We start from the raw sequence: 53,169 nt of genomic DNA, 5'->3' as shown, positions 1-53,169 counted from the left end.
TTGTCGTCGAGCGTGACGTGCATGTGGCGGCATTCGCCGGCGGCGCGAACGTAGCTGCTCTTGCGGGCGACGCGCAGTGCGTCGATGTCTATGACGTTGCTCAAAACGGCCCCCCGGTGAGAACCGTCCAGATTGATCGCCAGAACGACCGACGCACGCGCAGCACCTCTCGCGCTTCCCACAGATCTCCGTGCGGCCCGCATGTGCCCCGCAGACCTCGCATCGTTGCGCACGTGCTCACCCATCCGTTGATGAGGTCGCGTGGCGAATCGGGGTGGCGGCATGCCATCGGGAGATTGACAGGCGGATTCAGGCCTGCATAACGACACGTCACGCAAGTGCGCGGCGGCGCGGTCGGTTCGAAGTCAGGACGCATAGTCGTCAACGGGCATGAGCGCGTCGCCGAAGGTGGCGCGCGCGAACTGGTAGAGGTCGAGAGCGTTGAATTGCTTCGCATCCAGCAGCACGAATTCGGCTGCTTTTCGATCATTCGCAGCCTTGATGACCAAAACGCGATACCACGCGGGAGATTCGTTCGGCTTGCGATCACGAAACCCGATTTCGCGGGCGCGGATAGCGACGCGTTCATCGCTTCGGTACCACGGCAGCGCGTCGGGCATGACGCTGCTCTTGCCCACTAGCAGCTCGTCGACGAACGTGGCGAGAAAGCCCGCGTTCACCGGCAAGTCCGACTTGTCGCGCAAACGCGCCGCCACGGCAAACCCGTGCGCCGTGCGCAGTTGCTCCAGCGTCACGCAGCGGCCGATCCATGCGAGCACGTGGATCCGAGCTTTCGAACCGTCAAACGCGGGCGTTTTGCCGCGAGCGGTTTCGAGTGACTGCAGCAGCTCGACAATCGCCGCTTCGGCCTTCGCGCTGGCATCGCGTTCGGGCGGCGCGGCGTCGTTGCAGTTTTCGTCTTCACGCGGCAGCGGCGGCAGCTGTTCGGAGTTGTCCACAGCGTTGCTCGCGCGCGTTGCTGCTGCTGTAGTCTCTGCTGTAGTCACACCATCGTTAACGACCTGGACTTCGCCCGTTCCGCGGACAAGGTTTTGCCCGGTTGGCGGAGACGGGTTTTCCAAGTTCGGGGATTGGACTTCTTCCATTCCGGGAACTGGACTTTCACCATTTCCCGGAATGGACTTTTCCAATTCCCCGAAATGGACTTTTCCCATTTCGGGGAGTGGGCTTTTACCAGGCGGTGTAAGGGACGTTTTAGACTTCGGTGCGCGAGTCTTGCGAGGCTTTTTTCGCGGCCGGCCCAGCGGAAAGGATCCGCTCGAGCGCATCCTCGTCGACACGGAAATAAATCTTGTGCTCGATGCGCTTCTCGGTCTCGATCAGCACGCCCGAATCACGCAGGGCGGCGCGCGCGGAGCGCTGTTCCTCGTAGGACAGGCCCGTTTCGTTCTCCAGCTCGGCCGACGTCTTGTGCACGCCGAGCTCGCTCGTCGCCTTGTCCTGCCAGTAGAAGATCTGGCAGAACAGCACGGCGGCATTGACGCCGCCGAGGTATCGGGCGAGGAACGGATAATAGGCGATCGGGCGGCCGAGCTCGCGCAATACATCTGCGACTCTCATGCAACTCCCTCGCGGATATGACGCGGGATCCGGCGCTGGGCGTCAATGCGCTGTTCCCAATAGCGGTAGTAGAGATTGCGGTACCACTTGCCGATCACGGCCGGTGGCACCTTCTCGCGGCCGAGCACGTGCGGCGCGCGGGCCAGCACGATCTCGTAGCCGTCTGGCTGCGTGCTGAAGTGGTCGACGCGAGCGGGTTTCACATGCCAGACACCAGCGTGCCCGGGCACGAACTCGGGTATGCCGAGCTGCTCGGGGACGACATAGACGAAGCGCGTGATCCACGCGGGCATGCCCACCCACTTCGATTTCTTCAGATCCGCGCGCCAGTCGGCGATCGATACCTTGACTTCAAGTTCGGTGCCGTAGCCAGCGCCTGAGACCATCATGAAGTCCGCGCGGTATTCGTCGTAGCCGCGCGCGCCGGGAAGCGCATAGCGGACCGACGCCTCTGGAATCAGGGTGTTTCGACGATGATCGACGTGCCGCCGGATCGCGGCCTCAACGAGGCCTGCGTTAATCGGCCGCGCGGGCTGGACGTCATTGCTGCTCATCACGCGCCGCCACGTTCACCCGGAAAAGCGTCCGGCGACCGTCTCTGAACTGCGTGACCAGGCCCATCGCTTCCAGCACCCTGATCTGCCGACGCACGCCGCTGTCGGAAATGCGGCATTTGACCGCGAGTTCCGGCACGCTCACCGTACACTCGCCGGTGCTTTGCACGCTTAGATGTGCAAGGCGTAGTAGTACGAGCAGGCCGAGACCGCTCAGCTCCGATGGCACGTCGGACAGATCCCAAGTGCAGTTTGTTAAATGGTGGGACACACTTTCTCCGACTCGGTAACCCGCACGCGTTCAGCCGCCTTGACGTTCACGAATGACCCCAAAACATGTGGACTAGCGCGCCCGCGAGCGCGCCGCCGAAGCTCAAGGTGAAACGCACCCACCAGCGGGCGCGCGGCGGAAAGAAGGCGCAGAACATCAGCGCAATGACGACCGCGCGTAGCAGCGCGTTGAGGACGTCAGTGAGCATCACAGCACGCCCACGAACAGACTCATTGCGTCGAAGAACATCACGCGCAGTACGATGAAAATCATGGTGGTAATTGACATATCGAACTCCTAGCCGCTGCACAAAACGACTGGTGTGCGCCAGTCAGCTTGTGCAGCAGCTAAAGCAAAAAAGAACCCCCAAGCACTGCCTATTTATTCCCAGCCTGTCCCGACTTGGGACGCGTTTCGAACGCCAGTACCTTCGGATGCATCAGGCCATAGGCGCTGCGCAACACGTGGTAACCAAGCAGATCGGGCGTCGATACGCCTTCCTGCGCCGCTCTTACCGCTAAGTCAGCTGCTTCCGGTGTGGGCAGTTCCACCGATAGGCTGGTTTTCTCTTCGCTCATGCGGCCAATTCCGTCCCATAGTGGGCCGCTTCGGCACTGAAATTTGTCAGGTTCGGCGGCAAAGTCCCAACCGTGCCAAACAGCTGCAATTCGAGGAGACGGCTCATAGCTGCCGAATCGCTATCAATGCCCTGCAGAGCCTTGAATTGCTGCAGGCCGGAATAAATCCGGTCCGACAGACGTGTCTTTACTTCATTGCGGAATTGCGCACGACGACGCATAACGACCTCCTTTCAGGTGAAAAATGAACAACGACTTACAACCGACTTCACGCGCCGCCAGCGAGCGGCATGTGTGGAACGACACCTTGTGCGATGGCGTGCGTGAACTGCATCAACCGCTCAGTGGCGCGCAGCTCCACGCCAATACCGAAGGTGACCGAGCCATCCGCATGGACCGTGTCGCGGCCGTGACGCGTGCTCACGTCGCAAAGACCCTCGCGGATCTCGTTGACCTCGTCGAAGAGAAAGTGCAGGACATCGTCGGCCAGCTCGGGGCGATGGTCGATCGCGTTGAGCAGCTGGTCGATGACGGAATGCAGCAAAGCGGGCTTCATTCGGCTCATCTCCGCGCCGTAAGGGTGAGGGTTCACACCCCGTTTAGAATCGGTGGCTTCCACACGCACCGCTTCACAACAAAGGGGAACCCTCATGGAAGCAAACACGTACTTTTTCTACCTCTACAAATCGCCCTTCGGTGCCATGACCATTCGGCCGGATGTGGATGGACGTCCAGCGTGGTTTCTCACGTACGAGACGTTCAGCCGGGCAAGCAGCGGCGAAATCATCGTTCAGCCCGTCGTTCTCGATTTGGGCTGGCGCACCGCCGAAAAAGCCGCCGAAGCCGTCCGATCGCAAACGACAGGATGGAAACTCTGGGACTCGCTTCCCTATGTGATTCATCCGGCCGCTCTGGACGACTGGACGCAAATCGAGACAACGGGCACGACGCAGCCGCATCGCTAGTCACTGCGCGAATTACCTCGCCGGCCTTAAGAGCGGGCACGCGCACGCCGTCGAAAAGCGTAGGCCGTTCAAGTCCCACATCCGAAAGTCGTTGCGCCTCTCGCCGGCGCTGTGCCAATAAATCGTCCCAATCGGAGCCGGTTTCCGCGCGGAGCGTTTCCAGGCCGGCATCGCGGTGCACATGCGCCGCCATCTGCTCGCGAAACCGACCGATATCCGCAGCGGGTGGCCGAATCCACGGCAGCCATGCGGCCATTTCAGGACACGGTGCGCGTTCGGCACGCTTGCGGATCTGGCCGCGCACGGGCACCAACATCGATCGGATGCGCCGCATGTCAGACGCCCTCCTTCGAAATTCGCCTCGATGCCTTACCCTTTGCTCGCCGCTCGGACCGGCCGCCCGTAGGCGGCTGCGCATCGTCGACGGATCGAGCGGACTCAACCTGCGACTCGGCAGACCCATTCAGCTCCGGCCAGATCTTCCACCAGTCTTCGGGTCTGCTGTCCTCGCGCCGCACCTTGCCATCGGTAGCCTTCTCCAGACCGACGCAGTTCTCTGGACTGGGCAGCCGCCCGGAATATTTGTGGCGCCACTGTCTCAATTGCGCATTGCTCTTGATGGGATAGCCGAGCTCCTCCATTCGCTTACGAAGCTGGGAGATCGTCAGCGCGTCTGGCGCGGAGAGGTATTGGTCGAGATCCATGCACGCATTCTAGTAGCGTACGCTACTAGTTGCAAGGAGCGTTTGCTATGCGTAGCTGGTGCTACGCTACGAAAATGAATGAACGTGAACTGGCGCGACAGCGCATCGAGGCTCTTAGAGCCGCGATCGACAAACTCTGCGGTGGAAATCGAACCGCCTTTGGCAAGCGTCTCGGCTATAAGGACGGCGCTTTCGTGCGTCAAATGCTTTCTGGCGATCGACCTGTCACCGAAAAAACGATACGGGCGATCGAAGCGCTCCCCGGCATGAAAAATTGGTTTTCCGAGGCGACGATCGGCGTGCCCCACCACGGAGCACATGCTTCACCGGCAGCAGCCGAGCACAAAGTTGGGGCCAGCGATGCACCAAACACGGGCGAAAAACGCGGTCTTATTACCACCGTAGGTAAAAATACCTGGTCTAGGATGGTAAAAAGTGCTGAGCTTGATTCTCAACATCAGGGGACATATCCCCTGATTTCATGGGCACAAGCTAGAACCTGGGATTCCATTGTGGACAACTTTGCGTACGGTGATGCCGAGCAGTGGCTCGACTCACCGGTTGCTGTTTCTCAGAAGTCGTATTACCTGCGCGTACGCGGTGAAAGCATGTACGACCCCGCGGACCATCGCTCCTTCCGCGAGGGAGAGATCGTGCTCGTTGATCCGAAGGGGACGCCGGACCACCGTAAATTCATAGTTGTAATGGTCGATGGCGAGGCGGAGCCAATTCTTCGTCAGCTAATTTCGGAAGGCGAACGGATCTATCTAAAGGCGCTGAATCCCGCTTGGCCCGAGGGGATAACTGAGATCCAAGACAATGCGGTCATATGCGGCGTCGTAAAAACGAAAATCGTGACGTACGACTGATTCTAGGAAGCCCCGCACGCCCGGGGCTTTTTGTCGCAAGGTACAAAAAAACCTTCATCTAGTAGCATTCGCTACTTGATTTGTCTCGTAGCGTTCGCTACTATCTGCTCCATCGCAATGCGATCAGGAGCACACCATGAACGCGAGAAAGGCCGGCCGCAAAGCCGCGCGCCATTCCCTTGATGGTCACATCCGTTTCGTCGTTGCGACAGCGAGGTCGATCGAAGTACTCGACCTCCGCGCGGTGGCGACTCGCGGTTCCCGCATCGACGTCATCGCAGCCTATTTCGCCGGCAAATGCGTCACGCCGCGCAAACACTGACTAGGGGACTGTGATGTCGCTCGAAAAACAACAGGCCACGCCGGCGCCGAAACGTGCCATGCGCGCTGCAAAGTCGATCCTCCGCTTTACTCGCAACGTGCTTGCCGTGTTCGGAGTGTTCTTCGTGTACCTGCTCTGGCACGGCTATGACGCCTATCAGGCTGAGATGGCCGCGGCCGCGACCGCGACTGACGCCGCGTGCGTTAAGACCTCGCATTGCATGTGAGACGGCCATGGCAACCAATGACTATGTGGGCGTGCACGGCGGCTCGAACATCGTTTTTGTGCTAGTCGCCGACCGTCGGAAATTCGACAACATCCCGTTGTCTGTTCGCGAGGCCAACAAGCGTGCCGCGGGCGGTGGCCATTTGCTGGTCAAGAGCATGCATGGCAAAGACGCCCAGGAAGGCTCGAATCGTATATCCGTGATCTTCCAGCACTGGATCGTCAGCCCCGATTTGGATCGCCTCGGCTCGAAGGAAGGGGCCTGACATGCGTCCGACCCCGGTCCGCCTCCCCGACGAGCTCCTCGCCCCGGCCTGCCTTCCGCTCGGTGCGGGCAATCCCGACGCCGCACTGTTGAATCCCGCACTGCGCGCCGCCGTTCAAGCGGCCGTGCGGGCGCAGCTCAATCCGAATCCTCGCGCGTCGCGCCGACCGCCCAGACGCGGCGCCGGAGCCGCCTATCCGCAACTCGATTTCAGCGCGCCCCTAGTCGACATCAAAAAGCGCGCCGCCAACGACCTTGATGGGGAATAACTCATGTCACTCACCAGCTGGATCTTCCTTTCGTTTCTCGTGGTCGTGGCCGCTGCCTGGGCATCTGTACGCGTCGCGGCACAGTTCGACGCCCTGTTCGAATCGCATAGCGCTGCAGAAGCCGATCGCGTTGGTTCGGAAGCGCAATCGCGGCGCGCCGTCCCAGGGGGACAGTGACATGCGTTATTACCACGGTGGCGCCGGCCACCTCCAGAAGGATCAGATCCTTCTCCAACCTGCAATAACGACCGACGCCCACGCCGCTTTCGTTGATGCCGCGCTCGTCCGCTCGGACAGCGGCGCCGTCTATGAGGTCATTCCGACGCGCGGCAGCGCACGGATCGTTCGCATCGTGCAGGTGCTCACCAAGCAAGAGCGTGATGCGGCGACGCGCCAGCTCCCCAATGCACCTGCATCCTGATTTGCCGTGGTCCCTCGCCGACTATTCCCCGACGGCGAGTTTTGGGTGGGCGGCTTGTTCAGCGCCCCGCTTTTTAAGGATTCGAAATGCTATCCACAGAAAAATTTGATCAATGGGCCATCGTCGAACTCTTCGGCCATCAGCGCATCGCTGGCCGCGTGAGCGGACAGACGATCGGCGGCTGCGCGTTCGTGCGCGTCGACGTGCCGGCGCTCGAAGCGGCCGGCCATGAGCCTGCGACGCAAGCCTTCACGAAGCTCTACGGCAACGGCGCCATCTACGGCATCAGCTTCGTCGACGAGGCGGCCGCGCGCATGACAGCGCGTCAGCTGCGCGTGCAGCCGATCGATGAGTTTTCGCTACGCCGCGCGCTGCAGGATCTGCCCATAGATCGCCGGCAGCCATCGTTCCTTGAAAACGAGACGGAATAGCCGCTGCGCGCCGGTGCCCACGCCGTGGCAGATCCTTGCATCACTCGACGATCGAAGCATCGACTTGCGCGAAGCCCATCAACTCATGCGTGCGCACCTGCGCGCCGCCAGGCGTCGGCGAATGACGCGAACTGTGAAGGGATCACAACCATGAAATCGATCTTCATCTTCGACGACACGCGTTCCACGGACCTCAGAACGTCGGTCCTCGCTCTCGGCGAAGACGGCCAGATCGTCACCGGCGTCCGTTTTGACGATGCCTGCGCGCCTTACGCCGCATACGCGATGGGTGCCGCGCATTCGTTCAGCGGGCAAGAACATGCAGGCATCGCGGAGGCTGTCGACTACACGCGCACATGCGTACTGCGCCGCTACGACGAGGTCTACGGTGCTGGCAACTGGATGCCGATCTGGCTCGACAGTCCGCGTGCTGTCCCTGAATGGCGTCACGCGATGTCGATCGTGCGTCAACGTGCCACCGCTCCGATGCCTTCGCCCGCATTCGGCGATACCGCGCTCAAGGGAATCTTGCGCGATGTGATGAGCGGCAATGCCGCCCCGCACGGCGTCACAAAACACTAAAGAGGAGAAATGTCCGTGCAGACCACACAAGAGGCTTCCGTCGAGTTTATGCCGCTCTGTTCGATCCAGCCGTCGCCGACCAATCCGCGCAAGCGCTTCTCCGATGCCGATCAGGCCGAGATGGTAGCGAGCGTTAGCAAGCACGGTGTCCTGCAGCCGATGCTCGTGCGCCCGTGGCCCAATGAGCCCGGCCTGTTCGAGCTCGTCGCCGGCGAACGTCGTCACCGCGCCGCCACCGCTGCCGGCCTGAGCGACGTTCCGGTGCTCGTGCGGGATCTCTCGGACGACGAGGTGCTCCATATCCAGATCGTCGAGAACCTGCAGCGCAAGGATCTGCATCCGCTCGAAGAAGCCGACGGCTATAAGGTCCTGTCCGATCGCGGCCACACGCTCGAGCAAATTGCCGACGAGGTCAGCCAGACGAAGACGTATGTCGCGCAGCGCCTGAAGCTGTGCGTGCTCAACGCGTCCACGCGCAAGCTGTTCTTCGATGGCAAGCTGACGGTCGCGACCGCGTCGCTTATCGCTCGGATGCCTGCAGAGCTGCAGGAGAAGGCTGCCAAAGAGATCGTGGCGCCGTGGATCGACGGCGAACCGCGGTCGGCGAAGGCCGCATTTGCGCATATCGAGCGCACGTACATGCTGCGGCTCGACCAAGCCCCATTCAAGCCGTCGGATGCCGAGTTGGTGCCGGCGGCCGGCGCGTGCGGTCCGTGCCCGAAGCGCACCGGCAATCAGTCCGACCTCTTCGGAGACGTGAAGAGCAAAGATACCTGCACGGATCCGGCCTGCTACGAGACCAAGCGCGCCGCCGCGGCCGCGCAGAAACGCGCCGACGCCGAGGCTGCGGGCCGCAAGGTCATCAGCGGAAAGGAAGCGAAAAGCGTGCTCCCGACCCAGTACAGCGCAATGCAGGGCGGCTATGTGAAGCTCGATGATCGCTGCCATGACGACGCGAAATCGCGTACCTTCCGCCAGATCCTCGGCGCGAAAGGCGTCAAGACGGCCGCCCTGCTCGAGACACCGTACGACGGGCAGCTGGTCGACGTCATGCACAAGTCGGATCTGAAGAAAGCACTCGCCGACAAGGGCATCCAGGCGCGCAGCGCCGGCTCGTCTAATCCGTCCCAGTCGGCGGAGAACGCCAAGAAAAAAGCGGCCGATGCATACCGCGGCGAGCTATTCCGTCGGGTTCGCGAAAAGCACAGCGGGACAGGCCTTGACGATTTCGATCTGAAGATCGTCGCTGTCACCTTCTATCGGCGTCTCTGGAATGAGAACCAGCGCCGTCTCTCGAAGCTTTACGACTGGGGCTCGAAGGCGATAAGCGAAGCCGACTTTGCGAAAAAGGTCGACGAGTTCGAGAAGAACGATTCGGAAGCGCTCGGGCGCCTGGTGATGGATATCGCGCTAATCGGCGAATCGGTCGCCGAGAACTATTCGAGCGCCAAGCCCGAGCTGCTCGAAGCAACCGCGCGCGTGCGTGGCATCGACCCGGGCCTCGTGCGCAAACATGTCGAAGGCGACATGAAGCCGAAGCGGCCGACACCGATACCCGCGAAGAAGATGCCCGCCAACGCGCCCAAGCCGCCAGCAAAGGCAGCAGGCAAAAAGGCTGCGCCCGCCAAGAAGCCCCCCGCAGCAAAGAAGGCACAAGCGCCGAAGAAACCGATCGCCGCGAAGAAGTCGACGAAGAGGGCTTCGCCTGCCGATCTGTTCAATAGCGACGAGGCCAAAGTAGCATGGCCGTTCCCGACGGATTCAGGGCGGCGCCCGTGACCGATATCGTCGAGATTGCGCGCGCCGCCGGTATGACGGTGTTGCTGGACGGCCAGATCGGCCGCCAGCAATACCAGAGCGTCACGGGATCACTCGCCTCCCTCCACCGCTTCGCCGATGCTTACTGGACGCCCGAGGAATCCGACCTCGGGCGACTCGCGGAACGTCTGAAGAACCGCGCCGCCCTGCAGATCGATGACACCGACGCGCAGCTCATGCGCGATGCCGCGCGCGCGATCGCGCAACGGCATTACACGAATCTCGCGCAAGAAGCCGCCGCTGTTGCGGCGATCGTCGGTTAGCAATCATGCCCTGCACGCCTTTTCGCTCGCCCGGCGGCGTCTCAGGAATCGTCTGCACGCGCGGCCGCGAGCGAACGCCGCGCTGCTCGGTTCCCGGCTGCAAGGAGCCGAGCGGTTTCCAGTGCGATTACCAGGTGCGTGCTTCAAAAACATGTGATCGGCATCTGTGCGCGGTGCATGCGCATCAGGTCGGCGCCGACACCCACTTCTGCCCGACGCATCTGCCGGAGTCGAGCAGCGACAAGAGACAGAGCGACTTTTTCGAGAACGAATGATGAACACCAAAACCCAGATGAAGATGGCGAAGGCGTCGAAACAGGACGTCGACGCGGCCATAGAGCTTGCGAGCATCCTCGGCGATATCGACAAGGGCTATTACCCGTCGACGCCCAACGCAGAAGATCCAGACGAACCGACGTTCTTCGATGCCGACGATTCCGAGCACCTGCGTGCGTTCTATGACCGGGTGAAGGGTTGTCTCGACGCGGCGCCCGGCGGGATGTTCCGCGTGATCTGGGGCTTCAGCATGATCATGAGCAGTGACATGATCGACCCGGATCTCGACTATCTCGCGTTTCATCCGAGAATCGTCAAGGCGCTCGCACGGAAGCCGGCCGACCTGATGTCGCTAGCCTACCCGGCAGAGATGACGCCCGAGCTGCACCACGTGCTCGGCATGATGTGCTTTCAGCTCGCGCGCTATGCGCATCTGTTCCGGGCCGTCGGCGCCGATATCAAGACGCGCGCCGAAGACGAGCAGGCCTATTGCCTCCATTGGCTAATCAAGCACGTGCTCGCGCACGGCGCTGAGTGGGCCGACCACGCTGATGCCGACCTCGCCGCAGCTCGAGCAAAGCTTCCGGATGCCTCGAAATGAGCGGCCATGGCCCCATCCAGTCGCAGCACTCGAAGGTGATGAACGAAGTCGCCGAGCTGCTCGACCGCGCTTTCTCCGGCTACGGATTCACGCTGATGGTGTTCGACTTCGAAGTGATCACCGGCGGTTACATGAATTACATCAGCAACGCGAATCGCGCGGACATGGTTGTCGCGATGAAGGAGTTCATCGCGGCTGAAGAAGGCTGCGCCCATGAACCACCTGGAGCCGTGCAATGACCGACCATCCCCAACCGTCTGATGCGAAGCGACTGATCGAGCGCCATGCGAACGCGGCACGCGCACTTGAGCATATGTATACGGAGAAGAATGTCGAGCGGCTGAAAGCGATCGGCGAAGTGCTCGAAGCTGCTCTCGCTGCTACCAGTGCAGAGCGGGTGGCATGGGTCGACGAGAAAGCAGACGTGCTGGTGTTCGGCGGCTGGGACAAGCAGCCGTTCGCGAAATCGTACAGACCGGTGTTCTACGCCGCCCCTCTCACTCGCGAAGCCGCGACTGTGCCAAGCAAAGAGACCGTGATGCGCCTGTTCAACAAGCACGGCGGCCCGGTGCCCGACGAAGGCTGGTGCCTCAACGAAAGCGGCTTGAACGACTTCCTGCGCGATCTGTTCGCCGCTCCCCGCGCTCTTGCCACCAGTGCAGACCAGAGCGCGAGTAAAGGTGTGCCGGTGGCGCTGAGCGACGAGCACATTGAGGAAATTCGGACCAACATCAGCATGCTCGAAAGCAGAGCATGGCCCGGCGATCGCTACATCGCCGCACATTTGAATCTTTTGCTCACCACTCCCGCGCCAGTAGCGCCGACAGACGAGCAATCCAACGCTCCGATGGCCGCCCAAGGCCCGATAGCAAGGGAGGATGCAATCCGAATGGTCAAGGAATATGCGCGTTCTTTGAAGGATGAGCGCAACGATCAGACTGCGATGCGCTTCTGGCATATCGTCAACTTGCTTTGCAACGGCTATGCGTCGCAAGCCGCGCCAGTAGCGCCGACAGACGAGCGGGCGGCGATCCCCGAAGAAGTCAGGCATGCGCTGACGCATGCGATCGGTGGATGGCGCGGAGCGGCTTGTGGTACGCGTGATGATGAAGAAGGCGAGCAGCGTTCAGCGGATTACAGACGTCGCGCGCAGGTAATCGAGGATTGGCTCGCCACCTGCGCCGCATCCACGGCCGCCACGGTGACGCTGACAGCCGCGCAGGCCAGCGAACGCGATCATGCGTTGATCGAAGCAATCGAGATTGTGCGCCGCTGTACGAGTAGCCCAATCGATGTCGAAAGTCGTATCTGTGACCGCCTGGTTGTCGAAGGCGCAAGGATTATCGGTGCACTTGAAGCGGCACGTGTTTTCGGAGCGGCTGAAGGCACCGAACCTGTTCCGCGCGCCAGCGATGCGCTCGCACGCGAAGCCATTGGACTGCTTAGGCGTGTGCGACAAGTCCATACCGGTGAGTCGCGGCAACCCGCGGCCGTCGAGCGCGACGTTGAAGACTTTCTCGCGCTGAATGAAACCGCCCGGCCAGTCGCAGCCGATACCGGCGCGACGTTGCGTGCCGATGAGATCGATGAGTTTTCGCAAACGACCCAAGATTTCGAGGATAGCGGCGAGACGGCGACCGAGTACGAAACCCTGATGGATTGGGCGCAGCGCGGCTTACTCGAGTGCGATCACTTCAAAGTCACCACGGATGGCGAACGCGCACTCGCGGCGGCGATCGCGGCCGCGGCGGTTAAGACTGGGGAGGCAACGTGAAGACCATCCTCGACCCGTGCTGCGGCAGTCGAATGTTCTGGTTCGATCCCGTAAACCCGCACGCGGTGTTCGGCGACGTGCGTTCTGAATCGATCGTCGTCACCGACCGCTCTCACGTTCAGGATGGCACGCGCGCGCTGACCATTGAGCCCGACACATTGATGGACTTCCGTGCGCTGCCGCATCCGGATGGTTCGTTCAAGCTTGTCGTGTTCGATCCACCGCATCTAGTGCGTGCCGGGCCACGGAGCTGGCTTGCTGCGAAATACGGAAAGCTCGGGCCTGACTGGCGAGAGGACATTCGACGGGGATTCTCGGAGTGCTTTCGCGTGCTCGAAGACCACGGCGTGTTGATTTTCAAATGGAACGAGACGCAGATCAAGGTCGGTGAGATTCTGGCGCTCACGGACCGCACAGCGCTGTTCGGGCATAAGTCGGGCAAGCGCGCACGCACTGGATCTGCTTTATGAAAATCGACAGCACCGAAACCCAGGAGCGCTCGTGAACCGCGCCGTCACACATACGTTGGCCACGCTCGAGCTGACAGAGTGCACCTACCGTGAAATCGAACGCAAGCTCCGCGCCGCCGGCTACGGCCATCTGTTCGTGCAATGCGCTGATGGATCTGCCGCGATCGATATGACTGGCATCGCGATCGCCATCGCGCCGCACCCCGCGCGCCCTTACTGCACTTGCGGCGGCGGTGGCCATCCGTCCTATTGCGAGGTGCACGCGGCATGAGCAAGAACAGCAAAATCGAATGGACCGACCACACGTTCAATCCGTGGGAAGGCTGCCAGAAGGTCGGACCGGGCTGCGACCATTGCTATGCCGAGGCGCGCAATGCACGCTTCGGCGGCGGTGTCGCGGTCAACTGGGGTCCGGGCGCGCCGCGGCGTCGCACATCGCCGGCGAATTGGCGTAAGCCACTCGCGTGGAACGCGGTGCATCGAGAGTTCTTCGAAGCGCACGGCCGGCGCCAACGCGTCTTCTGCGCGTCGCTCGCCGATGTGTTCGACAACGCTGTCGATCCGGTATGGCGCCGCGATCTGTTCGACCTGATCGAGCTAACGCCGAACCTCAACTGGTTGCTTCTCACGAAGCGGATCGGCAACGTCTTCGATATGGTCGCGCGTGCGCGGGCGCACGACTGGCTCGCGGGGCGCGACAACGTGTGGCTGGGCGCGACGGTCGTGAACCAAGATGAAGCCGATCGCGACATCCCGAAGCTGCTCGACGTGCCTGCGCGTATCCGCTTTCTCAGTATCGAGCCCATGCTCGATACCGTCGACGTGCAAGCCGCAGTGAAACGAGTCTGCAGGCAATGTAAAGGGATGGGCATCGTGCAAATGAGCGATGACGGCGGATATTGGACCGACTGCGCGTGCGAGCGCGCGTCTGGCCTGCACTGGGTCATCTGCGGTGGCGAGAGCGGCCAGATAGCGCGACCGATGCATCCAGACTGGGCGCGCACGCTGCGCGATCAATGTAAGTCGGGAGGCGTTAGCTTTCTTTTCAAACAATGGGGAGAGTGGGCGCCGGCGCCGGAGGTAATTACCGCTAGCGGGCCGCTGTTCCATCGGTTCGACGACGGTACATGGATGCAGCGCATCGGCAAGAAAGCCGCCGGTCGCCAGCTTGACGGCCGCACGCACGACGAATTCCCGCGAGGCGCAGCATGACGGAAATTCCAATTGTCTTCGGCGACACAGTTAAGGGCTTAGCTGGGTATGACACCCGCGTCGGCCGCGCTCTGAACAACGCTCTTCGCCGTGTTGAGGACCTCTTCCAAGGCATTTTTTTTCAGACATGCCGGCTTTGAGGTAGTGCTCGATGCTGACGTGACGCGGGTGGCCGACTTTTTCTTTAAATTTCATCACAATCGACGCCTCGCTTTTGTTTTGGATCAACGTGACGACGATCAGCACGCCGCTTACGACTTCCTGAACATTCGGATCGGCCATGGTTGCCTCCGCATAAAAGGTGGAGGGATCGTAGCATGAAGGCACTCTCCGTCCGCCAGCCGTGGGCGTGGCTCATCGTGCGCCCTGACCTCGTCGGCGCGGCGCGCACTGCGGCGATCGCCGCCGGCGAGCTAAAGGACATCGAGAACCGTACCTGGCCGACGAGATTCCGCGGCCGCTTTCTCGTTCATGCCTCGAAAGGTATGACGCGCGCCGAATACGACGATGCGCAAGATCCGCTCTGGGCGTCCGGCGGCCCAACGGTCGAACTGCCTCCGTTCGAGCAGCTCGAGCGCGGCGGCATCATCGGCGTCGCGACAATCGATGCATGCATTCATCCCGTCGACCGCGTATCGAAATGGCATGCCGATGGCCAATACGGTTTTCACCTCGCCGACTCGAAGCCGGTGCCGTTCATCGCGTGCAAGGGCGCCCTGCAGTTCTTCGACGTGCCGGTCGACGTCGCGACGCAGTTGCGCCAGATGCATGACCTCGGAGCCATTGTATGAGCGAAATCAAAACCCTCGGCGATGCGCTGCCCGACGAGATCGCGCGCGTCACGACAATTCTCGGTCATTACGTCGAGATCGGTCCCGCCGGCGCGTTCGGTGCCATGTTGATCCGCGCCTCGCTTGATCGCGCCACGCGCGCCGCCGCTAGTGGCGACATCGTAGCGATGATCCAGGCACTCGAAGATCTGAAGGAATACACGGAATGAGCACGCGAACCATCCTCGAGATCAATCACGACCATCTTGGTCATCTGCAGAAGCACCCTGAAATCTTCGCCGAAATCCTGGCCGAGCTCGGCATGTCGATACACGGTGCCGCGCTGAACAAGGCAAACGAGCGTGGGCACGCACTCGATATCGGCCATGGAGTCCGGATCGTTTTGCAGCGCCATCACTCCACCGACGTGACTGTGCAAACCGACTATGCGGGAGTTAGGCTTTGACTACCGCATATCCCCTTTCATGGCCGGAATCGATGCCGCGCGCCGGCCGTCGCGAGAAAGGCGCATTCAAAACGACGCTCGCCGGCGCGCTGAAGAACGTGCAGGACTCACTGCGACTCTTCGGCAGAGACAGCGGCAAGCCCGTCACCGGCATCGTCCTGTCGTCCAATGTGCCCTTGGGTGCGGACCGCCCAGGGGATCCGGGCGTTGCTGTCTGGTTCATGTGGGAAGGCAAGCAATACTGCATCCCCGTCGACCGTTACGAGACGCCGGCGGCGAATCTGCAGGCGATTCATCACGTGCTCGAGGCGCGCCGTGTCGAGTTGAGGCACGGCACGCTTGCGCTCGTTCGCGCGACGTTCGCTGGCTTCCGGTCACTGCCGGCGCCGGCGGCCGCACGCAACTGGCGAGACATCATCGGCGTGGCGGCCGATGTCCGGAACATGCCAGACGTGCGCATAGCCTATCGCCGACGTGCATCAGAGGCTCACCCTGATAAGGGCGGCTCGCATGAGGCAATGACTGAATTGAACGCTGCACTTGCTGCAGCTGAGAAGGAACTCAACGGATGACCGAGGCAGCACAACGCGTGATCGACGTCACGCGCAGATATTGGTTTGGAGAGTGAATATGTCCGACTCAATGTTTCTTTCGAACGACGAGCTCGTGGAACTCACTGGCCGCCGGCACCGCGCGTGCCAGGCGGAAGTACTCCGTTCGCTCGCGGTCGATCACAAGATCCGTCCGGACGGCCGCGTCATCGTCCTTCGGCGCCACGTTGAACAGCAATTCGGAGTCTCCGCCGAGCATGGGCGAGCTGCGGTGACGGAACCAGACTGGAGCGCTGCGTAAATGCCGAAGCCCAGAAAAAAAGAAAACAAAGGGCTTCCGAGCCGGTGGCGACATTCGCACGGGGCGTATTACTTCCAGGTGCCTAAGGGGCTGGAACCGGCGTGGGACGGCAAGCAGCTGTTTCGCCTCGGCAAGACGCTGCCCGAGGCCTACAAGGTCTGGGCTGATCGGCTGGCGACCATCGATGACGCGAAGACCATTGCGGATCTGCTCGACCGCTATCTGCTGCAGGTCGTGCCGACGAAGAAGCCAACCACCCAGGCGGGTAACGCTGTCGCGATCAAGCGGCTCCGTGCGGTGCTCGGTGCGATGGCCCTCAATGATCTGAAGCCGCGGCACATTTACCAATACATCGATAAGCGAGCCGCCAAAATTGCGGCCCGGCGTGAAGTCGCGGTGCTCTCTCACGCATACACGAAGGCAGTCGAGTGGGGCTACCTCGACCGGCATCCGTTCAAGGGTGAGATCCGCCTCGACGGCGAGAAGCCACGCGATCGATACATCGAGGATTGGGAAATTATTGAGTGCCTGTCTCTCCCGTCGCGGCGGAAGAAAGGCAGCGTGCTCGCCGTCCAGGCCTACATCCGCATCAAGCTGCTGACCGGATTGCGCAAAGGCGATCTGCTGAGAATCAGGGAATCGAATCTGAAGGAGGACGGCATCCATGTGACGCCGGGCAAGACGGAAAACTCGACGGGCAAGCGCCTGATCATCGAGTGGTCGGAGGAGTTGCGCGAGGCAGTAGAGATGGCGAAAGCGGCGAGGCCGGTGCAGATCGCACCCTGGCTGTTTTGCACGTTCCGGGGCGATTGCTACTTCGACGAAGTGAGCGGCCGCGCCGCCGGCTGGCAGGGAATGTGGACGAACTTCCTGAACAAGGCGCTAGAGGTGACGAAGCTTACGGAACGGTTCAACGAGCACGATCTACGGGCGAAATGCGCCAGCGATGCGGCGACGCTCGAGCATGCGCGGGCCCTTCTCGCCCATGCTGACGGTCGAGTAACAGAGCGCATTTACCGCCGCAAACCGGAGCGGGTGAAACCACTTCGATAGCCGCGCAAAGGTACAGCAGCCGTTTAAAGGTACAGTTCGCGAAATGCGCATCGCGCGCCGCCAGAGCCAGAAAGGAAAAGCGGCAATTGCCGGAAAGACCAGATTGTTTGCCCTACAATGCGCAGCATCATGCACGCCAACCGTCTTCATCTTCTCCTGCCCTTCGCGCTGCCCGCCGCAGCGGATGCCTCCACCGCCCTGCACGACATCCAGAGTCCAGCCCTCGACCGGCTGATCGCCCGCGCGACGCTGGTCGAACGGGTGATAGGCGAAGATTTCCAGCGCACGCTGCCGCACGAGCGCTGGGTGGCGCGCCAGTTCGGCGCGCTGCCAGGCGGCGCGGCGGCCGCCGACGAGGCGCCGCTTGCCCCGTACATGCTGCGTGCCGATGGCGGCGAACCCGGCAGCGCCACGTGGGCCTGCGTGCAACCGGTCCACGTGCGGATCGCGCACGACCACCTCGTGCTGATCGATCCGGCCTCACTCGACCTGTCCGACGAGGAAGCCAGCGTGCTGCTGGCGGTCGCCCGGCCGTTGATCGAGGAACTCGGCGTGCGTATCGAAGCGCCGAAGCCCGCGCGCTGGTACCTGTCGGGCGACGGCTTCGGCACGCTGGCAGGGGCGTCGCCGTTGCGCGCGAGCGGCCGCAACATCGAAATCTGGCTGCCGCACGAGGCGCATTCCGGCGACCGTTCGCGCGCCTGGATGAAGCTGCAGAACGAAGTGCAGATGGCGTGGTTCGAGCATCCCGTCAATGAAGCGCGCGAGGCGCGTGGCCTGCCCACCGTCAACTCGATATGGTTTCACGCGCAGGGAGCGGCACAACCGGTCAGGAGCCCGTTCGCGCGGGTGTTGTCCGACGCGGCGGCCACGCGCGGGCTCGCCTTGAGCGCCGGTGTCGAGACGGGCGCAGCGCCGGCGTCGTTCGCGGCGCTGACGGCGCTGGCTGCAGTTAGCGCCGCGGGCGGTGCATCAGGCAACGCCGCGGGCCGCACGTCTGGCGGCGCATCCGTAAACGCATACGTTAATGCCAACGGCGTCACGCTGGTCGAACTCGATCCCTTCTCCGCACCCTACATCGAGCAGGACTGGGCGCGCTGGAACGACGCGTTCGCCGCGTTGCAAACCGACTGGTTCGAACCGGCGCTGGCAGCACTGCAATCCGGCCAATTAAGCGAACTCGCCCTGACGCTATGCGGCGACACCGGCTCGGTGACGCTCACGGTCACGCGCGGCGACCTGCGCAAATTCTGGCGGCGGCGTGTGTTCGCCTCGCTATTCATCGAATGATCCACGGCCTTTCCGAATGACTCGAATCGTTACGCGCGCTGCTTCACCTGTCGACGCCGAAATCCTCACCCGCCACGGCCTGCATCCGGTACTCGCGCGCCTGTATGCCGCGCGCGGCGTGTGCATGCCCGATGAAATCGAAACCGGCCTCGCGCGGCTCGTGCCGCCTGCCGCGCTCAAGGGCTGCGAAGACGCGGCGGCGCTGCTCGCCGATGCGATTCAGGGCAAACGCCGCATGCTGGTGGTCGCCGACTACGACTGCGACGGCGCCACCGCCTGCGCGGTCGCGGTGCGCGGGCTGCGCATGTTCGGCGGCCAGATCGAGTATCTGGTGCCGAACCGCTTTGAGTACGGTTACGGCCTGACGCCCGAGATCGTCGCGCTGGCCGCCCGCAGTGCATCGGGCAAGCCGGAACTATTGATTACGGTGGATAACGGCATCGCCAGCGTGGACGGCGTGGAAGCGGCCAATGCGCTCGGCATCGACGTGCTGGTGACCGATCACCACCTTCCCGGCGACGAACTGCCGGCCGCACGCGCGATCGTCAATCCCAACCAGCCGGGCTGCACGTTCCCGAGCAAGTGCATCGCGGGCGTCGGCGTGATGTTTTATGTGCTGCTGGCATTGCGCGCGGAATTGCGCCGCCGCGGCGCCTTCAACGATCAATTCCCCGAGCCGCGTCTGGACGGTCTGCTCGACCTGGTCGCGCTCGGCACGGTCGCCGACGTGGTCAAGCTCGACGGCAATAACCGCGTGCTGGTCGCGCAAGGTCTGCAGCGGATTCGCAAAGGCAAGATGCAACCGGGCATCGCCGCCCTCTTTCGCGCCGCCGCGCGCGACGCCCGCAGCGCGTCGGGTTTCGACCTCGGTTTCGCGCTCGGCCCGCGCCTGAATGCGGCCGGCCGCCTGTCGGACATGTCGCTCGGAATCGAGTGCCTGACCACCGACGACATCGGCCGCGCCTGGGATCTCGCGCAGCAACTCGACACCATGAACCGCGAGCGACGCGAAATCGAAGCCGGCATGCAGCAGCAGGCGCTCGACGACCTCTCGGCGATCGATCCCGAGGGCGCGACCACCATCACCCTGTTCAATCCGGGCTGGCACCAGGGCGTGATCGGCATCGTCGCCGGACGGTTGAAAGAGAAATTCCACCGGCCGTCGTTCACGTTCGCGCTCGCCGACGACAGCGGCCAGCTCGTCAAAGGCTCGGGCCGTTCGATCTCGGGCTTCCATCTGCGTGACGCGCTCGATCTGATTTCGAAGCGCGAGCCGGGTCTGATCGTCAAATTCGGCGGCCACGCGATGGCCGCGGGCCTGACGATCGCCGCCGCCGACGTGCCGCGCTTTACGGCCGCGTTCGAGGCGGTGGGCCGCGAATGGCTCTCCGAAGAGGCGCTGTCGCGCACGGTCGAAACCGACGGTGAACTCGAAGACGCCTATTTCACGCCGCAATTCGTCGAAATGCTTGACGCCGCCGTATGGGGCCAGGGCTTCCCGGCGCCGGTGTTTTCCGGCGAATTCGACATTGCGTCGCAAGCGTTGGTGAAGGACAAACATCTGAAGCTGCAACTCGTGCGCGGTCGCCAGCGTTTCAATGCGATCTGGTTCAATCACACCGACACGCTGCCGGCGCGCACCACCGTCGCCTATCGGCTCGCCAGCGACACGTGGAATGGCGTGTCGCGGGTGCAATTGATCGTCGAGCACGCGGCGAGCTGAAGCGGCTGCCGGGTTGCTACGCGCGCGCAAAGCGCCAAAAATCACCGCAAAATCAACCCCAAACCCGCGCCGGATCGCTCAAGAGCCTCCGGCGCGGGGCGCCGATCGGCTATAATTTCGTCTTTTTACGAAGCTATAAAAGATCGACATGGAAGCGGAACGTCTCAACGCGATCGAAGCCTCACTGGCGGACCTGCGCACGCGCGCGGACTCGCTACGGGGGTATCTTTGACTACGACGACAAAGCACTGCGTCTAATCGAAGTCAACCGGGAACTCGAAGACCCGGACGTCTGGAACGACTCGAAGCACGCCCAGGCCCTCGGCCGGGAAAAGAAGCTGCTCGACGACGTCGTCGGCAAACTCACGTCGCTCGATAACGACCTGCGCGACGCGCAGGACCTGTTTGATATGGCCCGCGAAGAAGACGACGAGGAAACCCTCCTCGCCTGCGAATCCGACGCGCAAGGCATCGAACAACGTGTCGCCGACATGGAATTCCGCCGCATGTTCGCGAACCCGGCCGACCCGAACAACGCCTTCCTGGATATCCAGGCCGGCGCCGGCGGCACCGAGGCGTGCGACTGGGCGTCCATGCTGCTGCGTCAGTATCTGCGCTACTGCGAGCGCAAGGGCTTCAAGACCGAAGTGCTGGAACAGACCGACGGCGACGTCGCGGGCATCAAGAACGCCACGATCAAGATCGAAGGCGAATACGCATACGGTTTTCTGCGCACCGAAACCGGTGTGCATCGCCTCGTGCGCAAGTCGCCGTTCGACTCGTCGGGCGGCCGTCATACGTCGTTCTCTTCGGTGTTCGTGTACCCGGAAATCGACGATTCGATCGAAGTGGACATCAACCCGGCCGATCTGCGCATCGACACGTACCGCGCGTCCGGTGCGGGCGGTCAGCACATCAACAAGACCGATTCGGCCGTGCGTATCACGCACATGCCGTCGGGCATCGTCGTGCAGTGCCAGAACGACCGTTCGCAGCACCGCAACCGCGCCGAAGCCATGGCCATGCTGAAATCGCGCCTGTACGAAGCGGAAATCCGCAAGCGTCAGGAAGAGCAGGACAAGCTCGAAGCCGGCAAGACCGATGTGGGCTGGGGTCATCAGATCCGCTCGTACGTGCTGGACAACAGCCGTATCAAGGATCTGCGCACCAACGTCGAAATCAGCAATACCAAGAGCGTGCTCGACGGCGACCTCGATCCGTTCATCAGCGCCAGCCTGAAACAGGGCGTCTAAGCGCAACCGGCGCGGCATGCATCGCATCGCTGCGCCGCATCTTTTTACTGCCTGAGGTTTTTACACTGACTGGCCACCCGCATGTGGGATACCCCGATGCGGGCCACCGAATACCAAATCATCATGACCGAACCGACCCAGCCTAATGCCGCGCCCGAGGGGGACGACAACAAGATCATGGCCGAGCGCCGCGAAAAGCTGCGCGAACTGCGCGAGCAAGGCGTCGCCTATCCGAACGATTTCCGCCCCACGCATCACGCCGAAGATCTGCAATCGCAATACGCCGGGACCGACAAGGAAGCACTCGAAGCCAATCCGCTCGAAGTCGCGATTGCCGGCCGCATGATGCTCAAGCGCGTGATGGGCAAGGCGAGCTTCGCGACCGTGCGCGACGGTTCGGGTCAGATTCAGTTTTTCATCACGCCCGCCGACGTCGGCCAGGAAACGTACGACTCGTTCAAGAAGTGGGACATGGGTGACATCGTCGCGGCGCGCGGCGTGTTGTTCCGCACCAACAAGGGCGAGCTCTCGGTGCGCTGTACCGAACTGCGTTTGCTGTCGAAGTCGCTGCGTCCGCTGCCGGACAAGTTCCATGGTCTCGCGGACCAGGAAACGAAGTACCGCCAGCGCTATGTCGACCTGATCGTCACGCCGGAAACGCGCAAGACGTTCGTTGCGCGCACCAAGGCGATTTCGTCGATCCGCAAGTTCATGTCGGATGCCGACTTCATGGAAGTCGAAACGCCGATGCTGCACCCGATTCCGGGCGGCGCTGCGGCCAAACCGTTCAAAACGCACCACAACGCGCTCGATATGCAGATGTTCCTGCGCATCGCGCCGGAACTGTATCTGAAGCGCCTCGTGGTCGGTGGCTTCGAGCGCGTGTTCGAGATCAACCGTAACTTCCGCAACGAGGGCGTGTCGGTACGCCACAATCCGGAATTCACGATGATCGAGTTCTACGCGGCGTACACCGATTACAAGTGGCTGATGGATTTCACCGAACAGTTGATCCGCCAGGCGGCGATCGACGCGCTCGGCACCGCCACGATCAGCTACCAGGGTCGCGAGCTGGATCTGGCCAAGCCTTTCCATCGCTTGACGATTAGCCAGGCCATCCAGAAGTACGCGCCGCAATATACGGACGCACAACTCGCCGACGACGCATTCCTGCGCACCGAACTGAAGAAGTTCGGCGTGGACGCGTCGAAGCCGCAGTTCCTGAACGCCGGCGTGGGCGCGCTGCAATTGGCGCTGTTCGAAGAGACCGCCGAGTCGCAACTGTGGGAACCGACCTACATCATCGACTACCCGATCGAAGTGTCGCCTTTGGCACGCGCGTCGGATAAGTTTGCGGGCATCACCGAGCGGTTCGAGCTGTTCATCACGGGCCGCGAAATCGCCAACGGTTTCTCGGAGCTGAACGATCCGGAAGACCAGGCCGCCCGCTTCAAGAAGCAGGTCGACCAGAAAGACGCCGGCGACGAAGAAGCGATGTTCTACGACGCCGACTACATCCGCGCGCTGGAATACGGCATGCCGCCGGCCGGCGGTTGCGGCATCGGCATCGACCGTCTGGTGATGATGCTGACCGACAGCCCGAGCATTCGCGACGTGATTCTGTTCCCGCATCTGCGCCGCGAAGACTGATCGCCCGCCGCGTCGCTCGCGTCAACGGCTCGCAACAGAAAAAAGCCCGGCTCGATGCCGGGCTTTTTTTTCGGTACGTGAAAAACAACACACTCAACCTGACAGTTTGTAACCATCAGTAAAAGGTGCGTATCCGCCGCCAGGCCGCCGTTCTGCTGGCCTGCTGCGAACCCGCAGAAAATCAGGCGCCCCGCCGCGCTTCGCGCGCTTTGATGCAAAAGAGCCGCGATGATTGCCCGGAAATGGTTACAAAATGAAACTTTCCCGGGATCAATTTGCCCGACACTCAGTCTCAATAACAGTCGACTCTGCTCCAGACGGAGGCCAATATGGATAATCCAGATACCAAACCCACGCAACAACGTCGTCTTCACCCGCTTGTGGCTACCGCTGCGGGTGCAGTGATCATCGCCAGTCTCGCCGCGACCGCCGCTATCACGGGGCTGTTCCCGAAGGCGTCGAGTACCGGCGCGCAAACGGATCAGACCCAGTCCGCGCAAGTGACTACCCAACCGGGCGTGGTCGATTCGGCGGCGCCGGCCAATTCGGCTGCCCAGCAGGCGGCGGCACAACAATCGGCACAACAGGCACCCCAGCAACCGGCGCCCCAACCCGTCCCGACGCCGGCGCAGCAACAACAGTACGCCCAGCAGCAACAGGCCCAGCCGGCACCGCAGTACGCTCAGCAACAGCCGCAGCAACCGGCCTACTGCCCGACTTGCGGCACGGTGGTCGGCATCTCGACGGTGCGTCAGGAAGGTCACGGCACGGGTATCGGCGCGGTCGGCGGTGCAGTGGCCGGCGGCGTGGTGGGTAACCAGTTCGGTAGCGGCAACGGCCGCACCGCGATGACTGTGCTCGGTGCCCTCGGTGGTGGCCTCGCCGGTAACTCGGTTGAAAAGCACATCCGCAGTACGACGTCGTATTCGGTGCGGGTGCGGATGGAAAACGGCAAGACGCGCTACTTTACGTACCACGACGCGCCGCCGTTCCAGCAAGGCCAGCGCGTGCGGGTAGAAAACGGCACGCTGATAGCAAGCTGACCGCTGGTAGCCTGAAAGACTCTTCAGGCATTAAAAAAGGCGATTCCAATGGAATCGCCTTTTTCTTTGCCGCAGCGGGAACGGCATCAATCGCGCCCCGCCGCCGGCGGAAAATCCAGCCTGGTGCTCAGTAATCCGCGTCTTCGATCCATGCAGCCTGAATCGCTTCAAGGATTTTTTCGTTCGACCGGTTAGGGTCGTCGTCGAAACCCTCCAGTTCGGTCACCCAGCGGTGCAAATCAGTGAAGCGCACCTGCTGCGGATCGACGCCCTGGTGCTTGTCAGTCAGGGCCATCGCGATGTCTTGCGTATCGGTCCACTTCATGGCTGCATCCTCCAGTTAGTGATTTTCCTTCGCGTGATTAATCGAGTAGCGCGGGATTTCGACGACCAGATCCTGCTCGGCCGGCACCATCGCCTGGCACGACAGACGTGAAGCCGGCTCGAGCCCCCACGCCTTGTCCAGCAGATCGTCCTCGTCTTCCTCAGACGGCGTCAAGGCGGCGAAACCCTCACGCACGATCACGTGGCAGGTCGTGCACGCGCAGGACTTCTCGCACGCGTGCTCAATTTCAATGCCGTGTTCGAGCAGGCTGTCGCAGATGCTCTTGCCGGGCACGGCATCGATCACCGCGCCATCCGGGCACAGTTCGACGTGAGGCAGCACAACGATTTGAGGCATACATTTTCCGTTTGGGTCTGCGGCACGGCGGCCGCAAACAGGCTCCGTACCATTTTACTGGCGCCGCGCGGACTTTTTAAGTCTGCACGGCGCGGTTCATTGCCGGGTGGCGCGCATGGCGCGGCCACGCCGCCCATGCCGCAAGACGCTCAGATCTCGTCGAGCTTACGGCCGGCCAGCGCGCGGCGAATGCCCTTGTTCATGCGGCGGGCGGCGAATTCGTCGGTGCCTTCGGCGAGCGTTTTGGTCGCCGCTTCGATTGCATCGGCATCGTCGCTTTCAGCAATGTTGCGCAACGCGGTGAGCAGCGTGTCGAGTTCGGCGCGTTCGCTGTCGTCGAGCAATTCGGCGTCGGCGGCGAGCGCCGCGTCGGTCGCTTCCACGAGACGGCGCGCTTCCACTTGCGCTTCACGTAGCGCACGCGCGCGCATGTCGACTTCGGCGGTCGAAAAACTCTCTTCGAGCATCCTGGCGATGTCGTCGTCGGCGAGACCGTAGGAGGGCTTGACCACCACCGACGCTTCCACGCCCGAGCCCTGTTCACGCGCGAACACGGACAGCAAACCGTCCGCATCGACCTGATACGTGACGCGAATCCGCGCCGCGCCAGCCGCCATCGGCGGAATGCCGCGCAACTCGAAACGCGCGAGCGAACGGCAATCGTTGACGAGTTCGCGCTCGCCTTGCACGACGTGGATCGCCATCGCCGTCTGGCCGTCCTTGAAGGTCGTGAAATCCTGCGCACGGGCGACCGGAATCGTCGAATTGCGCGGGATGATCTTTTCGGTCAATCCGCCCATCGTTTCGACGCCGAGCGACAGCGGAATCACGTCGAGCAGCAGCCAGTCGTCGCCGTCGGCACCACGATTGCCCGCGAGCAGATCGGCCTGGATCGCAGCGCCAAGCGCGACGACCTGATCCGGGTCCAGATTGATCAGCGGCGGCTGGTCAAAGAACGACTCGACCGCGCGGCGAATCACCGGCATGCGCGTCGCGCCGCCCACCAGCACCACACCCTTGATCTCCTTGGTCGCCACTTTGGCGTCGCGCAGCGCTTTCTTGGTCGGTCCGAGCGTGCGTTGAACCAGCGCCTGAGTGATGGCTTCGAAAGTGGCCTCGTCGACCGTCAGATCGATCTGGGTGCCGTTCGAGAGCTTTGCCTGCACCTTCGCATTCGGCGCATCGGACAACGCCTCCTTGGTCACGCGTACGCTGTCGAGCAGCAGGCGGACGTCTTCCGGTGCGAGCGTGTGCGGCGCGATGCCCGCCTGCTCCAGTACGTGGCGATACAGGGCATGGTCGAAATCGTCGCCGCCCAGCGCGGAATCGCCGCCTGCCGCGAGCACTTCGAACACACCCTTGGTGAGCTTCAGGATCGACAGATCGAAGGTGCCGCCGCCGAGGTCGTAGACCGCGAAAAGACCTTCGGAGCCGTTATCGAGGCCGTAGGCGATCGCGGCCGCGGTCGGCTCGTTCAGGAGACGCAGCACGTTCAGTCCGGCCAGACGCGCGGCGTCTTTGGTCGCCTGGCGCTGCGCTTCGTCGAAATATGCGGGCACGGTAATGACCGCGCCGACCAGCTCGTCGCCAAGCGTGTCTTCGGCGCGCTGGCGCAGCGTCGCAAGAATTTCCGCCGACACTTCGACCGGGCTCTTCACGCCGTCGACGGTACGGATCTGCACCATGCCAGGTGCGTCGATGAAATCGTACGGCGCATTTTCGGCGCCTTCCACTTCCGCCTTGCCGCGGCCCATGAAGCGCTTGACCGAGACGATCGTGTTGCGCGGATCGGTAGCGGCTTCAGCCTTGGCCGTGCGGCCGATACGGCGGCCGCCTTTTTCCAGGTATCGCACCACCGACGGCAGCAGCACATGGCCATCTTCGTCGGGCAGCACGTCGGGCACGCCGCTGCGCACGGCGGCGATGAGGGAATTGGTCGTACCAAGATCGATACCGACCGCCAGACGCCGTTGATGGGGCGCCGGCGCCATGCCGGGTTCGGAGATTTGCAGTAGGGCCATCTGGATCTTCTCGGAGCCGCAGGGCTCCGTCCTGAATTTTCGCGTTGCTGGATATAGTGCTACGGCTGCTATCGCTGCGTATTCTTACGTACTCGTGCGTGCTTGTGCGTGGCGTCGCCGCGCGCCTGACTGCCGGCGGGCTAGTTCTCGAGCCGCTCGATCTGCGTGCCGATTTCCGACGCCACCCGCTCGATGAACATCAACTGCCGCACCGCCTCGCCCGCCGCCTGATTCGCGCCGCTGTCGAGCAGTGCGCCGAGCTTGTTAAAGCGCATGCGCTCTTCGTCGCGCAGTTCGGTCAGCAAGGCGTTGAGCGCGTCGACGTTCTTTGCCGCGGCCGCGTCTTCAATGCCTTCGCGCCACTCCATCTGCTGCATCAGAAACGCCGGCTCCATCGCCGTGTTGTTGTGCGCGCCGACGTCGATGCCGCGCAGATGCAGCAGATAGGTCGCGCGCTTCAACGGATCGCGCAGCGTCTGATACGCCTCGTTGGTGCGCGTCGCCCATTGCATCGCTACGCGCTTTTGCGCGTCGCCGGCCGCCGCGAAGCGGTCCGGATGCACTTGTGCCTGCACCGTGCGGTAGGCGTGATCGAGTACCGCTGCGTCGAGCGCGAATTGCGCCGGCAGATCGAACAGGTCGAAGTGGCTGTCGTTCAGCGAGACCATCGGATAAAAGGAGTCCGTTCAGGAAAGCGCACCGGAGTGCAGGCTAAAAACGCGGATCGAAAGCGCCACGGAGGTTCAACGGCAAGCTCGGCATGCTGGACACCGAACCCGATGCGCGGATGAAACTAAAAAGGCGGCCCGCGCCGCCTTTGATCCGCTGCACGCGGAGTGAGCCGATCTACACGCGGAACGATTCGCCGCAACCGCACTCATCCTTCACGTTCGGGTTGTTGAACTTGAAGCCTTCGTTCAACCCTTCGCGTGCGAAGTCGAGTTCGGTGCCGTCGATATAGGCGAGGCTCTTCGGGTCGACAATGATCTTCACGCCGTTGCAGTCGAACACTTCGTCTTCGGGCGCGAGCTCATCCACGTACTCGAGCTTGTAGGCCAAACCCGAGCACCCCGTGGTGCGCACACCCACGCGCAGCCCGACACCCTTGCCGCGGCGAGTCAGATACTTCTGGACGTGCTGTGCTGCCTTTTCGGTCAACGTAATTGCCATAGCGTTTCTCATTGCGCCGCGCGCGTTCGGCATTCCTATGCCTACTGACGCGCTGCTACCCTGCCTGCATCAAATATCGCTCATGCCGGACTGTGCTTTTCTACTTGCATCGCCCGCTTCGACTCACCTGGATGAGCACTCAAACGAGCACTCAATCGCACTTACGACTGCCGCTTACGCGTGTTGCTTGTCGCCTTCGACGACAGCCGCTTCACCGTGACGTTGCTTGTAATCGGCGACCGCTGCCTTGATCGCGTCTTCCGCGAGGATCGAGCAGTGGATCTTCACCGGCGGCAGCGCCAGTTCTTCGGCGATCTGCGTGTTCTTGATCGACATTGCCTGATCGAGCGTCTTGCCCTTCACCCATTCGGTGACGAGCGAGCTCGACGCAATCGCCGAACCGCAGCCATACGTCTTGAACTTTGCGTCTTCGATGATGCCGTCCGCGCCCACGCGGATCTGCAGCTTCATCACGTCGCCGCATGCCGGTGCGCCGACCATGCCGGTGCCGACTGCATCGTCGTCCTTCGCGAAGGAACCGACGTTGCGCGGGTTTTCATAGTGGTCCAGAACCTTTGCGCTGTAAGACATGATTAACTCCTAGTTTCGTTTCAACCTGCAATTCGATGAATTCGACGTCGTCCAAACTGGCGCGTCAGTGCGCTGCCCACTGGATCGTCGAAATATCGATCCCGTCCTTGTGCATTTCCCACAGCGGCGACAAGTCGCGCAGCTTCGAAATCTTGGTCTTCAGCAGGTTGATCACGTAATCGACATCCTGCTCGGTCGTGAAGCGGCCCACCGTAAAGCGGATCGAGCTATGGGCCAATTCGTCGTTACGGCCGAGTGCGCGCAGCACATATGACGGTTCCAGCGAAGCCGACGTGCAAGCCGAGCCCGACGACACCGCCACATCTTTCACCGCCATGATCAGCGATTCGCCTTCGACGAAATTGAAGCTGATGTTCAGGTTGTGCGGCACACGCTTTTCCATGTCGCCGTTCACATACGTTTCTTCCATGTCCTGCAGGCCGCGCAGCAAACGGTCGCGCAGCATGCGGATACGTTCGTTTTCCGTCGCCATTTCTTCACGCGCGATACGGAACGCTTCGCCCATACCGACGATCTGGTGCGTGGCCAGCGTGCCCGAGCGCATGCCGCGCTCGTGACCGCCGCCGTGCATCTGCGCTTCGATACGAATACGCGGCTTGCGGCGCACGTACAACGCGCCGATACCCTTCGGGCCGTACGTCTTGTGCGCCGAGAACGACATCAGGTCGACCTTCAGCTTTTGCAGATCGATCTCGATCTTGCCCGTGGCTTGTGCGGCGTCGACGTGAAAAATGATGCCCTTTTCACGGGTGATCTCGCCAATCGCCTCGATGTCCTGGATCACGCCGATCTCGTTGTTCACCGACATGACCGAGACCAGAATCGTATCCGGGCGCAGCGCGGCCTTGAACTTCTCGAGGTCGATCAGACCGTCGTCCTTCACATCCAGATACGTGACTTCGAAGCCTTCGCGTTCGAGTTCGCGGCAGGTGTCGAGCACAGCCTTGTGCTCGGTCTTCACCGTGATGACGTGCTTACCCTTGCTCTTGTAGAAGTGCGCGGCACCCTTGATCGCGAGGTTGTCCGACTCCGTTGCGCCCGAGGTCCAGATGATTTCGCGCGGATCGGCATTCACCAGCGCGGCGACGTTCTCGCGCGCTTCCTCGACCGCACGCTCCGCGTCCCAGCCATATTTGTGGCTGCGCGATGCGGGGTTGCCGAACTGCTCACGCAAGTACGGAATCATCTTGTCCACCACACGCGGATCGATCGGTGTCGTCGCGCTGTAGTCCATGTAAATGGGCAGGTGGAGAGTGTCGTTGTTCATCAATTGCTCCGGGGACGTCATTGCTCTGGCTTCTGGATTCCTGATCAGGCTGCGGTGCGTTCAGATTGCCGCGCCTAGGAACCGGCCATGTTGAAAACTGAATTGGGCCCTTTCGGCACGACGCGGGCGGGTTCGACCGCCGGCGCCTCGTTGCGCCGGTCGCGCAATACCGCCGGCGCACCTTCGCGCGATCGCTGCTGATCGACCAGATCTTTGAGGGAGACCGAATCCAGGTACTCGACCATTTTCTGGTTCAGCGTCGACCACAATTCGTGCGTCATGCAGTGGCCGTCGTGCTGTTTGGTGCCCTCGCACGAGCCTTTGCCGCCGCATTGGGTGGCGTCGAGCGGCTCGTCGACAGCGATGATGATGTCGGCGACGGTCACGTCTTCAGCGCGGCGGGCCAGATTGTAGCCGCCGCCCGGTCCGCGCACGGACTCGACGATTTCGTGTCGACGCAGCTTGCCAAACAGCTGCTCGAGGTAGGACAGGGAGATATGTTGGCGCTGGCTGATACCCGCAAGCGTCACCGGGCCCTGCTCCTGGCGCAATGCCAGGTCAATCATCGCCGTGACGGCGAAACGGCCTTTCGTGGTGAGTCTCATATGGTGTGGGAACCGCAATTCTCGACAAGTTTGGTCAAGTATAAATACATGAGTGAATTAGTCAAGTATCCCTATCGCGATTTGGGTCATTTGCTTAATTACCGGATAAGGCCGCCGACATTCGTCGATGGCCACCCGACTCATGCAACCAATTGGGGGCGCAACGCTGCGATCAGCCCACCGCAAGCGGCTTCGCATTGGTCCAGCACCTGCTCGAACCCTTCGGCGCCGCCGAAATAGGGGTCGACGACTTCATGGGCGCCACCCCAGCGGCCATCCGCATCGGGGACGAACTCCATCAGCAGGCGGATTTTGTCACGCTGCGCCCCCGGACAAACCTGGCGCAGTGCGGCCACGTTTTTGTCGTCCATCGCGATCAGCAGGTCGAAGCGCTCGAAATCGGCTGCCGCGATCTGACGTCCACGCAAGCCGGCAAGCTCATACCCCCGCCGGCCGGCTGCCCGTTGCGCGCGGTCGTCGGGCGGCTGGCCGATGTGCCAGTCGCCGGTGCCGGCCGAATCCACCAGAATGCGCTCCGCAAGCTTCGCCTCGCCGACCAGACGGCGCATCACCCCTTCCGCGGTTGGCGAACGGCAGATGTTCCCCAGGCAGACAAAGCAGATGGACACGGTTTTCATCAGAGGCTTCCGGACGCTAGACGCCCACGGATCGACAGTTAGTAAACGGTGGCGCGATTATACAAAGCTGCATCAAATCGCGCCGGACACTGCGCGCTTCTGCCGGCGTCCGCATGCGAGTACGGACGCCGCGCTTAAGACGCTTGCGCCAACGGCATGGCCGTCACAGCACGCATGGGTTTGGCCGGCAACGTCGCAGCGTTGTCGACCATGCCGTACGAGACGGCACGCGCCAATTCCGCGGTCAATTGATCAGCAGCGAGCGGGGCTTGCGAGGAACGCAAAGCGGCGTCGCCGCAAATGTGCAGATAGCCTGCCGCAGCAAGCGGCACAACGATGGCAAAGGGCCAGTACACCGATATTATCTTTTTCATGATGTCGTTTCTTCCGATTAGGGGCTCGTGAGTTCGTGACGCACTATGCCCACTCGAAATCCTATAGCAATTCACAATCGGGAAAAACCCACAGACGCGAGATACAGCGTTGCTCAGGATGGAACAGTCCATTGATCGCGTTACCGCTCGCGACCTTGACATGCGTCGTGGCATGAAAAAGAAAACCTTACAAACACATACAAAACCGGCGCGACGGTTGGCGATAATAGCTGTCTTACAGACATGAAATATTCGCACTGGTCGTCCAAATGAAACGTATTGCTCCTCTTGCTGTTCTGACAGCTGCTGCTGCATTGCTAGGCGGCTGCGCGGTCTATCCGGACGGCACGCCGGTGGCCGGCAACGGCTATGGCGGCGGTTACAGCGGCTATGACGGCTACGACGGCTACGCCACTGGCGTACCGGTTGTGCCGCAAACCAACGTCTACATGGGTTACAGCAATTACCCGGGTTACTACGACGGGCCGGGCCGCTATTACGGGCCGGGGTATCGGGGCTACCCGGGTTATCCGGATCGGGGACGGCCGAATAACGGCAACTATGGAAACAACGGAAACCGTGGAGATAACGGCGGGTGGCATGGTCAGCCGGACGGCGGTGGCCAGCACGGAGGACCGCCGCCTCAAGGTGCGGTTGGCGGGCCGAGGGGACCGAGCGGGTCTAATGCGCCACGACCGGGGGCCGGCAGCCCGCCGCCCCCTCCACCGCAACAGGCGGGCAATGGCGGTGGGCGCGGCAACGGAGGCAATGCGCAGGCCAGAGGGAGTTACAGCCGTCAGCCGGGGATGTCCGACCATTGATCCGGCAATAAAGGGCGCGGTGTAGAGGCGGTCTCGCTTCTACACTTCGCGCACTTCGCACATCTGGGCATCTGGCGAATCCGACGCACGAGGCACATCACCGGCTCCGCAATCTACAACGACCGAGCCACTCCCTCACCCAATATGGGTGCGTTGCGCGGCGTGCAGCTCTCTGAACGTACGGCCAACCGGCGCGGGCATATCGCGCGTATTGGTCCAGCCGGCGCCGCCCAACGGCAGCCTGGCAATCGAACGATTTCGCCCACCCATGAGTTCCAGCACACGAACCGCCAGCTTGGTGAAAAGCGCATAAGCATCCGGGTGCAGCGCGAGGAAACCCCACACCGCGAACCCTACCCGCTCCCGCCAAGGCCGCAAGCGCCGCTCGACCTGCTTCTCGCGCAGCTTGCGCAGCAGACCGGATAAGGGAATGCCCACGGGACAGACGCTGTCGCACTCGCCACACAACGTCGCCGCCTGCGGCAGATCCAGCGCTTTGTCTATCCCAACGTAGCTCGGCGTCAGCACCGACCCCATCGGCCCCGGATAAACCCAGCCGTAGGCGTGACCGCCCACCTTCTGATATACTGGGCAATGGTTCATGCAAGCGCCGCAACGGATACAGCGCAGCATGTCCTGGAAGTCGCCGCCGATCAGCCCCGTACGGCCGCCGTCAACGAGCACCACATACATATGCTCGGGACCGTCCTGATCGCCCGCGCCGCGCGGCCCGGTCAGCACGGAAAAATAGTTCGACGCCGCCTGGCCGGTCGCCGAACGCGGCAACAAGCGCATTGCCGTCGCCAGATCCTCCAGCGTAGGCAGCACTTTCTCAATACCGGTCACAGCCACATGCACGCGCGGCATCACCGTGCACATACCTTCGTTGCCCTCGTTCGTGACCAGCGCAACCGAACCCGTTTCCGCCACCACGAAGTTGCCGCCGGTCACGCCCATATCCGCGGCCATGAAGTGCGGGCGCAGCATCTCGCGCGCTTCGCGGGTCATGTCCGTGATCTCGGTCAGACGCGGCCGGCCGTGCGTTTTCGCGAAGAGATCGGCAATCTCGTCCTTATCTTTGTGGATGACCGGCGCGATGATGTGACTGGGCGGCTCATTGTCATTGATCTGCAGAATGTATTCGCCCAGATCGGTTTCGATCGATTGCACGCCCATCTGCCCAAGCACTTCATTCAGGCGCATTTCTTCAGTGACCATCGACTTGGTCTTGATCACCTTCTTCACGTCATGCCGGCGCGCGATATCGCCGACGAGGCGTGCGGCCTCCTGCGTCGTCTCGGCAAACAGGACCGTCACGCCGCGCCGGGTCGCTTCACGTTCGAAGGTCTCGAGCCAGACATCAAGATTTTCCAGCGCGCGATTGCGGCTCTCCTTGAGCGCCGCGCGGGTGGCGGGAAAATCGATCGCGGTAATGGCCGCGGCACGGGCCGACACGAACTTCGTCGACAGCTTGGTGAGGTTCTGCTGCAGACGCTGGTCGGCGAGTTTCTGGCCCGCACGGGCCTTGAAATGCATCGATTGGACTTGCATGGCGGCCTTGAGCGTATTCGAGTGAGATGCACATGCGAAACGCGCGAGTGAATTGCGCGGCGGAAGTGCACAAGCTAGATGCAAATGAAGTGCGAATGAAGTGCGCGAAACGGAGTGCGCCGGATCAAACGCGCCGGTTTAAGCGTCGCGATGATTTACGCATCGCCGGCCAGCACCTGGGCGATGTGCAGCACGCGGGTGGTGGTATCGCCGGTGCGCCGCAAGCGGCCTTCGATATTGAGCATGCAGCCGAGGTCGCCGAGCACCACCGTGCCGGCGCCGCTCGCGGCGATATTCGCGCATTTCTCATCGACAATCGCCGTTGAAATGTCGCCGTACTTGAGCGCGAAGGTGCCGCCAAAGCCGCAGCAGTGCTCGCAATCCTTCATTTCGGTCACCGCCACGCGCACCTGCGACAGCAAGGCGCGCGGCTGCGCCTTGACGCCCAGTTCGCGCAGCCCTGAACAGGAATCGTGATAAGTCACCTGACCCGCGAACTCGCCCGGTTGCAATTGCACCTTGGCCACATTGACGAGGAAATCGGTCAGTTCGAACACTTTGGCCCGCAACCGGCCGAAGCGGTTCATCAGCTCCGGGTCGTCCGCAAACAGGTCGCCGTAATGCGCACGGATCATGCCGCCGCAGGAACCCGACGGCACCACGACGTAGTCGAACTGTTCGAATTCGCGCAAGGTTTTCTCGGCCAGGTCGCGCGCAATGCGCCGCTCGCCCGAGTTGTACGCGGGTTGCCCGCAACAGGTTTGCGCGGGCGGCACCATCACCTCGAAACCGGCGCCTTCGATCAGCTTGATTACCGAAAATCCGATCTCCGGACGCATCAGATCGATCAGGCAGGTGACGAACAATCCGACTCGCATGAGCCCCTCCTTCGGGAAAACGTCCCTGATTATCCGCTGTTTGCCGCACAATACCAACGGCCGGAAGGCATAGGACGAATGTCACGTTAAATTGGAATTGCGCTTCCAACCGCCTCCCATCTTTTCACCATACGGGATACAATCAATTTCCGCTGTTTGACGCGCCAACCGATTCCTCCCATGAGCGATACGAACCCGGATCCCAAAACGTCGATCCAGGTGATCGAACGCATGATGCGCCTGCTCGATGCACTCGCTGCGCATAGCGACCCGGTCAGCCTGAAAGAACTCGCCATCCGCACGGAGCTGCATCCGTCCACCGCGCACCGCATCCTGAACGACATGGTGATGTGCCGGCTGGTCGACCGATCGGATCCCGGCACATACCGTCTCGGTATGCGCCTGCTCGAACTGGGCAATCTGGTGAAGGCGCGGCTCTCGGTACGCGACGCGGCGCTCACGCCGATGCGCGAACTGCACCGTCAAACCGGGCAGACAGTGAACCTGTCGGTGCGTCAGGGCGACGAGATTGTCTATATAGAGCGCGCCTACTCCGAGCGCTCCGGCATGCAGGTGGTGCGGGCGATTGGCGGGCGCGCGCCGCTGCATCTGACCTCGGTAGGCAAGCTCTTCCTTGCCGCGGACGAATCGACCCGCGTGCGGGCCTATGCCACGCGCACCGGCCTGTCCGGTCATACGCAGAACAGCATCACCGATCTGACCAAACTCGAACGCGAGCTGTCACATGTGCGCCAACAGGCGTGCGCGCGCGATAACGAAGAACTGGAGCTGGGCGTGCGCTGCATCGCCGCGGGAATTTACGACGACACCGGCAAGCTGGTTGCAGGTCTGTCGCTGTCCGCCCCGGCGGATCGCTTGCAGGACTCGTGGCTGGGTCAGCTCAGCCAGACGGCGCTGCTGATTTCCGAGTCGCTCGGTTATCGCCCGCAGACACCGCAGGAGCATACGCATCACCACCACGCGTAAGCTGGCGGTTGCCCCTCCCCCGGCTCAATAAAAAAGCCTCGCATCTGCGAGGCTTTTTTCTGGCCGGTCCGAAAACCGGCCGCCAGTGCATGCCAAAGCGACTTCAGGTGCCCGGACCGCTGGCATCCGCACTGGTAATGCGCGGTTGATCGCCACCATTATCGAGCCACGTGCGCAGACGCGTTGCGTCCGCAAACCGCGAGTACTTACCCGACGAGTCGAGCAACACCATGATCATCGGACGGCCGTGAATGGTCGCCTGCATCACGAGGCACTCGCCCGCTTCGTTGATGAAACCCGTCTTTTGCAGACCGATATCCCACGTCGGGTTACGCACCAGGGCATTCGTGCTGTTGTACGCGAGCGAACGCTTGCCGGTGTACACCTCGTAGCTGTGATCGGTCGAGAACTTGCGGATCACCGGATACTGATACGCGGCGTTGACCATCTTCACCAGGTCACGTGCGCTCGACACGTTCTGGCTCGTCAAACCCGTGGGGTTTTCAAAGTGCGTGTCGGTCATGCCAAGTTGCTTGGCCTTCGCGTTCATCGCCGCGAGGAACGCCGGACGGCCGCCCGGGAAATAACGCGACAGCGCTGCGGCCGCGCGGTTTTCCGAGGCCATCAGCGCGATGTGCAGCATGTCTTCACGCGAGAGTACCGAACCTACCGACAGACGCGAGCCGGTGTTCTTCTCGTAGTCGCGGTCTTCGTCGGTGACTTCGATCTGGTCGGTCATCGGCTCTTTCGAATCGAGCACCACCATTGCGGTCATCAGCTTGGTGATCGACGCGATAGGCACCACGGCGCGCGAATTCTTGTCGAACAGCGATTCGCCCGTGTTCTGGTCGATCACGTAGGCAACGCTCGAACGCAGCATCAGCGCGTCCGGCGTGTCGTGCAGACCGAACGCCTGGCCAACGGTAGGCTGACGCGGTTCGTACGCGACGCGGCGCACCACTGAATGGTGACGGCCGTTCGACGAGTACGTCACGCGCTTGCGCTTGACGCTCGCGCGCGGCGCGTCGTCACCCGCGGCCGCAACGGTCTTTACCGCTGCGCCTTTGGCGGCCTTCTTGCTCGACACTTTGTCGGCGGTGGCCGCTGCGGGCTTCTTCGCTTTCGCGTGTTTGGTGGTTTTTGCAGTCGGGGCGGACGCATCTGCGGGCGTGGCGGCAAAAGCGCTGACAGGCGTGGCGAACGCCGCTGCGATGACCATGGAGGCGGCCACCGACAGAGCGGTGCTGCGGGCCGCGCCGTGGATCACTTTTAGCGACGAAAACATGTCGGTTTTCATGGGTGTTCGGTAGGGAGCGGCAGGAGGTTTCCGCAAGTGTAGTAAAACAACGAAAAATTAGCAATTTGAAGCACTTATACGCGCTCCTTAAACCGGCTTGTAAGCTCCGATCGCAAAAACACAAATAAGTGCCGCGTTTCGATCGAAAAAAACGATCGCCAACGCGCTACGCCTCGCCTTTGCCGTCACATGCCGGAATCGAGGGGATTCTTTCAGCATAACGGCAATTTCGAGACAACCTTGATCAGGGGAAATACGGTTAGAGCACGGGCATGTAAAGCCTTGCCAGCGCACCGCGCCGGCATGCCGGAACGTCGCAGGGATCTCGCCGCAGGGTGTTAAACATCTGCTGCAGACCGCCAACGCGCATTCGACCGGCATAGAGCATTAACGTTCCGTGACACTTTCTGGTTTACATCGATATGGGCCAGTTGATGGATTTTTTGTCAATCGTCAACGTTGCTCTCTCGCTGCAGCGCCATCTCACGCGTCAAAATTTCTCGCGAAATCGGTAACAAATGCAGATTTCTTCTGCACCAGCACAGTGCGAAAGACAAATTAACCCGCGTCATCCGAATGTCATGCCTACCGCATAACGTATTGTTTTATCAGCAATTTGTTAACATTGTGCGATGCACAAAAAGCACTTGACAATCTTTGTAGCCATCCTAAAATGGGAACCATTGCTGCGATGCACAAAACATCGCGGTCCGGGGAGACGATCTGAGAGCGTCTCGCCACCAACCCAATGCGGTCCGCACAGACAGACCGCGATCCAGGAGCGTAAACCATGACTCTGCTGACCCCTGAGCAATTCGCTGCAGCCCAGAAAGCCAACTTTGAAACGTTGTTCGGCCTGACGACCAAAGCATTTGAAGGCGTCGAAAAGCTGGTTGAACTGAACCTGCAAGTCGTGAAATCAACGCTCGCGGAAAGCCAGGAAAACGCCCAGCGCGCCCTGTCGGTGAAGGACGCGCAGGAACTGCTGGCACTGCAAGCAAGCCTTGCACAGCCGGTGGCTGAAAAGGCGCTGTCGTACGGCCGTCACGTGTATGAAATCGTTTCGGCAACGCAAGGTGAATTCACCCGCGTGGCGGAAGCGCAATTCGAAGAGCAAAACCGCAAGGTCCAGGCGCTCGTCGAAAACGTTGCGAAGAATGCTCCGGCCGGTTCGGAAACTGCTGTCGCCGTGATGAAGTCGGCTATCACCGCCGCCAACACCACGTACGAAACGGTCCACAAGGCAACGAAGCAAGCTGTCGAAATCGCCGAAAGCAACTTCAATGCAGCCGCAACGGCCGCATCGAAGGCAGCTTCGCAAGCCGCTGCACAAGCATCGCGCTCGGCAAAGAAGGCAGTCTAAGTTTCAGGCATCGCTTCAGGCCTCACCTCAGGCGTCACATTACGCCGGCTCGCCTCACGGCTGGGCCGGCGTTATCGCAAGCAACAGCGTCGTGCCGTTGCCGCTCACACGGTTTTATCTGGCCGAACGCTCCGATACGTTGAATAACGTATCGTTTGCCCGGCGAAAGGCCGGGATTTTTTTTCCTGCTGCCTGAACTGCACGGCGCGAGTTTCATGCGTTGCGGCACGATAAACGGGTCTTGACGCTGATTGCTTGCTGCAAAAGAAAAACGGCGTGCCCTTTGCGGGGCGCGCCGTTTTTTTGCCTCTGCATCCATCGTGTCCGCCTGCATGCAGGCGGACACGGCGGCATTACTTCTTTTTCTGCGGCGGCAAGTCGGTGCAGACGCCTTCGTACAACTCGGCGGCCATCCCGATCGATTCGCCGAGCGTCGGATGCGGGTGAATCGTCTTACCGATATCCGTCGCGTCCGCACCCATTTCGACTGCGAGACAGACTTCGCTGATCAGGTCGCCGGCGTTCAGACCGACGATACCGCCGCCGATCACGCGATGCGTTTCTTCGTCGAACAGCAGCTTGGTGAAACCTTCGTCGCGGCCATTGGCGATTGCGCGGCCCGAAGCGGCCCAAGGGAACACTGCCTTGCCGTACTTGATGCCTTCGGCTTTCAGCTGGTCTTCCGTCTTGCCGGCCCACGCCACTTCCGGATCGGTGTAGGCCACCGACGGAATCTGCAACGCATCGAAGTATGCCTTTTCGCCATGCGCCACTTCGGCGGCAACGTGAGCTTCATGCACGGCTTTGTGCGCGAGCATCGGCTGACCGACGATATCGCCGATCGCGAAGATATGCGGCACGTTGGTGCGCATCTGCTTGTCGACGTCGATGAAGCCGCGATCCGTTACTGCGACGCCGGCCTTGTCCGCGCCGATTTTCTTGCCATTCGGCGAACGGCCGACAGCGACCAGCACGAGGTCATAGCGTTGCGCTTCGGCCGGGGCCTTTTCGCCTTCGAACGACACGTAGATGCCGTCGTCTTTCGCTTCTGCCGCGGTGGTTTTGGTCTTCAGCATGACGTTGGCAAAACGCTTGCTGTTGTACTTCTCCCAGACCTTGACCAGATCGCGATCCGCGCCGGCCATCAGACCGTCGAGCATTTCGACCACATCGATCTGTGCGCCGAGCGTAGCGTAGACCGTCGCCATTTCCAGGCCGATGATGCCGCCGCCGATCACCAGCATGCGTTGCGGGATCTGGCGCAGTTCGAGCGCGCCGGTCGAATCGAGCACACGCGGATCTTCCGGAATGAACGGCAGCTTCACCGCTTCCGAGCCCGCGGCGATGATTGACTGCTTGAACTTGACGACCTTCTTGCCGCTTTCGGTCTGCACTTCCATGTGATACGGATCGACGAACGAGCCGGTGCCCGTCACGACTTCGACCTTGCGCATCTTGGCCATGCCGGCGAGACCGCCGGTGAGCTTCTTGACGACGCCTGACTTGAAGTCGCGCAGCTTGTCGAGATCGATTTGCGGCTTGCCGAACGTGATGCCGTGCGAGCCGAGTGCTTCGGCTTCGTCGATGACGAGGGCCGTGTGCAGCAGCGCTTTCGACGGGATACAGCCGACATTCAGACAGACGCCGCCGAGCGTTGCATAACGTTCGACGAGCACCGTCTTCATGCCGAGGTCGGCCGAGCGGAACGCAGCCGAGTAGCCGCCGGGGCCCGAACCGAGCACGAGCATGTCGCACTCGATATCCGCGTTACCGGAGAAGCTACCGGCTTGCGGAGCGGGCGCAGCCGCTTTCGGTGCGGCAGCGGCTGGCGCCGGCGCCTTCTCAGGTTCTTTAGCCGCGGCCTTCGGCGCATCTTTAGCGGGCGTCGCGCCTGCCGACGATTCCACGAGCGCGATGACCGTGCCTTGCGAGACTTTGTCACCGGCTTTGACGCGTACTTCCTTGACCGTGCCGGCGATATCGCTCGGCACTTCGATGGATGCCTTATCGGACTCGAGCGTCATCAACGCCTGTTCGTTCTCGATGACATCGCCCGGTTTGATATTGACTTCGATGACATCGACGTCCTTGAAGTCACCGATATCCGGCACTTTTACTTCGACGAGACTCATAGTGTCCCCTTCTCTTATTGATCGTTGATGAGGAAGTGCCGCAAACAAGGCTCCAGAATCGGCTTAAAAGCTAGCAACGTGTCGGACAGAAACATCCTTTGCTGTCCGCCCAAGGACGCGCCTTTCTTTTGCCTACTTTTCTTTGGAAGACAAAGAAAAGAGGTGCCGCCCCGCACAGGGGCGACGCTAGCAAACCGATAAGAAAGCAAGTTCAGCGAGGAGCGCGAATAACCAAACAACAAGACATCCACGCGCCCGCGGCAAAAACCAAATCAGCCGATCAAAGAATCACACGCCGAAAATCGGCAAGAATCGCACCCAGATACGCATTGAACCGCGCCGCCGCAGCCCCATCAATCACCCGATGGTCATACGACAACGACAGCGGCAGAGTCAGACGCGGCACAAACTGCTTACCATCCCAAACCGGCTTCATCGCGCCACGCGACAGCCCAAGAATGGCGACTTCAGGCGCATTGATAATCGGCGTGAAGTTAGTCCCGCCAATCCCACCCAGCGAAGAAATCGAGAAGCATCCACCCTGCATCTGATCCGGCTTCAGCTTGCCATCACGCGCAGCCTTCGACAGCTCGGCCATTTCCTTCGCGATATCGATCAAACCCTTCTTGTCCGCATCGCGAATCACCGGAACGACCAGGCCATTCGGCGTATCGGCGGCAAAGCCGATATGGAAGTACTGCTTGAACACCAGGTTGTCGCCATCGAGGCTGGCATTGAACGTCGGGAACTGCTTCAGCGCGGAAACCACCGCCTTGATCACGAACGCCAGCATCGTGATCTTCACTCCGGCCTTTTCGTTTTCCTTGTTCAACTGCACGCGCAGCGCTTCGAGATCGGTGATGTCCGCTTCGTCGTTGTTCGTGACGTGCGGAATCATGACCCAGTTGCGATGCAGGTTCGCACCCGAGATCTTCTTGATACGCGACAACGGCTTCGGATCGATCGGGCCGAACTTGGTGAAGTCGACCTTCGGCCACGGCAGCAGATTCAACTCGCCGCCACCCGCGGCGGCCGGTGCGGCACCTGCCGGTGCAGCGCGCTGGCCCGTCATCACACCCTTGATAAACGCGGTCACGTCTGCTTGCGTAATACGGCCCTTCGGACCCGTGCCTTGCACTTGCACCACGTCGACACCGAGTTCACGCGCGAACTTGCGCACGGACGGCGAAGCATGGCTCGCATGACGAGCACCGCCTTCGCCAGCCGGAATCAGCGGCGCTTGTGCCAGCGCAGACGGCGAAGCCGGCGCGGGCGACGGGGCAACAGGCGCGTCCGATGGCTTCTCGAGCACGTCCTGCCTTGCCGCAGTTGCGGGAGCCGCGGCCGATGCAGCCGCACCATCCGCTTCCAGCACGACGATGACCGAGCCTTCCGACACGTTATCGCCGACCTTGACCTTCACTTCCTTGACGACACCGGCGGCCGAGCTCGGCACGTCCATGGTCGCCTTATCGGATTCGAGCGTCACGAGCGACTGCTCTTTCTCGACGCGATCGCCGACCTTCACCGCGACTTCGATCACGGGAATGTCTTTGTAGTCGCCGATATCCGGCACTTTGACTTCTTGCAGACCACCACCGGCGGCGGCAGGCGCCGGCGCAGCAGCGGGTACCGCCGCCGGGGCCGCAGCGGGTGCAGGAGCCGGAGCGGCAGCGCCCGCCCCATCCAGCACGACGATCAGCGAGCCTTCCGACACGTTGTCGCCCACCTTGACCTTCACTTCCTTGACGACGCCGGCGGCCGAGCTCGGCACGTCCATGGTCGCCTTGTCGGATTCCAGCGTAACGAGCGATTGCTCTTTCTCGACGGTATCACCCGCCTTCACCAGCACCTCGATCACAGGAATGTCCTTGTAATCGCCGATGTCCGGCACCTTGACTTCGATCGCTTGACTCATTGTTAGTGTCTCCTGGGCCGCGCACGCCACCCGCCCCTGGCGATCAGGGGCAGGCGCGCACGCCGTGGCACACGGGGAATGATGCCTTAGACGGTCATCGGGTTGGGTTTGGCGGGAGCAAGGTTGTACTTCTTGAGCGCCTCGGCGACGACCTTGCGTTCGATCGTGCCTTCATCTGCCAGTGCATTCAACGCGGCAACCGTGACCCAGAAGCGGTCGACTTCGAAGAAGTGGCGCAGCTTTTCGCGCGTGTCCGAACGGCCGTAGCCATCCGTGCCCAGCACGACGAACTTCTGCGGCACGAACGCGCGGATCTGCTCGGTCAGCGCGCGCACATAGTCGGTCGAAGCGATGACCGGACCTTGTGCGTCCTTCAGCAGCTTCTCGACGTGCGAGACCTTCTTCTCTTCCGTCGGATGCAGCAGGTTCCAGCGCTGCACTTCATGACCTTCGCGAGCGAGTTCGGTGAAGCTCGGCACGCTCCAGAGGTCGGCAGCGACGCCCCAGTCGTTCTTCAGAAGATCAGCAGCGGCGATCACTTCGTTGAAGATCGTACCCGCGCCCATCAGTTGAACGCGCGGCGCCTTCGAGTCGGCTTCGGCCTTCTTGAACGAGTACATACCCTTGATGATGTCAGCGGCTACAGCATCGCCCTGCGGAATCGCCGGGTGCTCGTAGTTCTCGTTCATCACCGTGATGTAGTAGTACACGTCTTCCTGGTCGGCGACCATGCGACGCAGACCGTCCTGCATGATGACCGCGAGTTCGTAACCGAACGTCGGGTCGTAGCTGATGCAGTTCGGCACCGATGCCGCCCACAGAAGCGAGTGGCCGTCTTCGTGTTGCAGACCTTCGCCGTTCAGCGTCGTGCGGCCCGCGGTGCCGCCCAGCAGGAAGCCGCGCGAACGCATATCGCCCGCCGCCCATGCCAGATCGCCGATACGCTGGAAGCCGAACATCGAGTAGAAGATGTAGAACGGGATCATGATCTCGCCGTGCGTCGAGTACGACGTCGCGGCTGCGATCCAGTCACACATCCCGCCGGCTTCGTTGATCCCTTCCTGCAGGATCTGACCGGATTCCGATTCGCGATAGAACATCAGCTGGTCGGAATCTTCCGGCACATACTTCTGGCCGTCCTGATTCCAGATACCGATCTGACGGAACAGGCCTTCCATACCGAAGGTACGCGACTCGTCCGGCACGATCGGCACGATGCGCTTACCGAGCGCCTTGTCTTTCAGCAGGATGTTCAGGATCCGCACGAACGCCATCGTCGTGGAGATTTCACGGCCTTCGCCCGTGCCCTTCAGCAGCGGCTCGAACGCGTCCAGCGCCGGCACCGGCAGCGCCTCGGCCTTCTGGCGACGCGCCGGCAGATAACCGCCGAGGTCCTGACGGCGAGCGCGCATGTACTCGAGTTCCTTCGAACCTTCTTCGAACTTGAGGTACGGCACGTTGACGAGATCTTCGTCCGAGATCGGCAGACGGAACTGGTCGCGGAATTTCTTCAGCTGGTCCACGTGCAGCTTCTTCTGCTGGTGCGTGATGTTCATCGCCTGGCCGGCTTCGCCCATGCCGTAGCCCTTGATCGTCTTCGCGAGGATGACGGTCGGCTGGCCCTGGGCATTCGTGGCTTCGGTGAACGCCGCATAGATCTTGTGCGGATCGTGGCCGCCGCGATTCAGATTCCACACGTCTTCGTCGGACCAGTCGGCGACCAGTGCCTTCAGTTCAGGCGTATTGAAGAAGTGTTCGCGAACAAACGCGCCCGACTCCGACTTGTACGTCTGATATTCGCCGTCGACGACTTCCATCATCCGGCGCATCAGCGCGCCCGACTTGTCGCGTTGGAACAGCGCATCCCAGCGGCTGCCCCAGACGACCTTGATGACGTTCCAGCCGGCGCCGCGGAACTCGCTTTCGAGTTCCTGAATGATCTTGCCGTTACCGCGCACCGGACCGTCGAGGCGCTGCAGATTACAGTTGATCACGAACACCAGGTTGTCGAGACGTTCGCGACCGGCCATGCCGATTGCGCCGAGCGATTCCGGTTCATCCGTTTCGCCGTCGCCGAGGAAAGCCCAGACCTTGCGGCCTTCGGTCTTCGCAATGCCGCGCGCCTGCATGTACTTCATGAAGCGTGCCTGGTAGATCGCCATGATCGGACCGAGGCCCATCGAGACGGTCGGGAATTGCCAGAAGTCCGGCATCAGCCACGGGTGCGGATACGACGAGATGCCCTCGCCGCCCACTTCCTGACGGAAGTTGTCGAGCTGGTTTTCGCTCAGACGGCCGAGCAGGAACGCGCGCGAGTACACACCCGGCGACGAATGGCCCTGCACGAACACGAGGTCGCCGCCATGTTCAGCCGACGGTGCGTGCCAGAAATGGTTGTAGCCGACGTCGTACAGCGTGGCCGCCGACGCGAACGATGCAATGTGACCGCCGACGTTCGTGTCCTTGCCCGCGCGCAGCACCATGGCAATGGCGTTCCAGCGCGTGTACGAGCGAATGCGGTGTTCGAGGTCCTGGTCGCCGGGAATCGGCGCCTGACGCGACACAGGAATCGTATTGATGTAGGGGGTGTTTGCAGAGAACGGCAGATGTTCGCCGTGTACACGGGCGAATTCGATCTGTTTTTCGATGAGGTAGTGAGCACGATCGGGGCCCACAGCAGAAATCACGCCATCCAGCGCTTCCAGCCATTCGCCGGTTTCCTGGGGATCGTCGTCTTTCTCAGCGGCGACATATTTCATGACTTCGTCGGGTACAGCGGACATGCTCGTCTCCTGGAATTAGAGGAACGCTCTTTGATCAGACGACGCGGACGAAGCACGACCGCGGCAGCTTCGGCCGATTGTAAAAGGGGTCCCGACGTCCGCGCAACAAAATTTTCGAATTACGAGATCGATTCTCATAATGCGGAAAATTGTTGCGGCGCAACCTGATTTGACTGCCGATCGACGGATACGCCGGCTAGTTTGCGCCGATTAATGGTTCTTTCAGCGCTTTTTTGCGCCATTTGCTAGCGACTCGCTGCGCTACAATGCCACGCATGTTGACCGAACGGCTTTTCGCTCGCTCGGCGCGCACCGCTGGTTCGCCGGCGGATTCGACGCCGTCCTCCCGCTGGCACCACGGACCGTGGTGGTCGAACTCCTATTTGCTCACGCCGCTGCTGTCGATCCTGGTTTTCCTGGTCGTCATGAGCCTGATTCTGTGGAGCCTGAACCGGCGCGAACAGCAGCAGCAGGAAGACACGCTCTACCGCAATGTCGCGTGGGCGCAGCAGCAAATCCGCCTGTCCATGACTGGCGCGCAGGAACAGATTCAGGCCCTCGCCCGCGATCTCGTCGCCGGCCACGCCGATCCGCATTCATTCCAGGTGTCCACCACGGACATCATGCAGGGGCATCCCGAGATCCTCTACATGAACTGGTACACGAGCCTGCAGCAGCCGCGCTGGCCCAGTACCGCACTTCCCGTGTTCGGCCAGCGCCTCGCCAAGCCGAATGACGCGCAGATGGACGAAGCCGTCAAGGCCGCCTTCAACGAGGCGCGCAATACGCGCCGCCAGGTGTACTCGCCGCTGATCTACGACGACCTCGGCAACGGCTACATTACGTTGCAGACGCCGGTCTACCGCGACCGTGACTTCCTCGGCACGATCGCCGCCGTGTTCTCGGTGGAAGGCATCCTGAAGCACGACATTCCGCCCGAGTTGTCGGCCAAATACAAAATCTCGATCATCGACGTGAACAACCGCGAGTTGACCACCACGTCGACCCGTCCGCGCCTGCCGCGCGACATGTTCTACGATCTGCCGCTCGACCCGCCGGGCCAGGGCGTCTCGGTACGCGTCTACGCGTTCCCGCAGATGACCAACTTCACCAACAACACGCTGGTCTGGCTGGTGGCGGGCCTCTCGTGCTTTGTGCTGTGGAGTCTGTGGAGCTTGTGGAAACACACGCGGCAACGCTTCGAAGCGCAGCAGGCACTCTACGCCGAAGCCTTTTTCCGCCGCGCCATGGAAAACTCGGTGCTGATCGGTATGCGCGTGCTCGATATGCATGGCCGCATTACTCACGTCAATCCGGCCTTTTGTCGCATGACCGGCTGGGACGAAAGCGATCTGGTCGGCAAGAACGCGCCGTTCGCTTACTGGCCGCGCGACGCCTACCCTGAAATGCAACGCCAGCTCGACATGACGCTGCGCGGCAAGGCGCCCTCTTCGGGCTTCGAATTGCGGGTGCGCCGCAAGGACGGTTCGCTGTTCCATGCGCGTCTTTATGTGTCGCCGCTGATCGACAGCTCGGGCCGCCAGACCGGCTGGATGTCGTCGATGACCGACATCACCGAACCGAAGCGCGCGCGCGAAGAACTCGCCGCCGCGCACGAGCGCTTCACGACCGTGCTCGAAAGCCTCGACGCCGCCGTCTCCGTGCTGGCCGCCGACGAAGCCGAACTGCTGTTCGCCAACCGCTACTACCGCCACCTGTTCGGCATTCGCCCGGACGGTCATCTGGAACTGGCGGGCGGCGGATTCGACAGCGCCCAGGCATCGTCCGATTCGATCGATATGGTGGATACCTACGCCGGCCTGCCCGCCGCCGCGTTGACCGAAAGCACGGCCGACGCGCAGGAAATCTACGTCCAGAGCATCCAGAAATGGTTCGAAGTGCGCCGCCAGTACATTCAATGGGTGGACGGCCACCTCGCGCAGATGCAGATCGCGACCGACATCACCACCCGCAAACAGGCTCAGGAACTCTCGCGCCAGCAGGACGAGAAGCTGCAGTTCACCAGCCGCCTGATGACGATGGGCGAGATGGCCTCGTCGCTCGCGCACGAACTGAATCAGCCGCTCGCCGCGATCAATAACTATTGCTCCGGAACGGTTGCACTGGTTAAATCCGGTCGGACGACGCCTGACAATCTTCTGCCCGTACTCGAGAAAACCGCTCAACAGGCGGTGCGAGCCGGCATGATCATCAAGCGCATTCGCGAATTCGTGAAACGCAGTGAGCCGAAACGCCAGGCCACACGCGTGGCCGATATCGTCGCCGACGCGGTGGGCCTCGCCGAACTCGAAGCGCGCAAGCGCAAGATTCGCATCGTGACCGATCTGCGCTCGCGACTGCCGGTGATCTACGTGGACCCGGTGCTGATCGAGCAGGTGTTGGTGAACCTGCTGAAGAACGGCATCGAAGCCATGCACGATGCGCGCCCGAATGCGGTCGACCCGGTGATTCGCGTGGTCGTGCGACTGGAGAGTGGATTTGTCTGCATCAGCGTGGTCGACCAGGGACCGGGTGTCGATGAAGCGACAGCCGAGCGTCTCTTTGAACCGTTTTACAGCACCAAGTCCGACGGTATGGGCATGGGGCTGAACATTTGCCGTTCGATTATCGAATCGCACCGCGGCCGTCTGTGGGTGGTCAACAACGTCGAATCTGACGGCCACATCACAGGCGCCACGTTCCATTGCAGTCTGCCTATTGGAGAGCCCGACGGCCCGAGCAACGGCGGGTCAGAGGCGCCGACACCACAAACCGTTACGGGAGAGCTATGAACAGCCCAGTCACCACACAGGAAACTGTCTTTGTCGTCGACGACGACGAGGCCGTGCGAGATTCGCTGCGCTGGCTACTGGAGGCGAACGGCTACCGCGTGCAATGCTTCTCCAGCGCCGAGCAGTTCATCGACGCGTGGCAGCCGCATACGCATCCGGGCCAGATCGCCTGCCTGATTCTCGATGTGCGGATGTCCGGCATGAGCGGGCTCGAGTTGCAGGAACGCCTGATCGCCGACAACGCCTCGCTGCCGATCATCTTCGTGACGGGTCACGGCGACGTGCCGATGGCCGTGTCGACGATGAAAAAAGGCGCCATGGACTTCATCGAGAAACCGTTCGACGAAGCCGAACTGCGCAAGCTGGTCGAGCGCATGCTCGACAAGGCGCGCAGCGAAAGCACCAGCGTGCAGCAGCAACGCGCCGCCGCCGAACGCCTGGGCAAACTGACCGCGCGTGAGCACCAGGTGCTCGAGCGCATCATCGCCGGCCGCCTGAACAAGCAGATCGCCGACGACCTCGGCATCAGCATCAAGACGGTTGAGGCGCACCGCGCGAACATCATGGAAAAGCTCAACGTCAACACGGTCGCCGATCTGCTGCGCCTCGCGTTGTCGAACAAGCCGCAACCGGCGCAATAAACGTAACGCCCGCGGCACGCGCCGCGAGTCGCGACTGAGCTTCAACGGCCGGACTGTCGAAAAGTCCGGCCCGTTTTCCATCCTCCTCTCCTCCCGCTTTGCAACGACCGCGCTCGGCACGGCTCGACGCATCCGCATGCACGTTTGCATCCGCATTTGCATCGGCATTTGCTGCCGCATTTACTCCCGCTAATCATTACGCATTACTCAGCATGCGTTTTCGTCGCGCGGCAATAATTTCTTTCCCCTGACAAGATTGACAAGGTTCGCTGCGTCCCTTAATTTACGCAGACCTCCTCAGCAGGGATCCTTGATGCCCGATAAACGCAGGACACGTGTGCTGCCGTTGTCATGTGCGGCGCCGACGTGCGATGCAAAGCAATTCATGCGGATCGATCGCATTGCTGAGGTATCTGTCATATCGAACGGTTCAGGCGAAACTGAGCCGCCCCTTGTTTTTACCCGCTTCCCTCTCCATTCCATCGCGCCGAAGCGACGCAGCATGCGCTGCGCATCGATCTCGCGCGTCTAACCCGAAGTTCCAGTATTGGCCGGGCGAGTTTGCCCCCGTGCCACAGGCACCGGCATAAATTCGGGGATCCGGTTTCTGTCTACGGGTGGATCTGTCTGATCAGATCGAGTGCGTGACGCTGCGTCACATTGGGCGTGGTGATGATGTCGAACGTCGGCGCCTCGGGGCCAGCTCCTGGTGTGCGGCAGGTGTTGCGCACAATGCTGCCCAGCTCGGCCATCAGCGTGGAGAAGCTGTGGACGGGCGAGCCATCCGCCACGGTGCGACTCACCACCTTCTCCTGCGCCTGCTGCGAGCGCTGCGCCGGCGCCACCGGGTCGCGCGTGGCCTTGGCCGCCAGGTCGGTGTCGGCGAACATCAGTTCGCGCCAGGCTTCGAGCATGTGCCATTCCACGTAGTAGGCGAGCATGCACAGCAGAATGTGCGCGCGCACCCGAGCAGCCGTGCGATGGTGGATTGGGCGCACCTTCAGGTCCACCGTCTTGAGGCTGCGGAAGGCCCGCTCGACGTTGGCCAGCGCCTTGTAGTTGCGCACGCACTCGGCCGCCTCCATGCGCGTGGCCTCGACCGAAGTACGGATGATGTAGATGCCGTCCAGCGCGGCCTCCGCGGCGATCGCCTCGTGCTTGCGCGTAAACGAGAAGCTCCCGTCGCTGATCTGCAGTTCAAAGTGTTTGGCCACCTTGTACTGGTTGACCACCTTGCCCACGCGCAGCCCAATCGCATCGGCGCCCTTGAGTCTGCCCGCTTCCACGCGTTCCTTGATCTGCTGCAGGTTCTTTTCGGTAGCAGCGAGCAGGTCCTGCCGCTTGTGCGCTCGCAGCGTCGCGAGCTGCGGATTGCGACACGCCACCAGCCGCTCGCCGGGATACTCCGGCGAGGCGATCTCCATGAGGTTGTGCTCATCGAACAGCCCCAGCTGCAGTTGGCCCTGCTCGACCAGTGCGCGGATCGATGCACTCTTCAAGGCCGTGATCCAGTCGATGCCCTGCGTCTCGCGCAGCTCGTCGATGGCCTTGCTGGAGATCATGCCGCGATCGCCGACCATCACCAGCTGCCCGACGCCGAAGCTCTCGCGCAGGCGCTGCACCTCGGGCAGGAAGGTGCTGCTGTCGGCCACGTTGCCTTCATACACCGACACCGCTACCGGGCAGCCCCGCGCATCGGTGAGCAGTCCGTAATTGACCTGCAGCAGTCCCTTCTTGCCGTCGCGGTTGTGGCCCAGCCGGGCCAGCGGGCAGGTGGTGCCCTCGAAGTAGCTCGAACTCAGGTCGTACAGCACCAGGCCGCCGGCGCTCAAATGCCGCGCGGCGAGCTTCTTCTGGATCGCGTCCTGGCGCGCGAGCAGCCAGTCCATCGCCGCGTACAGATCGTCCTCGTTCGCGTCGGCCACGCCGAAGTCCGTCGCCAGCGTGGTGGTGTGCCACCAGCGCGTGGTGGCCAGCTTTGTGTGCGGCGCCACGATGCGCGCGGCCACCATCGCCAGCACCCGTTCGCGCTCAGGTGAGGGCTTGCTGCCCAGCAGCGACGCGAAGTCCAGGCGCTGCATCGCCAACTCAACGGCCTGCACATGGCCGTGAGCGAGGGAGCCGGTGACTTCGAACGCCTGGCCCAGCGGGACGAACGTCTCGCCCTGCAGCGAGCGCCGAATGATCTCGATCAGCGGCTCGGGCAGATGCGAGAGGTTGCCCAGCGTCTCGTTCTTGACCTTGCCGTCCTCGCGGTAGCTACGTCGCAGCAGGTGCGTGCGGTACACCGTGCCCTTGTAAGTGCGCGTTGTGGTGACGACGTGAGCGGTTCCAGTCCTGCTTGCCATAGAACAAATATAGGTAATATTGCGTAGATTTCAAGAAATTTTAGTGACTACATTTTGTAATCCACAGGAAGGGCTTCGAAAGCGCGGATGCCTTGAAACACGGGGGCTTGCACCCGCTTGGTGGCTTGGGTGGATGGGGGAACTTCGGTCTAACACAGCCGGGAGGATTTCATCGTGAAACGATCCGGAACACACCGTTCGCGTGTGCTGCTTGTTTGCGCCGCACTTGCGGGCGCACCACTCTTCGTCGGCCTTGCTACACCGAGCGCGGCGTATGCGCAAAGCGCCGCGAAGATTTCGAACCAGCAACTCGATTCGCTGACCGCGCCCATCGCGCTCTATCCCGACGCCCTGCTCGCGCAGGTGCTGATGGCCGCCACCTTCCCGCAGGACGTGCAGGCCGCCGCCGCATGGTCGAAAGCGAACTCGAAGCTGCAAGGCGACGACGCCGTCAAGGCGGTCGCGTCCGAGACGTGGGACCCGAGCGTGCAGTCGCTGGTCGCCTTCCCGCAGGTCCTCGCGACGATGGCGTCGAAACCCGACTGGGTCACGCAACTCGGCAACGCCTTTCTGGCCCAGCCAAACGACGTGATGGACTCCGTGCAACGCTTGCGCAAACAGGCGCAGGCCGCCGGCAATCTGAAGACGAGTTCACAGCAGAAGGTCGTGGTCGAGCAAAGCACGATTCAGATCGTGCCGGCCAATCCGCAAGTGGTCTACGTGCCGACATACAACCCGACTGTCGTCTACGGTACGTGGCCCTATCCCGCCTACCCACCCGTGTATGTTCCGCCGCCGCCCGGTTATGCAATCGCGACCGGCCTGGCTACCGGCCTGGCGTTCGGCGCCAGTATCGCCGTTGCCAATTCGCTGTGGGGCGGTTTCAACTGGAACACGCATGATGTCAACATCAACGTGAACCGGTACAACAACATCAACGTGAACAACCGGCTCAATGTGAACAGCAGCACGACGAACTGGAACCGCAACACCAACGTCAATCGCAACGTCAACAACACGACTATCAACCGCAACGCCAACAACAACCTCGGCGGTGCGCAGCGCGATGCCTACCGCGGCCGTGACGATAATGCCCGTGCCCAGGCGCAGCAGACCTTGCAGAACCGCACCGGCCAGAACCTGAGCGGCAGCGCGAGCCAGCGCGTGCAGGGGATTCATCAGGGCGGCACCGCGAACGCCGACCTGCAGAACCGTGCGCAGAACGCCAATCGCGACAACGCATTACGCGGCGCCGGCGACGGCAATGCCGCGCGGCAGGACACGCAGCGCGGCGAGGCAAGCCGCAACGCAGCCGCGAACCGCTCTAACCGCTCCAGCAGCAGCGGCCTCGGCGCCAACGGCGGCGGCCAGCAACGCTCGGGCGGCGGTCTCGGTGCAAATGGCGGTGGCGTCCAGCGCGGCGGCGGTGGTGGTGGCGGCAGACTGGGCGGTGGCGGCGGCGGTGAGCGTCATCTCGGCCGCAACCGTTGAACGATCGGGAGGAGTCTCTAATGATTCGCTTATTTCCACGCGGCGCGTTGCGCGCCCACGTTGTGACACTCGCCGTCGCCCTCGGCACGACCGGCACGCTGCTGGTGGCGCCCGTCCTGCTGCTCGGCACAAACGCCGCACACGCGCAAGCGGTCTACCCCACTGCCGACGAAGCCGCCAATGCGTTCGTCGACGCGTTGGCCCGCAACGACGAAGGTGCGCTCAAACACGTGCTCGGCAACGATTT

65 protein-coding genes (2 of these 65 cut by a window edge) are annotated in these 53,169 nt (G+C 61.9%); 36 read left to right on the top strand and 29 right to left on the bottom strand.

Annotated features, from left to right (window positions below; translation table 11 throughout):
* From B0G76_RS06480 to B0G76_RS06445, 9 genes are all read right to left on the bottom strand, one after another.
* Nucleotides 1-233: the 5' end (the start) of a hypothetical protein gene (locus B0G76_RS06480; protein ID WP_147394015.1), read on the bottom strand. The gene continues 313 nt to the left of window position 1, outside the view; 233 of the gene's 546 nt are visible here — the first part of the coding sequence; the start codon lies at nucleotides 231-233; the stop codon falls past the left edge of the window.
* A gap of 132 nt (nucleotides 234-365) precedes the next feature.
* Nucleotides 366-959 carry a hypothetical protein gene (locus B0G76_RS06475; protein WP_120291027.1) on the bottom strand — a complete coding sequence of 198 codons (594 nt, stop codon included), beginning with the start codon at nucleotides 957-959 and terminating at the stop codon, nucleotides 366-368.
* 256 nt (nucleotides 960-1,215) lie between these two features.
* Nucleotides 1,216-1,581, bottom strand: a complete 366-nt coding sequence (locus B0G76_RS06470; RefSeq protein ID WP_120291025.1) for a hypothetical protein — start codon at nucleotides 1,579-1,581, stop codon at nucleotides 1,216-1,218.
* Entirely contained in the window at nucleotides 1,578-2,135 is a 558-nt protein-coding gene (locus B0G76_RS06465; protein ID WP_120291023.1) for an MmcB family DNA repair protein, read from the bottom strand. The genes B0G76_RS06470 and B0G76_RS06465 overlap by 4 nt, the downstream gene beginning before the upstream one ends.
* Nucleotides 2,122-2,406, bottom strand: a complete 285-nt coding sequence (locus tag B0G76_RS06460; RefSeq protein ID WP_147394014.1) for a helix-turn-helix domain-containing protein — start codon at nucleotides 2,404-2,406, stop codon at nucleotides 2,122-2,124. Before B0G76_RS06460 ends, B0G76_RS06465 begins: the two co-directional genes overlap by 14 nt.
* A 46-nt stretch (nucleotides 2,407-2,452) precedes the next feature.
* The gene (locus B0G76_RS42780; RefSeq protein WP_183082008.1) at nucleotides 2,453-2,614 is read right to left on the bottom strand and encodes a hypothetical protein; all 162 of its coding nucleotides are present in this window, start codon (nucleotides 2,612-2,614) and stop codon (nucleotides 2,453-2,455) included.
* A gap of 169 nt (nucleotides 2,615-2,783) precedes the next feature.
* Nucleotides 2,784-2,984 carry a hypothetical protein gene (locus B0G76_RS06455; RefSeq protein WP_120291019.1) on the bottom strand — a complete coding sequence of 67 codons (201 nt, stop codon included), beginning with the start codon at nucleotides 2,982-2,984 and terminating at the stop codon, nucleotides 2,784-2,786.
* Nucleotides 2,981-3,205 carry a hypothetical protein gene (locus B0G76_RS06450; RefSeq protein WP_120291017.1) on the bottom strand — a complete coding sequence of 75 codons (225 nt, stop codon included), beginning with the start codon at nucleotides 3,203-3,205 and terminating at the stop codon, nucleotides 2,981-2,983. The genes B0G76_RS06455 and B0G76_RS06450 overlap by 4 nt, the downstream gene beginning before the upstream one ends.
* Nucleotides 3,206-3,252: 47 nt before the next feature.
* The gene (locus B0G76_RS06445) at nucleotides 3,253-3,549 is read right to left on the bottom strand and encodes a hypothetical protein (protein WP_147394013.1); all 297 of its coding nucleotides are present in this window, start codon (nucleotides 3,547-3,549) and stop codon (nucleotides 3,253-3,255) included.
* 85 nt (nucleotides 3,550-3,634) lie between these two features.
* On the opposite strand from B0G76_RS06445, the gene B0G76_RS06440 reads away from it, so the two are divergent.
* Entirely contained in the window at nucleotides 3,635-3,949 is a 315-nt protein-coding gene (locus B0G76_RS06440) for a hypothetical protein (protein ID WP_120291013.1), read from the top strand.
* 335 nt (nucleotides 3,950-4,284) lie between these two features.
* On the opposite strand, the gene B0G76_RS42775 is transcribed toward B0G76_RS06440, so the two are convergent.
* Nucleotides 4,285-4,653, bottom strand: coding sequence for a hypothetical protein (locus tag B0G76_RS42775; RefSeq protein WP_183082007.1), 369 nt, complete (start codon nucleotides 4,651-4,653; stop codon nucleotides 4,285-4,287).
* Nucleotides 4,654-4,727: 74 nt separating this feature from the next.
* Between B0G76_RS42775 and B0G76_RS06430 the strand changes: the two genes are divergently transcribed.
* The 17 genes from B0G76_RS06430 (at nucleotide 4,728) to B0G76_RS06350 (ending at nucleotide 14,451) form a co-directional block, all read left to right on the top strand.
* A complete protein-coding gene (locus tag B0G76_RS06430) occupies nucleotides 4,728-5,522 on the top strand; it encodes a LexA family transcriptional regulator (RefSeq protein WP_120291011.1) in 795 nt (264 codons plus the stop codon).
* A gap of 136 nt (nucleotides 5,523-5,658) precedes the next feature.
* Nucleotides 5,659-5,844: a hypothetical protein gene (locus tag B0G76_RS06425; protein ID WP_120291009.1), complete on the top strand. Its 186-nt coding sequence runs from the start codon at nucleotides 5,659-5,661 to the stop codon at nucleotides 5,842-5,844.
* A gap of 13 nt (nucleotides 5,845-5,857) precedes the next feature.
* Entirely contained in the window at nucleotides 5,858-6,070 is a 213-nt protein-coding gene (locus B0G76_RS06420) for a hypothetical protein (protein WP_120291007.1), read from the top strand.
* 7 nt (nucleotides 6,071-6,077) lie between these two features.
* Nucleotides 6,078-6,335 carry a hypothetical protein gene (locus tag B0G76_RS06415; protein ID WP_120291005.1) on the top strand — a complete coding sequence of 86 codons (258 nt, stop codon included), beginning with the start codon at nucleotides 6,078-6,080 and terminating at the stop codon, nucleotides 6,333-6,335.
* A gap of 1 nt (nucleotide 6,336) precedes the next feature.
* A complete protein-coding gene (locus B0G76_RS06410) occupies nucleotides 6,337-6,603 on the top strand; it encodes a hypothetical protein (protein ID WP_120291003.1) in 267 nt (88 codons plus the stop codon).
* A gap of 3 nt (nucleotides 6,604-6,606) precedes the next feature.
* Nucleotides 6,607-6,780 carry a hypothetical protein gene (locus B0G76_RS42770; protein WP_183082006.1) on the top strand — a complete coding sequence of 58 codons (174 nt, stop codon included), beginning with the start codon at nucleotides 6,607-6,609 and terminating at the stop codon, nucleotides 6,778-6,780.
* A 1-nt stretch (nucleotide 6,781) separates the two neighbouring features.
* Nucleotides 6,782-7,024: a hypothetical protein gene (locus tag B0G76_RS06405; protein ID WP_120291001.1), complete on the top strand. Its 243-nt coding sequence runs from the start codon at nucleotides 6,782-6,784 to the stop codon at nucleotides 7,022-7,024.
* 86 nt (nucleotides 7,025-7,110) lie between these two features.
* Entirely contained in the window at nucleotides 7,111-7,455 is a 345-nt protein-coding gene (locus B0G76_RS06400; protein WP_120290999.1) for a hypothetical protein, read from the top strand.
* 150 nt (nucleotides 7,456-7,605) lie between these two features.
* Nucleotides 7,606-8,037, top strand: a complete 432-nt coding sequence (locus B0G76_RS06395; RefSeq protein ID WP_120290997.1) for a hypothetical protein — start codon at nucleotides 7,606-7,608, stop codon at nucleotides 8,035-8,037.
* A 15-nt stretch (nucleotides 8,038-8,052) separates the two neighbouring features.
* Nucleotides 8,053-9,816: a ParB/RepB/Spo0J family partition protein gene (locus tag B0G76_RS06390; RefSeq protein WP_183082005.1), complete on the top strand. Its 1,764-nt coding sequence runs from the start codon at nucleotides 8,053-8,055 to the stop codon at nucleotides 9,814-9,816.
* Nucleotides 9,813-10,118 (top strand): hypothetical protein, encoded by a 306-nt coding sequence (locus B0G76_RS06385; protein ID WP_183082004.1) that lies wholly within the window; start codon nucleotides 9,813-9,815, stop codon nucleotides 10,116-10,118. Before B0G76_RS06390 ends, B0G76_RS06385 begins: the two co-directional genes overlap by 4 nt.
* Nucleotides 10,119-10,389: 271 nt before the next feature.
* Nucleotides 10,390-10,995, top strand: a complete 606-nt coding sequence (locus B0G76_RS06375; protein WP_147394012.1) for a hypothetical protein — start codon at nucleotides 10,390-10,392, stop codon at nucleotides 10,993-10,995.
* Nucleotides 10,992-11,234: a hypothetical protein gene (locus B0G76_RS06370; protein ID WP_120290989.1), complete on the top strand. Its 243-nt coding sequence runs from the start codon at nucleotides 10,992-10,994 to the stop codon at nucleotides 11,232-11,234. The genes B0G76_RS06375 and B0G76_RS06370 overlap by 4 nt, the downstream gene beginning before the upstream one ends.
* A gap of 329 nt (nucleotides 11,235-11,563) precedes the next feature.
* Nucleotides 11,564-12,769 carry a hypothetical protein gene (locus tag B0G76_RS06365; RefSeq protein ID WP_147394011.1) on the top strand — a complete coding sequence of 402 codons (1,206 nt, stop codon included), beginning with the start codon at nucleotides 11,564-11,566 and terminating at the stop codon, nucleotides 12,767-12,769.
* Nucleotides 12,766-13,239: an SAM-dependent methyltransferase gene (locus tag B0G76_RS06360; RefSeq protein WP_409076699.1), complete on the top strand. Its 474-nt coding sequence runs from the start codon at nucleotides 12,766-12,768 to the stop codon at nucleotides 13,237-13,239. Before B0G76_RS06365 ends, B0G76_RS06360 begins: the two co-directional genes overlap by 4 nt.
* Nucleotides 13,240-13,270: 31 nt before the next feature.
* The gene (locus B0G76_RS06355; RefSeq protein ID WP_120290985.1) at nucleotides 13,271-13,510 is read left to right on the top strand and encodes a hypothetical protein; all 240 of its coding nucleotides are present in this window, start codon (nucleotides 13,271-13,273) and stop codon (nucleotides 13,508-13,510) included.
* Nucleotides 13,507-14,451, top strand: coding sequence for a phage Gp37/Gp68 family protein (locus B0G76_RS06350; RefSeq protein ID WP_120290983.1), 945 nt, complete (start codon nucleotides 13,507-13,509; stop codon nucleotides 14,449-14,451). Before B0G76_RS06355 ends, B0G76_RS06350 begins: the two co-directional genes overlap by 4 nt.
* A gap of 30 nt (nucleotides 14,452-14,481) precedes the next feature.
* On the opposite strand, the gene B0G76_RS42430 is transcribed toward B0G76_RS06350, so the two are convergent.
* Nucleotides 14,482-14,733: a hypothetical protein gene (locus tag B0G76_RS42430; protein WP_147394010.1), complete on the bottom strand. Its 252-nt coding sequence runs from the start codon at nucleotides 14,731-14,733 to the stop codon at nucleotides 14,482-14,484.
* A gap of 35 nt (nucleotides 14,734-14,768) precedes the next feature.
* Between B0G76_RS42430 and B0G76_RS06345 the strand changes: the two genes are divergently transcribed.
* The 11 genes from B0G76_RS06345 (at nucleotide 14,769) to B0G76_RS06295 (ending at nucleotide 24,551) form a co-directional block, all read left to right on the top strand.
* Nucleotides 14,769-15,242 carry an ASCH domain-containing protein gene (locus B0G76_RS06345; RefSeq protein ID WP_120290981.1) on the top strand — a complete coding sequence of 158 codons (474 nt, stop codon included), beginning with the start codon at nucleotides 14,769-14,771 and terminating at the stop codon, nucleotides 15,240-15,242.
* Entirely contained in the window at nucleotides 15,239-15,451 is a 213-nt protein-coding gene (locus B0G76_RS06340; protein WP_120290979.1) for a hypothetical protein, read from the top strand. The genes B0G76_RS06345 and B0G76_RS06340 overlap by 4 nt, the downstream gene beginning before the upstream one ends.
* Nucleotides 15,448-15,687 carry a hypothetical protein gene (locus B0G76_RS06335; protein ID WP_120290977.1) on the top strand — a complete coding sequence of 80 codons (240 nt, stop codon included), beginning with the start codon at nucleotides 15,448-15,450 and terminating at the stop codon, nucleotides 15,685-15,687. The genes B0G76_RS06340 and B0G76_RS06335 overlap by 4 nt, the downstream gene beginning before the upstream one ends.
* A complete protein-coding gene (locus B0G76_RS06330) occupies nucleotides 15,684-16,259 on the top strand; it encodes a hypothetical protein (RefSeq protein ID WP_220700739.1) in 576 nt (191 codons plus the stop codon). Before B0G76_RS06335 ends, B0G76_RS06330 begins: the two co-directional genes overlap by 4 nt.
* A 58-nt stretch (nucleotides 16,260-16,317) precedes the next feature.
* The gene (locus B0G76_RS06325; RefSeq protein WP_183082003.1) at nucleotides 16,318-16,539 is read left to right on the top strand and encodes a DUF4224 domain-containing protein; all 222 of its coding nucleotides are present in this window, start codon (nucleotides 16,318-16,320) and stop codon (nucleotides 16,537-16,539) included.
* Nucleotides 16,540-17,592 carry a tyrosine-type recombinase/integrase gene (locus tag B0G76_RS06320; RefSeq protein WP_120290971.1) on the top strand — a complete coding sequence of 351 codons (1,053 nt, stop codon included), beginning with the start codon at nucleotides 16,540-16,542 and terminating at the stop codon, nucleotides 17,590-17,592. It abuts the gene before it with no gap.
* A 117-nt stretch (nucleotides 17,593-17,709) separates the two neighbouring features.
* Nucleotides 17,710-18,882: a regulator gene (locus B0G76_RS06315; RefSeq protein WP_120290969.1), complete on the top strand. Its 1,173-nt coding sequence runs from the start codon at nucleotides 17,710-17,712 to the stop codon at nucleotides 18,880-18,882.
* A gap of 16 nt (nucleotides 18,883-18,898) precedes the next feature.
* Entirely contained in the window at nucleotides 18,899-20,605 is a 1,707-nt protein-coding gene (gene recJ, locus B0G76_RS06310) for a single-stranded-DNA-specific exonuclease RecJ (protein WP_120290967.1), read from the top strand.
* A 148-nt stretch (nucleotides 20,606-20,753) separates the two neighbouring features.
* Nucleotides 20,754-21,858 (top strand): peptide chain release factor 2 gene (gene prfB, locus B0G76_RS06305; RefSeq protein WP_120290965.1). Its coding sequence is split into 2 segments (ribosomal slippage): nucleotides 20,754-20,834 and nucleotides 20,836-21,858, totalling 1,104 coding nucleotides; the frame shifts between segments, so codons are not numbered across the junction.
* A 123-nt stretch (nucleotides 21,859-21,981) separates the two neighbouring features.
* A complete protein-coding gene (gene lysS, locus B0G76_RS06300; RefSeq protein ID WP_120296237.1) occupies nucleotides 21,982-23,508 on the top strand; it encodes a lysine--tRNA ligase in 1,527 nt (508 codons plus the stop codon).
* Nucleotides 23,509-23,837: 329 nt separating this feature from the next.
* Entirely contained in the window at nucleotides 23,838-24,551 is a 714-nt protein-coding gene (locus tag B0G76_RS06295; RefSeq protein ID WP_120290963.1) for a glycine zipper 2TM domain-containing protein, read from the top strand.
* Between the two features lie 127 nt (nucleotides 24,552-24,678).
* Here B0G76_RS06295 and iscX read toward each other — a convergent pair whose 3' ends face one another.
* The 10 genes from iscX to B0G76_RS06245 form a co-directional block, all read right to left on the bottom strand.
* On the bottom strand, nucleotides 24,679-24,876 hold the full coding sequence (gene iscX, locus B0G76_RS06290) for a Fe-S cluster assembly protein IscX (protein ID WP_120290961.1): 198 nt from the start codon (nucleotides 24,874-24,876) through the stop codon (nucleotides 24,679-24,681).
* Between the two features lie 15 nt (nucleotides 24,877-24,891).
* Nucleotides 24,892-25,233, bottom strand: a complete 342-nt coding sequence (fdx, locus tag B0G76_RS06285; protein WP_120290959.1) for an ISC system 2Fe-2S type ferredoxin — start codon at nucleotides 25,231-25,233, stop codon at nucleotides 24,892-24,894.
* A 149-nt stretch (nucleotides 25,234-25,382) separates the two neighbouring features.
* Nucleotides 25,383-27,254, bottom strand: coding sequence for a Fe-S protein assembly chaperone HscA (gene hscA / locus B0G76_RS06280; protein WP_120290957.1), 1,872 nt, complete (start codon nucleotides 27,252-27,254; stop codon nucleotides 25,383-25,385).
* Between the two features lie 140 nt (nucleotides 27,255-27,394).
* The gene (gene hscB, locus B0G76_RS06275; protein WP_120290956.1) at nucleotides 27,395-27,922 is read right to left on the bottom strand and encodes a Fe-S protein assembly co-chaperone HscB; all 528 of its coding nucleotides are present in this window, start codon (nucleotides 27,920-27,922) and stop codon (nucleotides 27,395-27,397) included.
* A gap of 178 nt (nucleotides 27,923-28,100) precedes the next feature.
* Nucleotides 28,101-28,424, bottom strand: a complete 324-nt coding sequence (gene iscA, locus B0G76_RS06270) for an iron-sulfur cluster assembly protein IscA (protein WP_028199494.1) — start codon at nucleotides 28,422-28,424, stop codon at nucleotides 28,101-28,103.
* Between the two features lie 174 nt (nucleotides 28,425-28,598).
* Nucleotides 28,599-29,015: a Fe-S cluster assembly scaffold IscU gene (gene iscU / locus B0G76_RS06265; protein ID WP_120290954.1), complete on the bottom strand. Its 417-nt coding sequence runs from the start codon at nucleotides 29,013-29,015 to the stop codon at nucleotides 28,599-28,601.
* Between the two features lie 64 nt (nucleotides 29,016-29,079).
* Nucleotides 29,080-30,303, bottom strand: coding sequence for an IscS subfamily cysteine desulfurase (locus B0G76_RS06260; RefSeq protein ID WP_120290952.1), 1,224 nt, complete (start codon nucleotides 30,301-30,303; stop codon nucleotides 29,080-29,082).
* A gap of 74 nt (nucleotides 30,304-30,377) precedes the next feature.
* Nucleotides 30,378-30,908 carry a Fe-S cluster assembly transcriptional regulator IscR gene (iscR, locus tag B0G76_RS06255; protein ID WP_028199491.1) on the bottom strand — a complete coding sequence of 177 codons (531 nt, stop codon included), beginning with the start codon at nucleotides 30,906-30,908 and terminating at the stop codon, nucleotides 30,378-30,380.
* A gap of 140 nt (nucleotides 30,909-31,048) precedes the next feature.
* Nucleotides 31,049-31,546 (bottom strand): low molecular weight protein-tyrosine-phosphatase, encoded by a 498-nt coding sequence (locus tag B0G76_RS06250; RefSeq protein WP_120290950.1) that lies wholly within the window; start codon nucleotides 31,544-31,546, stop codon nucleotides 31,049-31,051.
* A gap of 134 nt (nucleotides 31,547-31,680) precedes the next feature.
* Nucleotides 31,681-31,920 (bottom strand): hypothetical protein, encoded by a 240-nt coding sequence (locus tag B0G76_RS06245; RefSeq protein WP_120290948.1) that lies wholly within the window; start codon nucleotides 31,918-31,920, stop codon nucleotides 31,681-31,683.
* A gap of 269 nt (nucleotides 31,921-32,189) precedes the next feature.
* Between B0G76_RS06245 and B0G76_RS06240 the strand changes: the two genes are divergently transcribed.
* Entirely contained in the window at nucleotides 32,190-32,741 is a 552-nt protein-coding gene (locus B0G76_RS06240; protein WP_120290946.1) for a hypothetical protein, read from the top strand.
* A gap of 135 nt (nucleotides 32,742-32,876) precedes the next feature.
* Here the strand turns inward: B0G76_RS06240 and B0G76_RS06235 are convergent, their stop codons facing one another.
* Together B0G76_RS06235 and B0G76_RS06230 are read right to left on the bottom strand one after the other, a co-directional pair.
* The gene (locus B0G76_RS06235) at nucleotides 32,877-34,292 is read right to left on the bottom strand and encodes a lactate utilization protein B (protein ID WP_120290944.1); all 1,416 of its coding nucleotides are present in this window, start codon (nucleotides 34,290-34,292) and stop codon (nucleotides 32,877-32,879) included.
* A gap of 155 nt (nucleotides 34,293-34,447) precedes the next feature.
* Nucleotides 34,448-35,170 (bottom strand): (Fe-S)-binding protein, encoded by a 723-nt coding sequence (locus B0G76_RS06230; RefSeq protein WP_120290942.1) that lies wholly within the window; start codon nucleotides 35,168-35,170, stop codon nucleotides 34,448-34,450.
* A gap of 180 nt (nucleotides 35,171-35,350) precedes the next feature.
* Between B0G76_RS06230 and B0G76_RS06225 the strand changes: the two genes are divergently transcribed.
* On the top strand, nucleotides 35,351-36,157 hold the full coding sequence (locus B0G76_RS06225; protein WP_120290940.1) for an IclR family transcriptional regulator: 807 nt from the start codon (nucleotides 35,351-35,353) through the stop codon (nucleotides 36,155-36,157).
* A gap of 103 nt (nucleotides 36,158-36,260) precedes the next feature.
* Here the strand turns inward: B0G76_RS06225 and pbpG are convergent, their stop codons facing one another.
* Nucleotides 36,261-37,454, bottom strand: a complete 1,194-nt coding sequence (pbpG, locus tag B0G76_RS06220) for a D-alanyl-D-alanine endopeptidase (protein ID WP_120290938.1) — start codon at nucleotides 37,452-37,454, stop codon at nucleotides 36,261-36,263.
* Nucleotides 37,455-38,244: 790 nt separating this feature from the next.
* Here pbpG and B0G76_RS06215 point away from each other — a divergent pair.
* Complete coding sequence (locus B0G76_RS06215) at nucleotides 38,245-38,817, top strand: phasin family protein (protein ID WP_120290936.1); 573 nt, start codon at nucleotides 38,245-38,247, stop codon at nucleotides 38,815-38,817.
* 34 nt (nucleotides 38,818-38,851) lie between these two features.
* On the opposite strand, the gene B0G76_RS42425 is transcribed toward B0G76_RS06215, so the two are convergent.
* The 4 genes from B0G76_RS42425 to aceE form a co-directional block, all read right to left on the bottom strand.
* Nucleotides 38,852-39,136: a hypothetical protein gene (locus B0G76_RS42425; RefSeq protein WP_147394009.1), complete on the bottom strand. Its 285-nt coding sequence runs from the start codon at nucleotides 39,134-39,136 to the stop codon at nucleotides 38,852-38,854.
* Nucleotides 39,137-39,170: 34 nt separating this feature from the next.
* Nucleotides 39,171-40,949 (bottom strand): dihydrolipoyl dehydrogenase, encoded by a 1,779-nt coding sequence (gene lpdA / locus B0G76_RS06210; protein ID WP_120290934.1) that lies wholly within the window; start codon nucleotides 40,947-40,949, stop codon nucleotides 39,171-39,173.
* Nucleotides 40,950-41,229: 280 nt separating this feature from the next.
* A complete protein-coding gene (aceF, locus tag B0G76_RS06200; RefSeq protein ID WP_120290930.1) occupies nucleotides 41,230-42,867 on the bottom strand; it encodes a dihydrolipoyllysine-residue acetyltransferase in 1,638 nt (545 codons plus the stop codon).
* A gap of 86 nt (nucleotides 42,868-42,953) precedes the next feature.
* Nucleotides 42,954-45,650 (bottom strand): pyruvate dehydrogenase (acetyl-transferring), homodimeric type, encoded by a 2,697-nt coding sequence (aceE, locus tag B0G76_RS06195; RefSeq protein WP_120290928.1) that lies wholly within the window; start codon nucleotides 45,648-45,650, stop codon nucleotides 42,954-42,956.
* 275 nt (nucleotides 45,651-45,925) lie between these two features.
* On the opposite strand from aceE, the gene fixL reads away from it, so the two are divergent.
* Nucleotides 45,926-48,442 carry an oxygen sensor histidine kinase FixL gene (gene fixL / locus B0G76_RS06190; RefSeq protein WP_120290926.1) on the top strand — a complete coding sequence of 839 codons (2,517 nt, stop codon included), beginning with the start codon at nucleotides 45,926-45,928 and terminating at the stop codon, nucleotides 48,440-48,442.
* Nucleotides 48,439-49,083 (top strand): oxygen response regulator transcription factor FixJ, encoded by a 645-nt coding sequence (gene fixJ, locus B0G76_RS06185; protein WP_011488992.1) that lies wholly within the window; start codon nucleotides 48,439-48,441, stop codon nucleotides 49,081-49,083. The genes fixL and fixJ overlap by 4 nt, the downstream gene beginning before the upstream one ends.
* A gap of 611 nt (nucleotides 49,084-49,694) precedes the next feature.
* On the opposite strand, the gene B0G76_RS06180 is transcribed toward fixJ, so the two are convergent.
* Nucleotides 49,695-51,431 carry an IS1634 family transposase gene (locus B0G76_RS06180; protein WP_120290289.1) on the bottom strand — a complete coding sequence of 579 codons (1,737 nt, stop codon included), beginning with the start codon at nucleotides 51,429-51,431 and terminating at the stop codon, nucleotides 49,695-49,697.
* Between the two features lie 174 nt (nucleotides 51,432-51,605).
* On the opposite strand from B0G76_RS06180, the gene B0G76_RS06175 reads away from it, so the two are divergent.
* Together B0G76_RS06175 and B0G76_RS06170 are read left to right on the top strand one after the other, a co-directional pair.
* Nucleotides 51,606-52,922 (top strand): DUF3300 domain-containing protein, encoded by a 1,317-nt coding sequence (locus B0G76_RS06175; RefSeq protein WP_120290924.1) that lies wholly within the window; start codon nucleotides 51,606-51,608, stop codon nucleotides 52,920-52,922.
* 20 nt (nucleotides 52,923-52,942) lie between these two features.
* Nucleotides 52,943-53,169 carry the 5' end (the start) of a DUF2950 domain-containing protein gene (locus B0G76_RS06170; protein ID WP_120290922.1) on the top strand. It continues 715 nt past the right edge of the window, so 227 of the gene's 942 nt are visible here — the first part of the coding sequence; it begins with the start codon at nucleotides 52,943-52,945; the stop codon falls past the right edge of the window.

It is taken from the genome of Paraburkholderia sp. BL23I1N1 (assembly GCF_003610295.1).
GTDB lineage: Bacteria > Pseudomonadota > Gammaproteobacteria > Burkholderiales > Burkholderiaceae > Paraburkholderia.
The sequence above is the reverse complement of the archived record's forward strand: the minus strand, read 5'-3'. Positions and strand labels throughout refer to the sequence as shown.

What these genes read in the sequence shown, in the direction of transcription:
- B0G76_RS06470 (WP_120291025.1), bottom strand. Translation starts at nt 1,581, where the DNA reads ATGAGAGTCGCAGATGTATTGCGCGAGCTCGGCCGCCCGATCGCCTAT.
- B0G76_RS06465 (WP_120291023.1), bottom strand. Translation starts at nt 2,135, where the DNA reads ATGAGCAGCAATGACGTCCAGCCCGCGCGGCCGATTAACGCAGGCCTC.
- B0G76_RS42780 (WP_183082008.1), bottom strand. Translation starts at nt 2,614, where the DNA reads ATGCTCACTGACGTCCTCAACGCGCTGCTACGCGCGGTCGTCATTGCG.
- B0G76_RS06455 (WP_120291019.1), bottom strand. Translation starts at nt 2,984, where the DNA reads ATGAGCGAAGAGAAAACCAGCCTATCGGTGGAACTGCCCACACCGGAA.
- B0G76_RS06450 (WP_120291017.1), bottom strand. Translation starts at nt 3,205, where the DNA reads ATGCGTCGTCGTGCGCAATTCCGCAATGAAGTAAAGACACGTCTGTCG.
- B0G76_RS06445 (WP_147394013.1), bottom strand. Translation starts at nt 3,549, where the DNA reads ATGAGCCGAATGAAGCCCGCTTTGCTGCATTCCGTCATCGACCAGCTG.
- B0G76_RS06440 (WP_120291013.1), top strand. Translation starts at nt 3,635, where the DNA reads ATGGAAGCAAACACGTACTTTTTCTACCTCTACAAATCGCCCTTCGGT.
- B0G76_RS42775 (WP_183082007.1), bottom strand. Translation starts at nt 4,653, where the DNA reads ATGGATCTCGACCAATACCTCTCCGCGCCAGACGCGCTGACGATCTCC.
- B0G76_RS06430 (WP_120291011.1), top strand. Translation starts at nt 4,728, where the DNA reads ATGAATGAACGTGAACTGGCGCGACAGCGCATCGAGGCTCTTAGAGCC.
- B0G76_RS06425 (WP_120291009.1), top strand. Translation starts at nt 5,659, where the DNA reads ATGAACGCGAGAAAGGCCGGCCGCAAAGCCGCGCGCCATTCCCTTGAT.
- B0G76_RS06420 (WP_120291007.1), top strand. Translation starts at nt 5,858, where the DNA reads ATGTCGCTCGAAAAACAACAGGCCACGCCGGCGCCGAAACGTGCCATG.
- B0G76_RS06415 (WP_120291005.1), top strand. Translation starts at nt 6,078, where the DNA reads ATGGCAACCAATGACTATGTGGGCGTGCACGGCGGCTCGAACATCGTT.
- B0G76_RS06410 (WP_120291003.1), top strand. Translation starts at nt 6,337, where the DNA reads ATGCGTCCGACCCCGGTCCGCCTCCCCGACGAGCTCCTCGCCCCGGCC.
- B0G76_RS42770 (WP_183082006.1), top strand. Translation starts at nt 6,607, where the DNA reads ATGTCACTCACCAGCTGGATCTTCCTTTCGTTTCTCGTGGTCGTGGCC.
- B0G76_RS06405 (WP_120291001.1), top strand. Translation starts at nt 6,782, where the DNA reads ATGCGTTATTACCACGGTGGCGCCGGCCACCTCCAGAAGGATCAGATC.
- B0G76_RS06400 (WP_120290999.1), top strand. Translation starts at nt 7,111, where the DNA reads ATGCTATCCACAGAAAAATTTGATCAATGGGCCATCGTCGAACTCTTC.
- B0G76_RS06395 (WP_120290997.1), top strand. Translation starts at nt 7,606, where the DNA reads ATGAAATCGATCTTCATCTTCGACGACACGCGTTCCACGGACCTCAGA.
- B0G76_RS06375 (WP_147394012.1), top strand. Translation starts at nt 10,390, where the DNA reads ATGATGAACACCAAAACCCAGATGAAGATGGCGAAGGCGTCGAAACAG.
- B0G76_RS06370 (WP_120290989.1), top strand. Translation starts at nt 10,992, where the DNA reads ATGAGCGGCCATGGCCCCATCCAGTCGCAGCACTCGAAGGTGATGAAC.
- B0G76_RS06350 (WP_120290983.1), top strand. Translation starts at nt 13,507, where the DNA reads ATGAGCAAGAACAGCAAAATCGAATGGACCGACCACACGTTCAATCCG.
- B0G76_RS42430 (WP_147394010.1), bottom strand. Translation starts at nt 14,733, where the DNA reads ATGGCCGATCCGAATGTTCAGGAAGTCGTAAGCGGCGTGCTGATCGTC.
- B0G76_RS06345 (WP_120290981.1), top strand. Translation starts at nt 14,769, where the DNA reads ATGAAGGCACTCTCCGTCCGCCAGCCGTGGGCGTGGCTCATCGTGCGC.
- B0G76_RS06340 (WP_120290979.1), top strand. Translation starts at nt 15,239, where the DNA reads ATGAGCGAAATCAAAACCCTCGGCGATGCGCTGCCCGACGAGATCGCG.
- B0G76_RS06335 (WP_120290977.1), top strand. Translation starts at nt 15,448, where the DNA reads ATGAGCACGCGAACCATCCTCGAGATCAATCACGACCATCTTGGTCAT.
- B0G76_RS06325 (WP_183082003.1), top strand. Translation starts at nt 16,318, where the DNA reads ATGTCCGACTCAATGTTTCTTTCGAACGACGAGCTCGTGGAACTCACT.
- B0G76_RS06320 (WP_120290971.1), top strand. Translation starts at nt 16,540, where the DNA reads ATGCCGAAGCCCAGAAAAAAAGAAAACAAAGGGCTTCCGAGCCGGTGG.
- B0G76_RS06315 (WP_120290969.1), top strand. Translation starts at nt 17,710, where the DNA reads ATGCGCAGCATCATGCACGCCAACCGTCTTCATCTTCTCCTGCCCTTC.
- recJ (WP_120290967.1), top strand. Translation starts at nt 18,899, where the DNA reads ATGACTCGAATCGTTACGCGCGCTGCTTCACCTGTCGACGCCGAAATC.
- lysS (WP_120296237.1), top strand. Translation starts at nt 21,982, where the DNA reads ATGACCGAACCGACCCAGCCTAATGCCGCGCCCGAGGGGGACGACAAC.
- B0G76_RS06295 (WP_120290963.1), top strand. Translation starts at nt 23,838, where the DNA reads ATGGATAATCCAGATACCAAACCCACGCAACAACGTCGTCTTCACCCG.
- iscX (WP_120290961.1), bottom strand. Translation starts at nt 24,876, where the DNA reads ATGAAGTGGACCGATACGCAAGACATCGCGATGGCCCTGACTGACAAG.
- fdx (WP_120290959.1), bottom strand. Translation starts at nt 25,233, where the DNA reads ATGCCTCAAATCGTTGTGCTGCCTCACGTCGAACTGTGCCCGGATGGC.
- hscA (WP_120290957.1), bottom strand. Translation starts at nt 27,254, where the DNA reads ATGGCCCTACTGCAAATCTCCGAACCCGGCATGGCGCCGGCGCCCCAT.
- hscB (WP_120290956.1), bottom strand. Translation starts at nt 27,922, where the DNA reads ATGGTCTCGCTGAACGACAGCCACTTCGACCTGTTCGATCTGCCGGCG.
- iscA (WP_028199494.1), bottom strand. Translation starts at nt 28,424, where the DNA reads ATGGCAATTACGTTGACCGAAAAGGCAGCACAGCACGTCCAGAAGTAT.
- iscU (WP_120290954.1), bottom strand. Translation starts at nt 29,015, where the DNA reads ATGTCTTACAGCGCAAAGGTTCTGGACCACTATGAAAACCCGCGCAAC.
- B0G76_RS06260 (WP_120290952.1), bottom strand. Translation starts at nt 30,303, where the DNA reads ATGAACAACGACACTCTCCACCTGCCCATTTACATGGACTACAGCGCG.
- iscR (WP_028199491.1), bottom strand. Translation starts at nt 30,908, where the DNA reads ATGAGACTCACCACGAAAGGCCGTTTCGCCGTCACGGCGATGATTGAC.
- B0G76_RS06250 (WP_120290950.1), bottom strand. Translation starts at nt 31,546, where the DNA reads ATGAAAACCGTGTCCATCTGCTTTGTCTGCCTGGGGAACATCTGCCGT.
- B0G76_RS06245 (WP_120290948.1), bottom strand. Translation starts at nt 31,920, where the DNA reads ATGAAAAAGATAATATCGGTGTACTGGCCCTTTGCCATCGTTGTGCCG.
- B0G76_RS06240 (WP_120290946.1), top strand. Translation starts at nt 32,190, where the DNA reads ATGAAACGTATTGCTCCTCTTGCTGTTCTGACAGCTGCTGCTGCATTG.
- B0G76_RS06235 (WP_120290944.1), bottom strand. Translation starts at nt 34,292, where the DNA reads ATGCAAGTCCAATCGATGCATTTCAAGGCCCGTGCGGGCCAGAAACTC.
- B0G76_RS06230 (WP_120290942.1), bottom strand. Translation starts at nt 35,170, where the DNA reads ATGCGAGTCGGATTGTTCGTCACCTGCCTGATCGATCTGATGCGTCCG.
- B0G76_RS06225 (WP_120290940.1), top strand. Translation starts at nt 35,351, where the DNA reads ATGAGCGATACGAACCCGGATCCCAAAACGTCGATCCAGGTGATCGAA.
- pbpG (WP_120290938.1), bottom strand. Translation starts at nt 37,454, where the DNA reads ATGAAAACCGACATGTTTTCGTCGCTAAAAGTGATCCACGGCGCGGCC.
- B0G76_RS06215 (WP_120290936.1), top strand. Translation starts at nt 38,245, where the DNA reads ATGACTCTGCTGACCCCTGAGCAATTCGCTGCAGCCCAGAAAGCCAAC.
- B0G76_RS42425 (WP_147394009.1), bottom strand. Translation starts at nt 39,136, where the DNA reads ATGGATGCAGAGGCAAAAAAACGGCGCGCCCCGCAAAGGGCACGCCGT.
- lpdA (WP_120290934.1), bottom strand. Translation starts at nt 40,949, where the DNA reads ATGAGTCTCGTCGAAGTAAAAGTGCCGGATATCGGTGACTTCAAGGAC.
- aceF (WP_120290930.1), bottom strand. Translation starts at nt 42,867, where the DNA reads ATGAGTCAAGCGATCGAAGTCAAGGTGCCGGACATCGGCGATTACAAG.
- aceE (WP_120290928.1), bottom strand. Translation starts at nt 45,650, where the DNA reads ATGTCCGCTGTACCCGACGAAGTCATGAAATATGTCGCCGCTGAGAAA.
- fixL (WP_120290926.1), top strand. Translation starts at nt 45,926, where the DNA reads ATGTTGACCGAACGGCTTTTCGCTCGCTCGGCGCGCACCGCTGGTTCG.
- fixJ (WP_011488992.1), top strand. Translation starts at nt 48,439, where the DNA reads ATGAACAGCCCAGTCACCACACAGGAAACTGTCTTTGTCGTCGACGAC.
- B0G76_RS06180 (WP_120290289.1), bottom strand. Translation starts at nt 51,431, where the DNA reads ATGGCAAGCAGGACTGGAACCGCTCACGTCGTCACCACAACGCGCACT.